Origin of the sequence: Streptomyces sp. NPDC008313, from assembly GCF_042956125.1 — a bacterium.
Taxonomy (GTDB): domain Bacteria; phylum Actinomycetota; class Actinomycetes; order Streptomycetales; family Streptomycetaceae; genus Streptomyces.
In genome coordinates this window covers 228,168-284,347 of the sequence record NZ_JBIBFR010000007.1, presented here as the reverse complement: position 1 = coordinate 284,347, position 56,180 = coordinate 228,168, and the positions used below count along the sequence as shown (strand labels likewise).

Sequence of the window (56,180 nt, the reverse complement as noted above, 5' to 3'; positions counted from 1 at the left end):
ACGAAGGCAGGGATGTGTGGGCAGAGGTGTTGGGATCTGCCCGTGGTGGGCGGATTCCGGGTCTCTGGGTCCAGGCATCCACAAGGCGTGCCACCTAGGTGGCGCACCGGCCACAGTCTAGCGGTTGCCGCCGTGTGCCGAGGGGGCGGTTGCGCTGTGGGGCGTGGTTCCGGTGATCAGCCTCGGCCTCGTGGTTTGCGGTGATGAGGCGCGTGGGCGGCCTCAGTGCTACACAGTCGCCTTTGAGTATGAGTGCTCATGACCAGGTGCTGGGCCGGTTTCTAGCGTGACCTGCATGGATACGGATTCGGACCGCACTGACGCCGCACCCGTGAAGTCAGGGTGCTTCACCGGCTGCGCGATCGGCATGCTCGTTCTCACCGTCCTGGTCGCTCTCGGGGCCTGGCAGCTCGGCGAGCTGGAGAAGGGGCTGGACGGGTACGGGCAGCTCGAGCAGAGTGGCGCCTCCGGCAGCGTGGCGGATCCTCTCGGCCCCGGGGCGACCGCTCGGTACGAGGACGGACTCAAGGTCACGGTCAGCCCTCCGCGTCGGGGGGCCGACGGCAGCTACAACTGGACGGTCACCTACGACAACGGTACCGACGAGGAGCTGTTGCCGGGCGGCGATTCGGCCGATGACAGCGTCAGTGAGCTGGGCTCCGCTCCCCTCACCGTCCGCGCCGGCGAGTCCCTCGACGACTACTCCGAGTACGACCTGACCTGGGTCAACCGGCAGGAGTCCGCCCGCCTCCTCATGGAGCCCCTCGGCGAGGGGGAGACGCGCAGCATCCCGGTCGCCGTCACGCCGATCGAGCGAGGCATCCCGGTCACGATCGAGGTCGCCCCACCGGGCGCCGGCGATCACGAGACGGCGTACTTCCAGGTCACGCTGGATTGAGGGAGCGGAACTGTAGGGCCCCGGGCACTCAGTCGGCGGGCGTGTTCTTACTGTCCGGTGCGCTGGTCGGAGGCCGCTCCACGACGAATGAGCCCTTTCCGTGGACGGTCACGATGAGTCCTCGTTCGCGGAGTTCCTGGGCGGTGCGGCGCGCGGTGAGCCTCGCGACGCCGTACTCGTCGGCGAGATGGTGCTCCGACGGGATGGGCCTGTCCGGAGCCAGCTCTCCCGATTCGATCTTCTTGGCGATGACGTCGGCCAGTTGCACGTAGAGCGGCCTCGCGCTCATCGGGTCCAGGGCTGTTGGCTGCTCTTTATCGCTCATGTGTCCAACGTAGGCAGGCGCCGATACGCACGTTCAGATAGATCCCTCTGTACTTGTATGTAGAGGGCTATATCTAGGTGTACTTTCGATGACGTGAAACCCCGGCGAGGTGGCGAGACCTCCCGGGGCGTGGTCAACGCTGCTAAGGAGCGTCAACATGCCCAACCCTATCCGCCGTCTCATCCGCCGGGTGGGCCTTCTTCTCGGGCCCGGGACCGGGGTTCATCGTGCGCCTCATAGCCATGAGGGGCGGCCCCTCTCTCCTCCTTGCCGACGAGGCGGAGGTCCGCCAGCTCGCCGAGGGGCTGGATGTGCTCCGGTCCGCCCGGCAGGTGCTGGGCGATCCCGTGTCCCCGAACGCCGAGGTGCGCTACACCGCGATCCGGCTGACCGAGTGCCTCGCCGACGCGCTCAGGGTCGCGGAGTCCCGTGGCCGGCGCCTGCCCCTGGCCGACGGCGGCACCTGACGCGGGCAGCGGTGGGGTCGCCTCCCGGCGACGAGCGGTGGGGCCGCCTCACCGTGACGGGCGCCGCCTCCCGGTGACGGGCGACGGCGCACGGTCGGGCGGCTCACGTTGGGTCGGTGGTCAGTTCGGGGGACAGCGGGCGCTCGAAGAAGGTTTCGAGCACCACCGTCGCCTGGGTGCCGCTGACTCCGTCGATGGCGTAGATCCGGCGCAGTACGTCCTGCAGTTGCTCGGTGGTCGAGGTTCTGACCTTGACCAGCACCGAGGCGCTGCCCGCGATGACGTGTGCCTCCAGGATCTCGGGGAGCGCTGCGAAGGCCTCCGCGGACTCGCCCATCCAGGAGGTCGAGTCGACCATCACGTAGGCGAGGACGGTGCTGCCCACCGCTGCCGGGTCCACGTCGACGGTGGTGCGCCGGATGACGCCGCGCTCCCGCAGCTTCCGTACGCGCTCGTGGGCGGCGCCGGCGGACAGGCCGGCCGCCTCTCCCAGTGCGGCGTAGGACTGGGTGGCGTCCAGCTGGAGTTGGGTCAGCAGGGCGCGATCGATGTGATCCACGACTCTCCATTCGAAGTTCTCTGGCATTGACCATATTTCATACGGCAATCTCTGTGCCAAGCCGTATCAGGTTCGGTTCGGTTCCTGAGGGTGTGACGGAGGGAAGAGTTCATGAGCAGCATGCGTTCGGACTTGTACGAGATGCTCGACGACCGGTTCCGGACCGGGCGGTGCATGAACGGGGACGACGCACTGGAGGTGCTGTACACCGGCTGCCGCTGGGCCGAGGGGCCGGTCTATCTGCCCGCCTGGCGGCAGGTCGTCTGGAGCGACATCCCCAACGACCGGATGCTGCGGTGGGACGAGGAGACGGGCGCCGTCAGCGTCTTCCGCCGTTCCGCCGGGCACACCAACGGCAACACCCTCGACCGCCAGGGCCGGTTGATCACCTGTGAGCAGGGCAACCGCCGCGTGACCCGCACCGAACACGACGGCACGGTCACGGTGCTGGCCGACCGGTGGCAGGACAAGCGCCTGAACAGTCCGAACGACGCGGCGGTGAAGTCCGACGGTTCGATCTGGTTCTCCGACCCCGACTTCGGCATCACGAGCGACTACGAGGGCTACCGCGCGGAGAGCGAGATCGGCTCCAACAACGTCTACCGCATCGACCCGGCGACGGGTGAAGTACGGCTGGTCGCCGACTGTTTCGCCGCGCCGAACGGGCTGGTCTTCTCGCACGACGAGCGGCGGCTGTTCGTCTCCGACACCCGGGCGGGCTTCATCCGGGTCTTCGACGTGCGCGACGACGGCACCCTGTCCGAGGGTGAGGTCTTCGCCGACGCGTCGGCCCGCGAGAAGGCGCGCTTCGACAACCTCCGCTTCGACGACGACGGGAGGCTCTGGGCCGCCGCGATGGGCGACGGTGTGCACTGCTACGACCCGGACGGCACCCTGATCGGACGGCTCGACGTCCCCGAGGCGGTCTCCAACATCTCCTGGGGCGGCGCCAAGCGCAACCGGCTCTTCATCACCGCGGAGACCAGCCTCTACTCGGTGGTCATGGGCGTAACGGGGACCCATCCCACAGGACCGGGACACCGGCCCTGGGCGACGTCGTGGAGAACGCGCCATCGACGGCTGGCATCGGTAAGCGGCACAGGGAGCTCAGGCGACCCTCTTCGCCTCCGATAGGGACGTTCACCCGTACCTCACTCCGACCGGTCGCCTGGTCCCCCGGCGATCGTGCCGCCGCTCGCTATCGGGATGCGGGACAGTAGTTCCGGTGGGACGTCGAAGGCGTCGGTGAGGGTCGGCAGGTGGGGGGCCAGGCCGGCGGTGAGGGTGGCGAGTTCGCGGGGGAGGGACCGTACCTGGTCGGGGGTGAGCAGGCCCTCCGCGAGCAGGTCGCCGGTGTGCTCGCGCAGCCGGTGCAGGAGGAAGAGGCGGCAGAGGGAGCGCAGGAGTGCGCGGGCCGTGGCGGTCGTGGCGCGCTCGGACGCCGTCAGGAACGCGTCGGCCGCCTGGCGGCAGGCGTGGGCCGAGACCATCTCCAGGGCCGGCGCCGACGCCGCGTTCCAGCGGCCCAGCGGGTCGCCCGACGGGCCCTCGCGCAGGGCCGCGCGGGCGCGCGTCTGCCAGATCGTCTCCGCCTCGGCCAGCAGGTCGCGCAGGAACCCCGGGTCCGTCAGATCGCCGGGGGCGGCGCGGTCGTCCGGGCCGAGCGTGGGGGACTGGCCGAGCGCGGGGGACCGGGTGTGCGTGAGGGGCTGGCCGGGCGTGGGGGACCGGGTGTGCGGGCGGGGGGCGGGCTCGTCCGGGCGGGGGGTGCCGTCGCCGGTGCGGGCCGGGCGTGGGGCGAAGACCATCTCCGAGGCCGCCTTCACCCAGATGACCAGGTTGTCGCCCTCCGCCGTGATACCGCCCTCGATGTTCTGGGGGAGGTCGGAGAGGCCGTTGGCGGGGAAGAGTCCCTGGGCTCCGCAGCGCTCGCGGCACTCGGTCGTGATGGTCCGGGCCTGCCAGGTGATCCAGCCCTTGGCGATCGCGGCGAGCCGCTCCACCTCCTCCCGGTCGTCCTCGGTGCGCCGGGCGAACCGCTCCACGACCGTACGGTGCAGGAACGTCATCGCGTACGCCGTCGCCAGCGCGCCGAGCAGCCGGCTGTGGTGACTGGCGTGGGCGGCCAGCGGGACCCGCTCGCCCGCCCTCGGCCCGGCGATGAGGCGGGTGTGCGCGTGGCGCACCGCGATGGTCAGCGCGGCGCGTGACATGCCGAGCGTCCCGGCGCTCATGCAGAGCTTGCCCATGGTGACGCGGTGGATGGAGCGCAGCAGCCGTTTGCGCTTGTTGCCGAGGGTGCTGGTCAGGGTGCCGTCCGGGCCGAGGCGGCCGTGCTCGGCCTCCAGCATGGCCTCGCGGGGCAGCCACATGTGGTCGAAGGAGGTGAGGGAGTGGTCGACCGGGGTGCCGGTGCGCTCGGGAAGAGCGTGGACCCGTACGCCGGGAAGGTCCCCGCCGCTGTCGCTGAGCGGGCTCAGGAAGAGGTAGACGCCCTGGTCCTCGCCGTCGACGACGAGGCGCGCGGCCACCAGGGCGGTCTTGGGGCCGCCGGCCAGGCCGGTGTTGGGCATGAACTTCCGCGCGCCGGCATCGGGCGTGTGCAGGTGGAAGCCGCCGGTCCGTCGGTCGAGGACGGCGACGGTACGCATGGACGCCACGTCGTTGCCGTGGTCCAGCTCGGTGCACAGGAACGTCCCCGTGCGTTCCAGGGAGGTGTACGGGCTGAGGTCGCGGCGGTCGCCGTCGTGGTCGAGGAGGCTGCCGAGGAACAGGTTGTAGTGGATGCTGGCGAGGGTGGTCAGCCCGCCGTCCACCGGTCCGGTCCACTCGTGCAGAGCGGCCAGCCGGTGGGGGTCGGCCGCGAGGTCCACCGGGCTGTCCACGGCCGCGTTCAGCAGACGCAGACGGTCGTACGACAGGGCGGTCCGCTCGGCAGGCGACAGCCCCGGGCGGTAGGCGAACGCGTCGCCGGCGACCAGTTCGCGCCACGTCCCGTGGACCCGGTCGCGGTCGGCGCCCTCGAAGAGCAGGTGGGTCAGCTCGGCGGCGACCGGGTGCCCCGTGCCGCTGCCCGGGGGCGGGTCGTTCCGGTCGCGTGCTTCCGTCCGCAGGGCCTCGGACGTCACGACAGTCATCGCGTTCCCCCTGGGTGCGGGTCCGGTCAGGTCTGTTCAGGTCTGAGCAGCCACGGCACCGAAGATACGTACCAACCGGTTTTGTTTTCAAGGCGGTTGGCGGCTGGGCGGAGCTTGAGGCGGTGAGCCGGAACCGGCCGTATCTCGTTCGAGGTGGCTCGAGGTGGCTCAAGGGTGGCTCGCGGCCGGCCCGGTGGCGGGCCCGCGGCGGTTCATGGGCCGGTCACCGGGCCGGTCACCGGGCCGGTCACGGGGCGGTGCCGGGGTGGCCGGGAATGGCCTCCGGGGGCTGGTCCCGCGGCTGTCACGGGGCGGCTCGGGTGACCTGCGGCGGTCTCCGGCGGCGATTGAAAAACCGTACGGCTGGTTTTATTCTCGGCCCCTTCGGCACGGTGCGACCGTCCCTCGGCGGGCGGGTACGGAGGATGTTTGTGGCGCGGCAGGAACGGGCCATCCGGACGCGGCAGGCGATCCTCGTCGCCGCGGCCGAGGTGTTCGACGAGGTCGGATACGAGGCGGCGACCATCTCCGACGTCCTGAAGAGGTCCGGGGTCACCAAGGGCGCCCTCTACTTCCACTTCACGTCCAAGGAGGAGCTGGCCCAGGCGGTGCTGGACGCGCAGGTCGCGTCCCTGCCGGCGGTCCCGGCCCAGGAGTTGAAGCTCCAGGAGTCGCTGGACGAGGCGCTGCTGCTGGCCCACCTGCTCCAGCGGGACACGGGCGACCCGATCGTCCAGGGCAGCGTCCGCCTCACCGTCGACCAGGGTTCGCCGAAGGACCACCTGAACCGGCGCGTGCCGATGCGGGGCTGGACCGAGCACACCCAGGCCGTCTTCGAGGAGGCCAGGCGGCGGGGCGAGATCCTGCCGCACGCCGACGTGACCGCCCTGGCCAAGCTGTTCGTCGGAGGATTCACCGGAGTCCAGGTCCTGTCCCGCATCATGACGGACCGTCAGGATCTGGTGGAGCGGGTGGCGGACCTCTACAGGTACCTGATGCCCTCCGTCGCCGTGCCGGGTGTGCTGGTCCGGCTCGACTTCTCCCCCGGCCGGGGCGCGGGCGTGTACGAAGCGGCCGTTCGGCTGCGGGAGTTGGAGGCCGCCGGGGCGGAATGACGTCCCGGTTCCCGTGAGTTCGCCGGGTTTGCGCACCGGGTGCCATGGAAACCGTCATGGGAGCCGTCGTGAAAACCGCGTAGACGGTTTGTTACTGTCGGTCGTGCCTCCAGCAGTGACTGTCGGCTGTACCCCAGAAGCGACTCCCGGTCGTACCCAGCAGGGACGGAGCGCCCGATGGCCAAACAGGAACGTGCCCTACGTACGCGCAACGCCTTGATCGAGTCCGCCGCCGAACTCTTCACCCGGGACGGTTACGAGACGGTCCCGCTGTCCGCGATCAGCGCCCGGGCCGGGGTCAGCAACGGGGCTCTCCACTTCCACTTCGCCAGCAAGGCGGCGCTCGCCGGGGCCGTCGGCGGTGCCGCGGTGCTGCGGTTCGGCCGGATCACCGCCGCGCAGCGGCCACCGGGGGCCGGGGGTTCCCTGCAGACGCTCATCGACGTCAGCCACGTCCTGCTGCACGCCCTCGGGCACGACGTCGTCCTGCGGGCCGGCTTCGACCTGTGCGACGGCCAGGAGAGGTGCGGCGCGGACGAGAATCTCCGCCGCAGGTGGCAGCAGTGGGTGGAGGAGTCGCTCGTCCGGGCCGAGCGGGAGGGGCTGCTGGCCCGGGGCGTCGCGGCACGGGACGTGGTGACCGTCGTCGTCGCCGCGACCGTCGGCCTCGCGACCCTCGGCGCCCGCGACATCCGCTGGATGTCGCCCAGCAGGCTCACCCGCTTCTGGGTGCTGCTCCTGCCGGGACTCGCGCGGCCCGCTGCCCTCGGCGTGCTGGAGGCGTCCGGCCGCCGGGTGGCGGCCGGTGGAGGCGGGCCCGTACCCATGGCCCGGGCGGCCGCCGGGCGCTGCTGAGGTCACCGGCCGGGCGGGGCCGGGGAGGCGCGTCCGGGGCAAGGACCCGGTGGTGCGGGCTGCGGGCCGCGGGCTCTCAGCCGGTCGGGATCCGTACGAAGCGGCCCGCGAGGTGCAGGTCGGCCTCGACGCGGTCGGCGGCGGCGCGGAGCTGCGGAAGCACCTCGTCCCGGCACTCCCGGGGCGTGCGGCGGCTGCTGTGCATCGCGACGTTGACGGCGGCCACGACCCGTCCCTCGCGGTCACGCACCGGAACGGCCATCGCCCGCAGCCCCACCTCCAGCTCCTCGTCGACGAAGGCGTACCCCTCCACCCGTACGCGCTCCAGCACGGCGGCCAGCTCCGCCGGCTCGGTGATCGTGCGCGGGGTGAGCGCGGGCAGCCGGTCCGGGGGCGGAACGGGCCGCCGCTCCGGCGGGAGGCCCGCCAGCAGCACCCGTCCGAGCGAGGTGGCGTGCGCGGGCAGACGGGTCCCGATCGTCACGTTGACGCTCATGATGCGGTGGGTGGGGACGCGCGCCGTGTACTGGATGAGGTCACCCGTGAGGATCGCCAGCGACGTCGACTCGTGCAGGCGGTGGGAGAGCGCGGTGAGGTGCGGGGTGGCGATCTCGGGCAGCGACGTACGGGACAGCGGGGGGAAGCCGAGGCCCAGCACCCGGGGGGTCAGCCGGAAGACACGGTCGTGCGCGGTGACGTAGCCGAGGTGTTCCAGGGTGATGAGAGCGCGCCGGGCCGTCGCGCGGGCGAGCCCCGTGGTCCGGGCGACCTCCGTGAGCGACAGCTCGGCGTGCCCCTCGTCGAAGCAGGCCACCACGGTCAGCCCGCGGGCCAGCGACTCCACGAAGTCGCGGCCCAGCTCCTGCTTGGACGCGCCCGTCCAGGAGGCGAGCCCGCAGGTGGCCGTGGAGGGATCGGGGGGCGGTGCCTGACGCAGCTCCCGTTCCATCGCGTCCACGGCCGCACGCAAGCGGCTCAGCAGGGTCCGCCGCAGGGACTGGGCGGTGTGCCGGCTGGTGTGGCTCACCACGCTCACCACGCAGGCGATACGGCCGGTGCCGGGGTCGCGCACGGGCACGGACAGGGCGACGAGGCCGGGCTCGATCAGCTGGTCGTCCAGCGCCCACCCGGTCTCCCGCGCGCGGGCGGTGCGGTGCTCGAAGTCGTCACCCAGCCCGCCGGACCCCGACGCGCCGGACCCGGACCCGGACCCCGCTGTGCCGGACCCGGGCCCGTCGGCCAGGAGCCCGCCGGACCCGGACTCGGACCCCGCTGTGCCGGCTCCGGGCCCGTCGGCCAGGAGCCCGCCGGTCACGGACTCGCCGCTCCGGCCCTGCCCGCTCCAGCCCTCGCTGCTCCAGCCGTGGTCGCGCGGGCCTTCGCCGTCGTCGTGGATGCGGTCCCCGCCGCCGGCACCCCCGGCACCCCCGGCACCCCCGTCACCGCCGATGCCGTCGCCTTCGTCGCTCTCGTCGGCGTCGATGGGGCGGCTGCGCGCGGGGACCGCCGGGAAGCCGCGGTCCTCCGGGTCGGCGGAGCGGCGTGCGCGCCAGCGCGTCCACTCCCCTTCGCCCCATTCGGTGGCGAACAGCGGACCGGGGGCGGTGCGTTCCGCCGGCAGGAGGTCGCCGATCCGGAAGCTGAGGGACATCGCGCGGCGCCGTGTGGCCTGGTGGATGAACCGGATGCCGTCCTGGTCGCCGACGGCCAGGGAGACCGACTCGTCCAGCTCGTCGGCGAGTGCGTCGGCGTGCGCCCCGAGCAGCCGCGGCAGCCGGAGAGCGGCCAGATAGGCGTTGCCCAGCTCCATCAGCCGCGGGGCGAGCATGGCGTCCCGGCCGTCCAGACGCACGTACCCCATACGGGCCAGCGTCCCCGTGATCCGGTCGACGGTGGAGCGGGCGAGCCCGGTGGCCCGTTCGAGGCCGCTGAGGCTGACCGCGCCGTCGGCCTCGGTGAGCCGCCGCAGTACGGCGATGCCCCGCATCAAGGGGGCGACGGCCTCGGCCGGCACGGCCGGTTCGGGGGTCCGCCCGGCGTCCTGTCCGGGGCCCGAGCCAGGGGGCGGTGCGGGGTTCGATGGCATGGGCTCTCCGATGCGGATCTCAGATGACACACCGTAATGCCTGCTCCGTCGCCACAGCCGGTCAGCGGCGTGTCACGTACACCCGATAGACGCCCTTGCGGTCGGCCCCGGCGACGGTCACGCGGATGCCCGCCCTGCGGTCCTTGAAGGTCTCGCCGGGAGTGAACGCCGCGTCGGAGAGTTCGGCGTGGACGTTCGGGCTGCGGGTGCAGCCGCCGCTGTCGCGCCGGGAGTCGTAGACGGTGATGGGCCCGTTGCCGGTGTCGACACCCGCGTCGACCTTGTAGACGAGGACGCCGGGCCGGCAGACCGCCTCGTCGTTGCCCTCCTGGGTGCGCAGTTCGAGGGCGTACCCGGTCCTCGGGCCCAGGGGTACGAACACCAGTTTAGGGCCGCCGGGGCGGGCCAGCGGCGTGAGGGTGTACTCCCTGGTCCCGGACGCCGACGCGCAGCTGACCTGCCGCGGGTCGAGCCAGCCGAGCTTCCACTTGTGCCAGCCGAGCAGGTCGTTGCCGGCCCCCCAGTCCTCGCTCATGATGTCCCAGTGGCCGACCGCGCCGCCTCCGTCCTGCGTGTAGAGGTCGGGCAGGCCGAAGGTGTGGCCGTTCTCGTGGGGGAGGACCCGGTAGCCGGTCTGCGCGTACGCACCCGAGCCGTCGTCCTGGCGGCTGTAGACGAAGGACGCGTTGGCGACCGGGACGCCGTCGGCGACGGGTGCCTCCGTGTTCCCGGCGAAGGTCACCGACAGGACGGTGTCGAGGGCGGAGGGGCCCGCGTTGGGGGTGACCAGCACGTTCAGGATGTCGTACTTGCTGAAGTCCACCAGCGGGTCGGCCGTCGTGACGAGGTCCTGGACCAGATCGCGGTAGCCCGGGTCGAAGGGGGCGCCGCGCTCTATCCCGTACTCCTCGAACGTCCTCGGCATCCGCAGCCAGCGCGGCACCGGAACCTCGGGCCGGTAGTCGAGGCGTCCGTACGAGCTGGTGCTGAACCACTTCCTGGTCTTCGGGGAAAACTCCGCTGCCCGGTCGAGCGCGCTGCCCTGACCCGGCGCGTCGGCGAAGTCGATCATGAGGTTCAGGGCGTGGACGGTGCCGGTGGAGCGGGCGTAGCCGGACGAGGTCGGGATGCCCTCGGACATCTGAACGCCGAGCGGGCCGCTGATCATGCAGGGGCCGAGCGCGGTGGGGCGCCCCCGTGCCACGGGGCCAGCCGTCGAGGAGCCCGCCGAGAGGTGACCGGTGCCCGCGGAGGTGCTGACGGCGACGGTCAGGATGCTCACCGCGGCGAACGCGGCCACGCGGCGCGGGCGTATCCGACGTCTCGTGGGCCGCATCCGGTGCCCTTCGCTCCGCGGCAGCCGCCGGTCGCCGACTGCACCCTTCCGATCACCCTGTGTCGAGGGGTGGACGGGCGCGCGCTGAGGCGGACCGATCGTGGGTATCCGCGCCCCGCAAACCTGTGAGGGGCGTCACATCGGGAACGGGAAATAACCGGGGATCGTTTCCCCGTTTAGCCAAGTGCCCGCGTGAAGCGGGGAGCTTTTCCCCGGTTCGCCGGAGCGCCTCACCGGTAAGGCACATCGCCGGCGGCGCACATCGCCGGCAACGGCACACAGAAGAGTCTGACCCCAGGTCGCGCCGGACGAGCCGGACGACCGGACCAGAGAAGGAGTACGTCGTGGAGACCGCCACCCCCGTGCAGCGCCGAGTGCCCCGGCCGCGCGCCGATGCCCTGCGCAACCGGGAGCGGATCGTCGCGGCCGCCCGTGAGATGTTCGTCGAGTTCGGCGCCGAGGTGCCCTTCGACGAGATCGCCCGCCGGGCCGGCGTCGGCAACGCCACGGTGTACCGCAACTTCCCGGACCGCGACGCGCTCGCCCGCGAGGTCGTCTGCTCGGTCATGGACCGCACGTCGGAGCAGATCGAGACGGCACTCGCCGAGGGCGGCGACGCGTTCGAGGCGCTGAGCCGCTTCGCCCACGGCGCCGCCGACGAGCGGATCGGTGCCCTGTGCCCGATGCTGTCCGAGACCTTCGACCAGCACCACCCCGATCTGGTCGCCGCCCGCCACCGGATCACCGGACTGGTCGACGAGCTGATGGAGCGCGCCCGCGCGTCCGGACAGCTGCGCCCCGACGTCGGGACCGGCGACCTGATGATCGCCCTCAGCCAGCTCACCCGGCCGCTGCCCGGCACCGCGTGCCAGGGCATCGACCGCTTCGCGCACCGTCATCTGCAGCTCTTCCTGGACGGCATGCGGGCCCCGGCCCGCTCCGTGCTGCCGGGAGTGGCCGCGACCATGGAGGACCTCCGAGGAGCCTGACCACTTCCGAACGACCGGCGAGCCCGCCCACCGGCGGCCCCCTACGCACTCCGCACAGCATGCCGACCGGCAGCGCGACACATACACCGATTCACACACCGACCGGCAGACCGACTCACACACCGATTCACACACCGACCGGCAGACCGACCCGCCCGACACGTACACCGGGCGACCGGTCCGCGCTCCTGACCGACCCGACCGAACCCGACCGATGACTTTCGCACCCCGCGCCTGTCAGTAGTCGTACGACGCCCCGCAGCAGTCGTACGTCCACCAGACCCGGCATCCGTACGCCGTAGCGCGAGTTTCTATGTCTTTCCGGCCGTCACCGTCGACGAGCCGTGCCTCGAGCCGTCCTTTTCCGTCACGAAGTACCGAAGTGGGTACCCCCATGTCCGAAACAGTCCCGGCCACCGCCTCCAAGGCGGTCCCGGCCACCGAGAACGGCTCCGGCCACAATCCGTGGCGGGCGCTCGTCTTCATCGCGCTCGCCCAGCTCATGGTCGTCCTCGACGCGACCATCGTGAACATCGCGCTGCCCTCCGCCCAGAAGGACCTGGGGATATCCGACGGCAACCGGCAGTGGGTCATCACGGCCTACGCCCTCGCCTTCGGCGGCCTGCTGCTCTTCGGCGGACGCATCGCCGACCTGTGGGGCCGCAAGCGCACCTTCGTCACCGGCCTGATCGGCTTCGCCGGGGCCTCCGCCCTCGGTGGCGCCGCGACGACCGAGGCCATGATGCTCGGCGCCCGCGCGCTGCAGGGCGCGTTCGGCGCGCTCCTCGCGCCCGCCGCGCTGTCGCTGCTCGCGGTGATGTTCACCGACGCCAAGGAACGCGCCAAGGCGTTCGGCATCTACGGTGCGATCGCCGGTGGCGGCGGCGCCGTCGGCCTGATCCTCGGCGGCTTCCTCACCGAGTACCTGAACTGGCGCTGGACCTTCTTCGTCAACATCCCGTTCGCGATCGTCGCCGCCGCGGGCGCCTACTTCGTCATCCGCGAGCCGGCCGGCGGCCGCAACCGCTCGCCACTCGACATCCCGGGCGTCATCCTCTCCACCCTCGGTCTCGTCTCGCTGGTGTACGGCTTCACCCGCGCCGAGTCGGTCGGCTGGAGCGACCCGACGACCGTCGGCCTGTTCGTCGCGGCCGCGGTGCTGCTCGCGGTGTTCGTCCTGGTCGAGTCCAAGGTCAAGGCCCCGCTGCTGCCGCTGCGCGTCATCACCGAGCGCAACCGCGGCGGTGTGTACCTCTCGCTGGGTCTCGCGGTCATCGCGATGTTCGGCCTGTTCCTCTTCCTGACGTACTACCTGCAGATCGTGAAGGGCTACTCGCCGGTCAAGACCGGCTTCGCCTTCCTGCCGATGATCGCGGGCATGATCACGGGCTCCACCCAGATCGGCGCCCGCCTGATGACCCGCGTCCCGCCGCGGCTGCTGATGGGCCCCGGCTTCCTGGTCGCCGCCCTCGGCATGCTGCTGCTGACCCAGCTGGAGATCGGCTCCTCGTACGCGGGCCTGCTGCTCCCGGGCCAGCTGCTGCTCGGCCTCGGCATGGGTACCGCGTTCATGCCGGCCATGTCCCTGGCCACGTACGGTGTGCAGGCGCGTGACGCCGGTGTCGCCTCCGCGATGGTGAACACCTCGCAGCAGGTGGGCGGCGCGATCGGCACGGCCCTGCTGAACACGATCGCCGCCTCGGCGACGACCTCGTACATCAAGGACCACATCGGCACGGCCGCCTCCAAGCCGCAGCAGAAGCTCGTCCAGCTGCAGGGCATGGTGGACGGCTACACCAGCGCCATCTGGTTCGCCGTCGGCATCCTCGTGGTCTCGGCGACGATCGCCCTGACCCTGATCAACACCGGCCGGCCCGGTGCCTCCCAGGCCGCCGGCGCGGACGACGCGACCGAGGGCGTCGAGGACGAGTTCCGGGTGCCGGTGGTCGCCCACTGACCGGAGGCGCCCGGTGGCCGCTCGCCGGCGCCGGGCGCCCTTGGGCCGCCCACCCGGGCCGGCCGGCCCCTCCGGGTGCCGGCCGCGTGAACCCGTGCGTACGGGGGGTGGGGACGCCTCGTACGCACGACCCCAGGACCTGCCCCGGTTCCGAGCCGAGTCCGGCGATCAGCGGAGCCAGGGCAGGTCCGCGCCCGCCTCCTTCGGCTGAAGACCCTCGGCGACGATCTGCATGATTTCGCCGAGGGTCTTCTGCTGTTCGGGGCTCAGCCGGTCGAAGAGCGCCTGCCGTACGGCGGCCACGTGGCCCGGAGCGGTCCGCCTCAGCTCCGCGCGGCCCTCGTCCGTCAGTACCGCGAACTGCCCGCGCTTGTCCGAGGGACAGTCCTCGCGCCGCACCCATCCGCTCTTCTCCAGGCGGGCGATCGCGTGCGAGAGGCGCGAACGGGTGATCTTGGCGTTCATGGCCAGCTCGGTCATCCGCAGCCGCCCGCGAGGGGCCTCGTCGAGCTGGACGAGCAGACCGTAGTAGATGTGCGGCATCCCCGCGTCGCGCTGGAGCTGCCGGTCGAGATGGTCCTCGAGGAGAGTGGCGGCGTGCATGTAGGCGCGCCAGGTGCGCTGCTCCTCGGCGGTGAGCCAGCGGGGCTCCTCGGCGGAGGTGGATGCCGTGTTCATGTATCCCACTGTACGAGCCTTGTTCTTGAATGTTAAACAACCACGCGTTATGCTGGGTCATAACTTGAGAATTCAAGTACATGTCCGGAGGCTTCGAGCAGCGGCCGGGCCGCCGTCCGCCGAGCGAGCGGCCGTCACCCGGCTTCTCGCACATGCCTCGCTGTTCCTCATCGCCCGCCGCAGTGCCGAGCCCGAAGGGAGTCGCCGTCATGTCCGCAGCCACCTCCACACCCCTCTCCGCCGAGGAGCGCCCCGCCCCCGAGCGGATGCCCGCCCTCTATCTCAGCCACGGCGCCCCGCCGCTGGCCGACGACCCCGTCTGGCCCGGCGAGCTGGCCGCCTGGTCCGCCGGGCTCCCGCGCCCCAGGGCCGTCCTCATGGTGTCGGCGCACTGGGAGGAGGCCCCGCTCGCCCTCGGTGCCACGGAGACCGTCCCCCTCGTCCACGACTTCTGGGGCTTCCCCGAGCACTACTACCGGGTCCGGTACGCGGCTCCCGGCGCCCCCGCGCTCGCCGACTCCGTCCGCAAGCTGCTGCGCGCGCCCGGGATGCCGGTCCAGGACATCCCGGACCGCGGGCTCGACCACGGGGCGTACGTACCGCTGGTCGAGATGTACCCCGGCGCCGACATCCCGGTCCTGCAGATCTCCATGCCGACCCTCGACCCCGTCGGGCTGATGGCAATCGGCCGGAAACTCGCGCCCCTGCGCGACGAGGGCGTCCTGATCATCGGCTCCGGGTTCTTCACCCACAACCTGGCCGCACTGCGGCAGGGCGGCATTCCCGCCTGGTCGGCGGAGTTCGACGACTGGGGGCGGAGCGCGCTGGAGGCCCGCGACGTCGACGCGCTGCTCGACTTCACCCGCAAGTCCCCGGCGGGGCAGCTGGCCCACCCCCGCACCGAGCACTTCGCCCCGCTCTTCGTCACGATGGGCGCGGCGGACGCGACCGGGGAGCTGGACGACCAGCGGTCGGTGATCGACGGGTTCTGGATGGGGCTGGCCAAGCGGTCGGTGCAGTTCGGCTAGGGGACGGGGCCGGAGGCGCCGGGCGGGGGCTCACGCCGGGGCCTCCGGGGCCTCAGGCCGGGGCCTCAGGCCGGGGTCTCACGCCGGGGGCTCACAGCTCCTTCTCGTACCAGGCCACGTCCCAGTAGCAGCCGAACTTGCGGCCGACCTCCCGGTAGGTGCCCATGTGCCGGAAACCGAAGCGTCCGTGCAGCCGCACGGACGCTTCGTTCGGCTGGGCGATGCCCGCGTACGCGCGGTGCAGGTCCTCGTCGGCGAGGGCCTTGAACAGGGCGTCGTAGAGCAGCGTCCCGGTGCCCCGGCCGCCCGCGCCGGGGGCGAGGTAGACGCTGACCTCGACGGAGGTGGCGTAGGCCGGCTTGGGACGGAAGGGGCTGGAGGTGGCGTACCCCAGGACCGCCGGAATCCCCTGCGAGCCCTCTGACGTGGCAACCATCAGCCGGTGCGGGCCGTCTTCAGGGTGGGAGAGCAGCCAGGGGCGGCGCTCCTGCGGAGTGAACACCCGGGTGTCGAATGTGAGGGGCGTCTCACGCACGTAGTGGTTGTAGATGTCCGTGAGGGCCGCGAGGTCCCTCTCGGCTCCCGGCCTGACCTGCACCTCTGCGGCCTCGTCCGGCATGCGTCCTCCCCCTGTGGGGGCACAGGGTACTGCAAGATCAGAGAAATCGTGTGACGGGTTGGGAATTCTGTCCCGATTCCAGTCGTTGTTTCCTTCGGAAGCCGGGCACTCGGGAGAGTGACCGAGCCCCCCACTGGACCTGTAAGCCCACCATCGCAAGGGAGCACGCATGGCAACCCGTGCCGTCGCCCGTCGTAAGTCCGCCGCTGGGGGCACCACCCAGGCCTCCGGTTCCGGGGCCGGCAGCCAGGCGGCCCGCAGCGCTCGCGCCGCAGGTGGCGAGATCGCGGACCGCGACCTGGTCGGCATGTACCTCGACGAGATCGCCCGCACGCCGCTTCTCGACGCCGCGAAGGAGGTCGAACTCTCCCAGATGATCGAGGCCGGCGTCTTCGCGCAGCAGATCCTCGACGGGGCCGAGACCTCCGCCGTCACCGCGGGGGACGCCGCCGGGGCGGGAGCGACCCGTGAGGAGCTGGAAGCGCTGGTCGCGGACAGCGAGCGGGCCAAGGACGTCTTCATCCGCTCCAACCTCCGGCTGGTCGTCGCCGTCGCCCGCCGCTACCCGCGCAGCGGCCTGCCCCTGCTCGACCTGATCCAGGAGGGGAACGCGGGCTTGGTGCGCGCGGTCGAGAAGTTCGACTACCGCAAGGGCTTCAAGTTCTCGACGTACGCCACCTGGTGGATCCGTCAGGCCATCACCCGCTCCATAGCCGACCAGTCGCGCACGATCCGCCTCCCCGTCCACCTGGTCGAGGAGCTGGGCCGGATCCGCCGCGTCCAGCGCGAGTTCAACCGCGAGCACGGGCGCGACCCGGAGCCCGCGGAGATCTCCGCCGAGCTCGGCTCGACCCCGGAGCGCGTCACGGACGTGCTGGACTGGGCGCGCGACCCGGTCTCGCTGAACATGTCGGTGGACGATGAGGGCGACACCCAGTTCGGTGACCTGCTGGAGGACACGTCCGCGGTCTCGCCCGAGCAGTCCGTGCTGACGCTGCTGCGCAGTGAGGAGCTGGACGACCTGATCGGCCGTCTCGACCAGCGCACGGCCTCCATCATCAAGATGCGGTACGGCATCGAGGACGGCCGGGAGCGCACGCTCACCGAGGTCGGCAAGGAGCACGGTCTCACCCGCGAGCGGATCCGCCAGATCGAGAAGCACGCCCTGCTGGAGCTGAAAAAGCTGGCCCGCGACACGGGGTTCGACGCGGCGGCGTGACGCCGCCGGACGCGGCCCGGGCGCGGTGCGGACACGCCGCACCGGCCGGGGGTCGCGCGGCAGGGCCCACGGCGTGGTTTGCTTGCGCGGACCGTGCACCTCAGGGGAGTCCGCCTCCCGTGGGACGCGTGGCGACGACCTGGTTCCCACCGCCGCGGCCGGCGGTGGCGCGATCGGTGCTGTGGCCGGGCGGTGACGGTCGCGACATGGCCATGTAAAGCCGCTTCAAGTCCGCGGGCGCGGGGCACAACACCTCAGAGCCCGCACGACACAGGGCCCGGATCCCCCTCCGGGCCCCCACAGACCGAGTCCCGACGCCCACCCCCCCCCGGCGTCGGGGCTCTTCCGAGCCGAGCCTCGGCGCCTCCCCCCCCCCGGCGCCGGGGCTCGGCTCCTGCGTTGGGGGGAGAGCGGGCACGCCTGACGGGCCACCCCGGACCTGAACCCCGGGGTGACCCGAATGGCAGATTGTGTCACAGAGGAAGGGAACGCTTACGCGGCGTACGGGTGAGGGGTGTCCAGGTGGACGGGTGGGGCCCGGACAGATCGTGATTCGGACAGCGTGTGATTCGGACATCGTGTGGTTCGGACAGGGTGTGGTCCGGACAGGGTGTGGTCCGGGGCGGGACTGCGGGACGTGGCCCGGTCGGGCGCGGCTCGGACGGGCGCCGTGCGGACGGGTTCGGTGGGGGTGGCCCGGTCGGATCAGCCCGCGGTGAGCTTCTCCGGGCGGTCAGGGCCGCCCGCCGCCCGGGTGAGGCGGGCTCCCAGATCCCGCAGATAGCCGACCAGCTCCGGCGGCTCATGGGCCGTGAACTCGCAGTCGATCATCGCGAGGCGCACCGCGAGCCATTCGAGGGAGTCACCGGAGGAGGCGCGCAGCCGGCAGCTGTTCTCGTCGATCGGCTCCGGCGGGGCCAGCCACTTGGGCAGCCTGGCCGCCACGAACTCGGCGGGCGCGGCGAAGGTCACCTCGAACTCGTACGACTCCTGCCGACGGAACACCGACTGCCGCAGGAACTCGGCCGCACTGCCCGTCGGCAGCTCACGCGGTGCGAAGCGCGCGCCCGTCGCGAACGGCTCGGAGACCCGGTCGACGCGGAACGTGCGCCAGTCGGCGCGATCGAGGTCGTACGCCACCAGGTACCAGCGGCGGCCGGTGGAGACGAGCCGGTACGGCTCGGTCAGCCGCCGGGAGCGGGTCCCGTCACCCGAGCGGTACGCGAACCGCAGCCGCTCCCCGCCCGCCACCGCCGAGGCCATCACCGTCAGCGTCTCCGTCGCGATGCTCGCACCGTCCCCGCTGGTCAGCGGCATGGTGGCGGACTGAAGCACGGAGACCCGCCGGCGCAGCCGCGCGGGCAGCACCTGCTCCAGTTTGGCCAGGGCGCGTACGGACGCCTCGTCGATGCCCTCGACGGCGTGCCCGGCGCCCGCCCGCAGCCCCACCGCGATCGCCACGGCCTCCTCGTCGTCGAGCACCAGCGGCGGCAGCGCCTTGCCCGCGACGAGCCGGTAGCCGCCGTCGGAGCCCTTGGTCGCCTGCACCGGATAGCCCAGCTCCCGCAGCCGGTCGATGTCCCGGCGGACGGTACGGCGGGAGACGCGCAGCCGGTCCGCCAGCTCGCCGCCCGGCCATTCCCGCGGCGTCTGGAGGAGGGAGAGGAGCTGAAGCAGCCGTGCCGGGGTGTCGGTCGTCATGAGTCCCAGGATGGCCGACCACTAGGACACGATCTGACCTAATGGAGATCTAGGTTCTTCCCATGACCTCCACCGACACCCCTCGCGGCACGGAAACGGCAGCGATGACAGCGACGGCGGCGACGCCACTGACGAAGGAAGCGGCACCGGGCACGGACGCGGGACCGGGCAGCCCGGCGGACGTCGCGGCCGCCGGGGCCGACCGGCGCCGCTGGATCGCCCTCGCCATCGTCATGACCGCGGCCTTCATGGACCTGGTCGACGTCACGATCGTCAACATCGCGATCCCGTCGATCCAGCGGGACGCGGGCGCCTCCTTCAGCCAGATCCAGTGGATCACCGCCGGTTACGCGCTCGCCTTCGCCGCCGGACTCATCACGGGTGGCCGGCTCGGCGACATCCACGGCCGCAAGCGGCTGTTCCTCGTCGGCATAGGCGGATTCACGCTCGCCTCGGCGCTGTGCGGCTTCGCCGCGAACCCGGAGATGCTCGTCGCCTCCCGCATCCTCCAGGGCGGGATGGCCGCGATGATGGTGCCGCAGGTGCTGTCCATCGTCCACGCGACCTTCCCCGCGCACGAACGCGGCAAGGTGTTCGGGCTGTTCGGCGCGATCGTGGGTCTGGGCGCCGTCTCCGGGCCGCTGCTCGGCGCCCTGCTCACCGAGGGGAACCTGTTCGGGCTCGAATGGCGGCCGATCTTCCTCATCAACCTGCCCGTCGGTATCGCGGGCCTGCTCCTCGGCCGCCGGTTCATCACCGAGTCCAGGGCCCCGCGGGCGCTGAAGCTCGACCTCGTCGGCGTCGCCCTGGTCACGGCCGGCCTGCTGATGCTGCTGTACCCGCTCACCCGTGGCCGCGAGCTGGGCTGGCCGCTCTGGGGCCACCTGCTGATGGCCGGCTCCCTCGTCGTCTTCGCGGCGCTGGTGGCCTACGAGCGCCGGAAGGCGCAGCGGGACGGTTCGCCGCTGGTGGAGCTGTCGCTGTTCCGCGTGAAGAGCTTCGCGGCGGGCATCGCGGTGCAGACCGTCTTCGGTGTCGGCCTCGGCATCTTCTTCCTGGTCTGGACGCTGTACATGCAGTTCGGCCTGGGATGGACCCCGCTGCGGGCGGGCCTGACCGGTGTTCCGTTCTCCCTCGCGGTGTCCTCGGCGGCCGGGATGTCCGTCCAGCTGCTGGTGCCGCGCTTCGGGCGCAAGGTGCTGCAGGGAGGCGCGCTGCTCATGGCCGTCGGCGTCCTGCTCTACATCTGGGAGTCCGACCGGTACGGGATGTCCATCGCCTCCTGGCAGATGGCGCTGCCGCTGGTCGTCATGGGCGCGGGCATGGGCTTCATCGTGGCCCCGCTGACCGACGCGGTGCTGTCGGAGGTGCCCCGTGAGCACTCCGGTTCGGCCTCCGGTCTGATCAACACCGTGCAGCAGATGGGCAACGCGCTCGGACTCGGGCTGGTGTCCGTGGTCTTCTTCGGCCGGATCCCCGACCGGCTCGTGCCCGCCGAGGTGGGCCCCGCCTTCGCCGACGCCTTCCAGCACGCGCTGGGCTGGGTCGCCGCGGTGATGGGCGCCATCTTCCTGCTGATGTTCGCGCTGCCGAAGCGGCCCGCCCAGCATGTGGAGGGCGCGGAGTCCGCGGAGACGTCCGGGACCTCGGACGCCGTGGAGGCGGCGGGCACGGAGCCGGCGGCCGGCGAGGAGGCGGCCGAGGGGCAGGAGAAGGTGCTCGTGTAGGGCGATGGGCCCTTTGTCGGGGCTGGGTGTTGATCACCGCATCTGCGAGATGCGTCACGGTCCGGGGCCAAAGCCCCGGACCGTGGTGTGTACTGGGGAGTATGCCCGAGCATGTGTCGATACTTCAGCTCACAGGCGCCGCCCTCGCCCTGGCGGCCGTCGTCTCGACGTTCAGCCTGTTCCGGTCGCTCCAGGCGCGCCGGATCCGTCTTGAGACCGTGGCGCGCACGCCGCGGGCCGACGCCCTCGGGGGCCTGCCCCGTCAGCGGCGGTCCGCATCCGGTGACTCGCTCGGCAGGCCGGTCGAGCTGACCCCGGCCGAGCGCGACGCCTTCGCCGTGCTGGTGCGCCAGTTCGGCGACAGCCGCCCGTGACGCATCCGGGCCGTCGGCGCGCGTGACGCATCGGCCCCTCCGCACCGGTGGACGCTCCCGGGCCGTGGGCACGCGTGACGCGTCCCGGCCCTCGGCACCGGTGGATACTCCCGGGCCGTCTGGCCGGGGGCCGTTCAGTCGGCGCGGCGGCTGAGGTTCGCCGCGCGGCGTTCCATCGCGTCGCGGGCCGCGTCCTCCGTCGGATAGACCTCGCACATGTGCCGCCCGTTCGGCGTCGCCGTGTGCTCGACCTCCCAGAGGGAGACCTCCTGCCCGTCGCGGAGCAGGAAGGCGTGCTCGTACAGCGAGAAGGCCAGCCCCGCGTGCCCGGCCCGGCAGGGGCGCCCGAACGCCTGGGTGATCCGGTGCGCGAGCGCCCCGCGCAGCAGCAGCGCGGCGAGACCCTCGTCCGGCCGGTCCCCGTTCTCCGCGCGCCGCAGCAGTCTGCGGGCGTGGTCCGCCGAGCCCTCGGGGACGTAGGAATGGCGCGGCTCGGGAACCGGCGACAGCTGCACCGCCGACGGCAGTTCGAAGTCCGGCGCGTCCACCGGCAGCGGCAGCCGGGCCGTCGCGGCCCGCAGCTCCTCCTGGTCGGCGTACACCTCGTGCTGAGGCAGGCCGTCGCGGCCCGTGTTGTGCACCAGCTCCCACAGGGTGACCGCCGAGCCGTCGGCGGTCAGCCAGGTGTGCCGGTACGTCTCACGGTGCCGCCCCGCGCTGTGGTGCGCGGAGTGCAGTGAACTGTCGTGTGCCAGCGCGCAGTCGAGTCGCCCTATCGTGTCGTCGGGCAGTTCGAAGGAGTTCAGGGCACGGCCGAGAAGCCGCTCCAGGTGCTCCTCCGGAGACTCGGGCGACTCGGGTGGCTCGTACGCTGCTGTCTCGTACGGAACGCTCAAGGTTTCTCCCGGCGTTGCTGCATGTCACCTTGTGGGTGCATACCGTAGCCCCTCGGTCGGACATCGTGACCCCGAACGGGGAAAACCTTCGGACGGAAAACGCGCGGGCCGCCCGGAGGGTTCCCTGGCGGCCCGTCGTATCGTGAGTTCTCGCTGGTCAGGAGGCGCTTGAGGCGGTCCACTCGCTCCAGGGCATGTTCCAGCCGTTCAGGCCGTTGTCCGGTGCGACCGTCTTGTCGGGGGAGTGCTTGACGACCACCACGTCACCGATGAGCGAATGGTCGTAGAACCACTTGGCGGTGGTGTCGCCCTGCGCGCCCCGGACGTCCGCCAGGCCGACGCAGCCGTGGCTGGTGCCCTCCCGGCCGAAGGGCGGATTGCCCTGGCTGTACCAGTAGTTGCCGTGGATGAACGTCCCCGACGCCGTCAGCCGCATCGCGTGCGGCACGTCCGCGATGTCGTACTCCCCGCCGAAGCCGACCGTCGAGCCGTTCATCCGCGTCTGCGTGAACTTCTCCGAGATCACCATCTGCCCGTTGTACGTGGTGTGCTGCGCGCTGCCCGCCGAGATCGGAACCGTTCTGACCGTCTTGCCGTCGCGCACCACCGTCATGGTCTGGGTGCCCGCGTCCACCGTCGACACCTGGGAGCGGCCGACGGTGAAGGTGACCGTCTTGTCCTGCACCCCGTAGACACCCTTCGCGCCCTCCACGCCGTCGAGGGAGATCTTCATCGTGACCTTGGAGCCGGCCTTCCAGTACGTCTCGGGCCGGAAGTCGAGGCGCTGAGCGCCGAACCAGTGACCCACGATCTCCTGGCCGCCGCTGGAGGTGACCCGGATGTGCGACTGCACGGCCTTCTTGTCGCCGATCGCCTTGTCGAAGGTGAACGACACCGGCATCCCCACGCCGACCGTGGTGCCTCCGTCGGGCGTGTAGGTGCCGATGAAGCTGTTGTCGGACGAGACCGTGGTGAAGATGGAGTTGGCGGCCGACGTCCGGCCCGAACCGTCCTTGGCGGTGGCCGAGATGCGGTACTTGGTGCCGCGCTCCAGCCGCTCCTTCGGCTTCCAGCTCTTCCCGTCCCCGGATATCGCGCCCGGCACGGCCGAACCGCTCTCCGACACCGTCATCCGCACGTCGGTCAGCCTGCCGTCGCTGACCTTCACGCCGGTCGCGTTGATGGACGCGCTCGTCGAGCCGTCCTTCGCGGAGATGGTGATCCTCGCCGTGGACGTCTTGCCCGAGGCGCCGCCCTTGCCGTCCTTGTCGTCGGCGCCGGCGGCACCGCCGCACGCGGTGAGGGCGAGGCTGCCGACCAGCAGGGCGGCGCAGGCCGCCAGCGCGCGCCGTGGGGCGATGTCCGGCGTTGTCACGATCTGCTCCAGGTTTTCGGGTCGTGGGTGTTCCGCTCCAGTGCGTGGAGAAAGAGCCCACTGCCCCGGACCGGGTTCCGCCCGTTCCCTTCCGGAGCCCGCCCGGTGACAGAACCGGGACAATCGCACGGCCCCGCCGGCCGGCCGATGGCACCGGCAGGAGCAGGCGAGCGGCGGCGCCACCGGTCGCGCCGGTCCTGGCCGGGCCGCGCGAGCGGGCATGGCGTCCGGCCGCCGGGGGTCGTGCCGGTCAGCCCGTCCCGTCCACTCGGCTGCCCCCGTACAGCTCCTCGTACGAGGGCCAGCTCCCGGCGGGGCCCTCGACGGAGTGAGCCGTACGCACCGCGCGGGTGATGGCGCGGGTGACCAGGTCGGCGCCCGCGGTCAGGATGTCGTTCAGCGCGAGCGGGTTCTCCTGGTCGAGGGGACGCGTGCCGGTGGAGAGGGTGAAGACCGTGTCGCCGTCGTTGAGCAGGTGCACCGGGCGGACCGCTCGCGCGATGCCGTCGTGCGCCGTGCCCGCGAGCTTCTGCGCCTGGGCGCGTGTCAGCGCGGCGTCGGTGGCCACGACCGCGAGCGTGGTGTTCAGCGGGGGAGGGGCGTTCGTCGCGGCGATCTCCGCCAGCCGCCGCTCCGCCGCCTCGTGGACCGGCGGCGGGGGGTAGGCGGCAGGGCCTTCCAGCAGCTCCCCGTACAGCACCCCCGTCAGCGGATCCACCGCGGAGCCTGCCGCGTTGGCGACCACCAGGGCGGCCACCGTGATCCCCGAGCCGAGCACGGCGCTCGCGGTACCGATCCCGCCCTTGAGGCGGCCGACCACCGCCCCCGTGCCGGCGCCCACGCAGCCCCCCGGCACCGGGGCTCCGGGTTCGCTCGCGTCGGCCGCCTCGACCGCGGCCCGGCCCGTGGCCGCGCCGGGCCGGGCCCGGAAGTCACCGCCGCGGCCCAGGTCGAAGACGCAGGCGGCCGGCACGACCGGCACGACGTGGGCCGGGTCCCGGCCCACCCGCACCCCCCGGCCGCGCTCCTCCAGCCAGGCCATCACGCCCGACGCCGCGTCGAGCCCGTACGCGCTGCCGCCGGTGAGGACGACCGCCTCGACCTTCTGCACCAGGTTGCGGGGATCGAGCGCGTCGGTCTCCTTGGTGCCGGGACCGCCGCCGCGCACGTCCACCGCCGCGACGGCGCCGCCCTCGGGGGCGAGCACGACCGTGGTGCCGGTGAGCCATCCGTCCCCGGTGCGCGTCGCGTGCCCCACCCGCAGGCCCGCGACGTCGGCCAGGGTGTCCGTTGCCGCTGCGTCGACTGTCATGCGCCCAGTGTGGTCCCCGGGGAAAAGGGTGCGGCGGCCGGACGGGGAGCGGCGCCGCCCGCGCCGTACTCTGGACGCATGAGTGACACCCCCGCCCCCGCACCCCGCGATCCCAGGGCCGCGCTCGTCTTCGACGACCCGCTGAGCCGGCCGTCCGCGGACGACACGGACCGCGGCTGGGGCGAGCGGCCCACCACCGAGAGCGACAGCGCGGCCGCCGATCTGAGGCGCTTCCTCGACGAGAAGCCGCCCCACCACATCTGAGCCCGCCCTCTTCCCGGGACCGGACGGCGACGGTCGCGGCGGATGTGGCGGACGCGGCGGGCGCCCGCTATTCCTTGCGGTAGCCCGAGGCCGCCCGCTGCGCGACCAGTTCGTCGCGGATCTCCTTGAGCACCTCCAGCTCGGTCACCTCGATGACCTCCCGGGTGTTCTCCTTCGCCTGCTTGCGGGCCGCCTGCTTGGCGAGGTACTTCGACATCGGCAGCACCATCAGGAAGTACACGACCGCCGCGGTGATCACGAAGGTGAGCGTGGCGCCCAGCACCGAGCCCCACAGGATGCGGACTCCCGTGGCGTCGTCGCCGGTCCCCGCGCACGGGGACTTGATGCAGGTGCTGTAGCCGTCCAGGTTCTTCGTGCCGATCGCGCCCACCAGCGGGTTGATCATGCCCTTCACCACCGCGTTCACGATGTTGGTGAACGCGGCACCGATGACCACCGCGACAGCCAGATCGATCACGTTGCCGCGCATCAGGAAGGCCTTGAAGCCCTCCCAGACGCTCGGATTGTTCTTGTCGCTCACCCGAAGGGCCTTTCCTGTACGACGGAGCCTGCGCAGCTCCGTAACCTACGTGAGCGCGGGTCCGGCGCGGCAGCCCAGGGTCCCCGGACGACGGACTCGGCCCCGTGCCGCCGCGAGATCTCCCGACAGCGTTCAGCACAGCGTCACCGCCAGCCGCGAAGCCGCGCCGGCCCCGGCCAGCCGCGCCGCCGTCGGCCGCGGCACGGACAGCACCACCAGCGCCCCGCCCTGAGCCGCCTCGTCCTGAGCCGCCGCGCTGCCCGCCGCCTCGCTCCCCGGCGTCCCGGCAGAATCGGGTACACGGGTCACCCGCGCCCCCGCCGCCACCACCCGGGCGTCGCCGCCGCTGTCCGCGGCCACGACGTCCACCCGGTCACCGGGCCGCAGCAGCCGCACCGTGGCGACGTCCGCGATCCGCACGGGCGCCCGCACCATCTCGACGGCGCGCCGCTCCCGGACCGGCCCGGCGGCCGGGTGCCCCCGTGCCCGCACGCCCTCACCGGGGTCCGCCGCGACGAGCGCGACCGCGGCGACGGCGAGTCCGGCCGCCACGGCCCGCCGCCTGTGCCGCACCAGCCGCCGCGACCGGCACCGGCCGCCGCGCACCCGCAGGGGCGGGAAGAGCGGCACCTCGCATCCGGGCGGAGCGTCGGGGCCAGGCGGTCGCGACCATGCCGGGGGCCTGCGGAAGCCCGCCGGGGACGCGGACCCGTGGAGAGGGGGAGGGAGAGGGGCAGGGGAGGACGGAAACGCGAACTGGGGCGGGGAGGGGGCCGGGGGCGGGGCTGAGGCCGGGTACGGGGCTGGGGACACGGGATCACCACCTGCGACGAGGGACCGGATTGCGGCGTGCGATCCCACGATGCGGCCTCGCGGCGATCCGTGTGGCGACCGGTGCACTACCGACGGGTTGTGGACAACGCCCTCACCCGCGCCGCCGAACGCCCCCGGCAGCCGCGCCCGAGCCGCGCCCCGGCCGCCATGCCCCGTCAGACGGGTCAGGGCAGACGGCTCAGGGCAGCTCGAAGCCCGGGTCCATTCCGCCCAGCGCCGTCGTGCACAGGCAGTCCCGGTCCCCGTCGGCCGGGAGGGCCGCGACCGCGTCGAAGAGCACGCCGCGCAGCCGGTCCACGTTCGCCGCGAACACCTTCAGGACCTCCTCGTGGGAGACGCCCTCGCCGGTCTCGGCGCCCGCGTCCAGGTCGGTGACCAGGGTCAGCGAGGTGTAGCAGAGCTCCATCTCACGGGCGAGCGCCGCCTCCGGATGCCCGGTCATGCCCACCACGGACCAGCCCTGAGCCTGGTGCCAGAGGGACTCGGCACGCGTCGAGAACCGCGGGCCCTCGACGACCACGAGCGTGCCGCCGTCCACCGCTTCCCAGCCCCGTCCGCGGGCCGCCGAGAGAGCTGCCTCGCGCCCGACGGGGCAGTACGGGTCGGCCAGGGACACGTGCACCACGTTCGGCACCGTGCCGTCCGGCAGCGGCAGTCCGTCGAAGTACGTCTGCGTCCTGGTCTTCGTACGGTCCACCATCTGGTCCGGCACGAGCAGCGTCCCCAGCCCGTACTCCGGCCGCAGTCCGCCCACCGCGCACGGTCCCAGGATCTGGCGCGCGCCGACGGAGCGCAGGGCCCACAGGTTGGCCCGGTAGTTGATGCGGTGCGGCGGCAGGTGGTGGCCCCGGCCGTGCCGGGGGAGGAAGGCGACCCGCCGCCCCGCGACCTCGCCGAGGAACAGGGAGTCGCTGGGCGGCCCGTAGGGGGTGTCCACTCGTATCTCGGTCACGTCGTCGAGGAACGAGTACAGCCCCGATCCGCCGATGACCCCGATCTCGGCCCCGGCCGGCCCTTCCGGGCTCTGAGCAATGTCCGTGTTCGCCATGGACCGCACCCTAGCCGGGCGCTGAGGGACGCACGGACGCCGAAGACCCTGTCGTCGTGCGACGACAGGGTTTCGTAAGGAAGTAGCAGCCGCTCGGGAGCCGGTACTAGGCGGCGGAGCTGCCCGCGCTCGACGACTTCGACTCCGAGGACGACGAACCGGACGAGCCGGATGCCGTGGACGACGAAGAGGAGGACGCGGGCGCCGTGGACGACTTCGAGGACGCGGACGCCGGCGAGCTGCTCGAGGAGGAGCCGCGGCTGTCGTTGCGGTAGAAGCCGGAGCCCTTGAAGACGATTCCGACGGCGGAGAACACCTTCTTCAGGCGGCCATCGCAGCTGGGGCACACGGTCAGGGCGTCGTCGGTGAACTTCTGCACCGCCTCGAGGCCCTCGCCGCACTCGGTGCACTGGTACTGGTACGTCGGCACTTGTCTTCCTCCTGGCACTCTCACTCGATGAGTGCTAACGACGGTCCATAGTGACCTATTCCCGGGAATCAGTCCACTGTCACCGGCACGCGGTGACCGACGCCACGCGCGATCGTACGGTTGTGGTGCGGCGGCGTGAGGCGTGCGCGCAGTGCGACCAGGGTCGCCAGCGCCAGGGCCGTACCGGCCATCGGCACCAGGAAGCCGGCCCCGTCCCACAGGCGGTCCTCCAGCTGTCCGGCGACGGTGACGGCGGCGGCCTGGCCCAGCGCGACCGCGCCGGTCAGCCAGGTGAAGGCCTCGGTCCGGGCGCCGGCGGGCACCAGGTCCTCGACCAGGGTGTAGCCGGTGATCAGCGCGGGCGCGATGCACATGCCGACCAGGAGGCCCACCGCGGCGAGCAGGACGACGGACTGGGCGGCCCACAGCCCTGAGGCGGTCAGCGCGAGCGCCGCGTACCCGAGGACGAGGCGCCGCTGCGGGGCCGCCTTCCAGGCGACGGCGCCGCAGACGACTCCCGAGAGCATGTTGCCCGCGGCGAAGACGCCGTAGAGGACGCCGTTGAGTCCGGGCTCGCCGATCGACTCGCAGAACGCGGTGAGCGAGACCTGCATGCCGCCGAAGACGGAACCGATGCCGAGGAAGGCGGCGATCAGGACGCGTACGCCGGGCACCCGCAGCGCCGAGACGTGCTCCACGCGCGCGTGGCTCTCGCCCCGGGCCGCGAGGACGGCGGGCTGGGTGCCGCGCCGCGCCGCGAACAGCAGCCCGCCGACCAGGGTCAGGGCGGCCTCGGTCAGCAGGCCGGCGGCCGGGTCGACGGCGGTGCACAGGGCGGTCGCCAGCAGCGGGCCGAGGACGAAGGTCAGTTCGTCGGTGACGGACTCGAAGGCCGCCGCCGTGCTCATCAGGGGCGAGTCCTGGAGCTTGACGCCCCAGCGGGCCCGCACCATGGGGCCGATCTGCGGCACCGAGGCCCCGGTCGGCACGGCCGCCGCGAACAGCGCCCACAGGGGCGCGTCCGCGAGGGCCAGCGCGGTCAGCGCGAGGCCCGAGACGGTGTGCGCGAGGACGCCGGGGAGCAGGACGGCGCGCTGGCCGAAGCGGTCGGTGAGACGGCCCGCGAGGGGGGCGAACAGCGCCATGGAGACGCCGGTGACGGCGGCGACGGCGCCGGCGGCCCCGTAGGAGCCGGTGGTGTGCTGCACCAGGAGCACGATGGAGAGGGTGAGCATCGCGAACGGCTGTCGCGCGGCGAACCCCGGAAGCAGGAACGTCCAGGCGCCGCGGGTGCGCAGCAGCTGTCCGTATCCGGGGCGGGAGGTGACCGTGGTTGCCACGGCCCGTGCCTTTCTGCCGCCTGGTGGCGCGCCCGTGCGGGGGCGCCGAGAGCTGTCCTCTTGCGCGGAACTGCGGTAGATACCGGGTCGCCCGTTACCGGAGCACCGCGGCCGCCATACGGTCGCGCCAGCTCTGCGTCAGGCAGAGTTGGTTCGATCAAGTGCCTTCATCGTACAGGGGGACGAGCGCCCGGCCCTGTGAAAACGAGCACCATGGACCGGCTCGCCTGCCCATCCACAGTGGGGCGCCGCCGTGCTCCGGGGGCGAGCCCGGAGCCCGATCCGCCCGAGAGGCCCCGGCGCTGGGCCGCACGAGAGGCCCTGACGCGGGGCGAGGTCCCTGACGTGGGGCGAAGCCCTACCGCAGGCCGCTTCTGCCCGCCGTGCCCAGCCAGCCGGCGAGCTTGCCGCCCTGGCCCACCGCGCGCAGCCGCCTCTCGGCCGCGTCCCGGACCGGGTCGGTGGCGACCACGAGGAGTTCGTCGCCGTGCCGCAGCACGGTGGTGGGCGCGGGTACGAAGGACCGCCCCTCGCGGACGACGAGGGTGACGGCGGATCCCGCGGGCAGCCGCAGCTCGGCCACCTCGACGCCGTGCATCCGCGAGCCCTCCGGGATGTCGACGGACAGCAGGTGCCCGCGCAGCCGTTCCAGGGGCGCCGACTCGATGCCGAGGTCGGCCGCCTCCGCGGACTTGTCCAGGCGCAGTGTGCGGGCCAGCCACGGCAGCGTGGGTCCCTGGATGAGGGTGTAGACGACGACCAGGACGAAGACGATGTTGAAGATCCGGAGGCTGTTCTCGATGCCGCTCACCATGGGAATGGTCGCCAGGATGATGGGGACGGCGCCGCGCAGTCCCGCCCAGGACATCAGGGCCTGTTCCCGCCAGCGCACCCGGAAGGGCAGCAGGCTGACGAGGACGCTCAGCGGGCGGGCCACCATGGTCAGGACGAGACCGATGACGAGCGCGGGCCAGATGTCGTCCCACAGGTCGTGCGGGGTGACGAGCAGGCCGAGCAGGACGAACATGCCGATCTGGGCCATCCAGCCGAGCCCCTCGGCGAAGCCGCGGGTGGCGGGCCAGTGGGGCAGCTTGGCGTTGCCGAGGACCATCGAGGCGAGGTAGACGGCGAGGAACCCGCTGCCGTGCGCGAGCGCTCCGACCGCGTACGCCATGACCGCGATGGCCATGACGGCGATCGGGTAGAGGCCGGAGGCGGGCAGGGCGACGTGCCGCAGTGCGAAGGATCCGGCCCATCCCACCGCGAGTCCGACGACGGCGCCGATGGTCAGTTCGAGGGCGATCTCGCCGACCAGGGCGTACCAGTGTTCGACGGGGCCCGCCGCGGAGAAGGCCACGACGAGGATGACCACCGGGGCGTCGTTGAAACCGGACTCGGCTTCGAGGACGGCTTTCACGCGGGTGGGGAGGGGCACCTTCCGCAGTACCGAGAAGACGGCGGCCGCGTCCGTCGAGGACACCACCGCGCCGATGATGAGCGCCTGCCGCCATTCCAGCCCGACCAGATAGTGCGCGCCCGTCGCCGTGACGCCGACACTCACCGTGACCCCGACGACGGCCAGCGCGGCCGCCGCGGGAAGCGCGGGTCTCACCTCGCGCAGCTTCGTGCCGAGGCCGCCCTCGGCCAGGATCACGACCAGGGCCGCGTACCCGATGACCTGGGTCAGTTCGGCGTTGTCGAAGCGGATGTCGGCGATCCCGTCCTGGCCCATGGCGACCCCTATGCCGAGGTAGACCAGGAGGGTCGGGAGCCCGCTGCGCGAAGAGACCCGGACCGCCGCCACCGCGATGAGCAGGACGAGCGAGCAGACGAGCAGGAGCTGGTTGAGGTGGTGGACAGTCAGGGGCTGTTCCCTTCTCGCATGGTCCCGCTTCGGCCAACTACTTCGTTACCTTACCTAACTCTTGACGCTTTCTTGACGCTTTCCACGGCATGATCGAACGCCCGTCCGTTCCGGTTCCCGACTCCGCGTCAAGGCGCCACGGGCCCTGCGCCTATGGTTGCTCCAGCGCTCAGTCAAATGCACAGCCCCGTCTGCCGCTCGCGTTAGGACAGCAAGGACAGCGATGCCCCCGAACACCACCGCCTCTTCCGGCCGAAAGCCAGGCAAGTCCGGCAGGAAGAAGGGGCGCAGAGCCCGTCTGCTCCTGATCGTGCTGGTCCTGGCCGTCGTGGGAGGCGTCGCGTACGGCTCTTACTGGGGCATCAGCACCGTGCGTGCCTCCTTCCCGCAGACCAAGGGCTCCCTCACGCTCGACGGCCTCTCCGGCCCGGTCGACGTCAAGCGCGACGGGAACGGGATCCCGCAGATATACGCGTCCTCCGACGAGGACCTGTTCATGGCGCAGGGCTTCGTCCAGGCGCAGGACCGGTTCTACGAGATGGACGTGCGCCGGCACATGACCTCCGGGCGCCTGTCCGAGATGTTCGGCAAGGGCCAGGTCGACAACGACGCCTTCCTGCGCACGCTGGGCTGGGACCGGGTCGCGAAGAAGGAGTACGAGACCGAGCTGTCGGACTCGACGAAGAAGTACCTCGACGCGTACGCCAAGGGAGTCAACGCCTACCTGAAGGGCAAGGACGGCGCGGACATCTCCCTGGAGTACGCGGCCCTCGGCTTCACCAACGACTACAAGCCGCAGAAGTGGACTCCGGTCGACTCGGTGGCCTGGCTCAAGGCGATGGCCTGGGACCTGCGCGGCAACATGCAGGACGAGATCGACCGTTCCCTGATGACCAGCCGCCTCGGCCCGAAGCAGATCGCCGACCTGTACCCGGACTATCCGTACAGCCGGAACAAGGCGATCGTCCAGGAGGGCTCGTACGACGAGCTCACCGGCACCTACGACCAGGGTGCGAGCGGCAGCGGCAGCGGCGGCGGTACGGGCACGGGCACGGGCGGTACGACGGGCGGCGGCACCGCCGGGACGTCCGGCGCCGGCACCACCGGAACGCAGTCCTCGGCCGGTTCGGGGCTCGCGGGTGACACCGCGGCGCCCGACGGCCTGGAGAGCCAGCTCACCGGGCTCTACGAGATCCTGGACGACGTGCCCACGGCCGTCGGCGTGAACGGCAACGGCATCGGCTCCAACTCCTGGGTCGTCGGCGGCGAGCACACCATCACCGGCAAGCCGCTGCTGGCCAACGACCCGCACCTGTCCGCCTCGCTGCCCTCCGTCTGGTACCAGATGGGCCTGCACTGCCGCGCCGTCTCGGCCAAGTGCTCGTACGACGTCTCCGGCTACACCTTCTCGGGAATGCCCGGCGTGGTCATCGGCCACAACCGGGACATCGCCTGGGGCATGACCAACTCCGGCGTCGACGTCACCGACCTGTACCTGGAGAAGCTCACCGGCGACGGCTACCAGTACGGCGGCAAGGTCAAGCCGTTCAGGAGCCGCACGGAGACGATCAAGGTCGCCGGCGGCTCCGCCAAGACCATCGTGGTCCGGGAGACCAACAACGGCCCGCTGCTGTCCGACCGTGACGACGAGCTGGTCAAGGTCGGCAAGAAGGCGGGCGTCAGCGCCGCGGCGCCCGACCGGGGCGACGGCTACGGCATCTCGCTGCGCTGGACCGCGCTGGACCCCGGCACCTCCATGGACGCCGTGTTCGAGATCGACAAGGCGTCCGACTGGACCTCGTTCCGCAAGGCCGCCCAGTCCTTCGAGGTCCCCTCGCAGAACCTGGTCTACGCCGACACCGAGGGCCACATCGGCTACCAGCTGCCCGGCAGGATCCCGACCCGCTCGAAGGGCCACGACGGCTCGCTCCCGGCCCCCGGCTGGGACCCGGACTACCGCTGGACCGGCTGGATCCCGCAGTCCGCGCTGCCCCACGAGTACGACCCCGAGCGCGGCTACATCGTGACCGCCAACCAGGCCGTCGTCGACAAGGACAAGTACCCCTACACGCTCACCACGGACTGGGGCTACGGCACGCGCAGCCAGCGGATCACCGACCTGATCGAGTCGAAGATCAAGGGCGGCGGCAAGATCTCCCCCGACGACATGCGGCAGATGCAGATCGACAACAGCAGCGAGATCGCCAAGCTCCTGGTGCCCAAGCTGCTCAAGATCGACATCGCCGACAAGGACGTCCGCGAGGCGCAGAAGCTCCTGGAGGGCTGGGACTACACCCAGGACGCCGACTCGGCGGCGGCCGCCTACTTCAACGCGACCTGGCGCAACATCCTCAAGCTCACCTTCGGCAACAAGCTGCCCAAGGAGCTGCGGGTCAAGGGCCAGTGCCTCTACGTCGACCGGGTCGACACCACCGGTCCGGCGGACGAGGACCAGAAGGTGCGCGAGTGCGGACAGCGCGACGCCGACCAGGCGCAGCCGGACGGCGGCGACCGCTGGTTCGAGGTCGTCCGCAGAATCGTCGACGACGAGGACAACGACTGGTGGCAGTCGCCCGGCACCCGCACCGACAAGCCGATCGACACCCGTGACGAGCTGTTCGCCCGTGCCATGGACGACGCACGCTGGGAGCTGACCGCCAAGCTCGGCAAGGACATCGACACCTGGAGCTGGGGCCGGCTGCACCGCCTGTTCCTGAAGAACCAGACCCTGGGCACCGAGGGCCCCGGCTTCGTGCAGTACCTGCTCAACCGCGGCCCCTGGAAGCTCGGCGGCGGCGAGGCCACGGTCAACGCCACCGGCTGGAACGCGGCGGGCGGCTACTCGGTGGTCTGGGTGCCGTCGATGCGGATGGTGGTGAACCTCGGGGACCTCGACAAGTCCAAGTGGATCAACCTCACCGGCGCCTCCGGGCACGCCTACAACGCCCACTACACCGACCAGACGGAGAAGTGGGCCAAGGGCGAACTGCTGCCCTGGGCGTCCTCGAAGAAGGCGGTCGACGCGAGCACGAGCGACACGCTGGTGCTCAAGCCCTGAGCCCCTGAGGCGGCCCCTCGGGGACACGGGCACGAGAACACGGGAAGGGCCCTCCACGCGCGCGTGGAGGGCCCTTCCCGTGCCCGTCCTGTGCCGTGGCGGTGCCCCGGGCGGCTCAGTGGAAGCGCCGGATCCCCGACGGGGTCACCACGGCGTGCACCGGGAGGTCGTGCGGCTCCTCGGGGACCCGCTCGACGACCTCGGTGCCGTACAGCAGCACCACCAGGGCCGGACGGGCCCCGGCGCGCTCCAGGCGGGCCAGCACCCGGTCGTAGGAGCCGCCGCCGCGCCCCAGCCGCATCCCGCGCGTGTCCACGGCGAGGCCGGGCAGCAGGACGGCGTCCGCCCCCAGGACGGCCTCGGGCCCCAGCCGCTCGCCCGCGGGCTCGAACAGGGCCATCCTCCCGCCGTGTTGGACGCGCACGAGGGAGTCCGGGCCCGTGTAGGCCCCCCAGTCCAGGTCGTTGTCCGGCATCAGCGCCGGCAGCAGGACGCGTACGCCGCGCGCGTGCAGCGCGTCGAGGAGCGCGAGGGTGCCCGGTTCGCTCCCCACGGAGACGTACGCCGCCACCGTGCGCGCGTGCGCCAGTTCGGGCAGGCCGAGAGCGCGGGCCGCGAGAGCCGCGGCCGCCTCCCGCACGTCATCCGCCGTCAACTCTCCCCTCACCGCGGCGAGGCTCCGCCGCAAGGTCTTCTTGGCAGACTCCGGGCCGGGTCCGATGTCGTTCACAGACTGCTCCCGTACTGTTCGAATGTGCGCATATGAGAACGAATAAATCGGACCCACAGATTCCGCACATAGCGACCGGATATGGTTCTGGCATGACTGAGTCGCAACCCAGGATCAGCAAGGCTGTCATCCCAGCAGCGGGCCTCGGTACCCGGTTCCTGCCGGCCACCAAGGCCACTCCCAAGGAGATGCTGCCGGTCGTCGACAAGCCGGCGATCCAGTACGTGGTCGAGGAGGCCGTCTCCGCCGGTCTCGACGACGTCCTCATGGTCACGGGCCGCAACAAGCGCCCCCTCGAGGACCACTTCGACCGCAACTACGAGCTGGAATCGGCCCTCCAGCGCAAGGGCGACGGCGACCGGCTCGCCAAGGTCCAGCAGTCCAGCGACCTCGCGACCATGCACTACGTCCGCCAGGGCGACCCCAGGGGACTCGGCCACGCCGTCCTGTGCGCGGCGCCCCACGTCGGCGACGAACCCTTCGCCGTCCTGCTCGGCGACGACCTGATCGACCCCCGCGACCCCCTGCTCGCCCGCATGGTCGAGGCCCAGGAGGAGCACGGCGGCAGCGTCATCGCGCTCATGGAGGTCGCCCCCGAGCAGATCCACCTCTACGGCTGCGCGGCCGTCGAGGGCACCGGCGAGAGCGACCTCGTCAAGGTCACGGGCCTGGTCGAGAAGCCCGACCGGGCGGACGCCCCCAGCACCTACGCGATCATCGGACGCTACGTCCTGGACCCGAGCATCTTCGCCATACTGCGCAAGACCGAGCCGGGCCGCGGCGGGGAGATCCAGCTCACCGACGCCCTCCAGCAGCTCGCCGCGGACGAGAAGGTCGGCGGCCCCGTCCACGGCGTCGTCTTCAAGGGCCGCCGCTATGACACCGGGGACCGCGGTGACTATCTGCGTGCCATTGTCAGACTCGCATGCGAACGTGAAGACCTGGGCCCGGACTTCCGGGCCTGGCTTCGCCGTTACGTAGCCGAGGAGATGTAGCGATTTGAGCAGCGCCGCGACCCGTGCCACCGGCCAGGACCACGTCTGGTCGGTGGCCGAGCACCTGGCGGACGTCCTGGAGACCGTCCGTCCGCTCGAACCCATCGAGCTGCAGCTCCTCGACGCGCAGGACTGCGTCCTGGTCGAGGACGTCACGGTGCCGCTCTCCCTGCCGCCGTTCGACAACAGCTCGATGGACGGATACGCGGTCAGGGTCGCCGACGTCGCCGGCGCCAGCGAGAAGTACCCGGCCGCCCTGTCGGTCGTGGGCGACGTCGCGGCCGGCCAGGCCGAGCAGCCCCACGTCGGCCCCGGCGAGGCCGCCCGCATCATGACCGGGGCGCCGCTGCCGCCCGGAGCCGAGGCGGTCGTCCCCGTCGAGTGGACCGACGGCGGCCTCGGCGAGGGCCCCGTCACGGGGATGCGCGCCCACAGCGCGGCCCCCGAACAGGCGTCCGGAGTCGTCCACGTGCACCGCCCGGCCGAGGCCCGCGCGCACGTGCGGGCCGAGGGCAGCGACGTCCGGGCCGGCGACCGCGCCCTGGAGGCGGGCACCGTCCTCGGCCCGCCGCAGATCGCGCTGCTCGCCGCCATCGGGCGCGGGACCGTGCGGGTGCGCCCGCGCCCGCGCGTGGTCGTCCTCTCCACCGGCAGCGAACTGATCCAGCCCGGCGAGAAGTTGGCGCCCGGCCAGATCTACGACTCCAACAGCTTCGCGCTCACCGCCGCCGCCCGTGACGCCGGTGCGATCGCCTACCGGGTCGGCGCCGTCGCCGACGACGCCGAGACGCTCCGCGCCACCATCGAGGACCAGTTGGTCCGCGCCGACCTCGTGGTCACCACGGGCGGCGTCAGCGTCGGCGCCTACGACGTCGTCAAGGAGGCGCTGGAGTCCGTCGGCGACCAGGACGAGGAGGGCGGCGGCGTCGAGTTCCGCAAGCTCGCCATGCAGCCCGGCAAGCCCCAGGGCTTCGGCTCCATCGGTCCCGACCACACCCCGCTGCTCGCCCTCCCCGGCAACCCCGTCTCCTCGTACGTGTCCTTCGAGCTGTTCGTGCGCCCCGCGATCCGCACCCTGATGGGCCTGGACGACGTCCACCGCCCCACCACCCGGGCGAAGCTCACCACCGACCGGACGCTGACCTCGCCCGCGGGCCGCAGACAGTTCCTGCGGGGGACGTACGGGGACGGGAAGGTGACGCCCGTCGGCGGCTCCGGGTCCCATCTGGTCGCCGCCCTCGCGCACGCCGACGCCCTGATCGTGGTCCCCGAGGACGAGACCTCCGTCGAGCCCGGCGCCGAGGTCGAGGTGGTCCTGCTCCGCTGATCACCCCGCGATGGCGGTACCGTGTCGCGCACAACAGGCCCACGCGCCGCGCCGCACCACGGGCCCCGACCGGGAGCGCCACAGCAGATGAGTACGCAAGGCAGGCTGACGCACATCGACGAGTCGGGTGCCGCCCGCATGGTCGACGTATCCGGGAAGGACGTGACCGCCCGCACCGCCCGTGCCAGCGGCCGCGTCCTCGTCTCCCCCCAGGTGATCGACCTGCTGCGCGGTGCGGGGGTCCCCAAGGGCGACGCCCTCGCCACCGCGCGGATCGCGGGCATCATGGGCGCCAAGCGCACGCCCGACCTGATCCCCCTGTGCCACCCGTTGGCGCTCTCCGGTGTGAAACTGGACCTGTCGGTCGCGGACGACGCCGTGGAGATCACCGCCACGGTGAGGACGACGGACCGCACGGGCGTCGAGATGGAGGCGCTCACCGCGGTCTCCGTCGCCGCGCTCACCGTGATCGACATGGTCAAGGCGGTCGACAAGGGAGCGGTCATCACGGACGTGCGGGTGGAGCAGAAGACGGGCGGCAAGTCCGGCGACTGGAACCGGTCATGACGCCGGACGACTCCGCGGGAGGCGCCCTCCCCGGGCCGTACGCCGCGCTGGTGGTCACGGCGTCCAACCGGGCGGCCGCCGGTGTCTACGAGGACACGGGCGGCCCGCTGATCGCCGAGGGCCTGCGCCGCTTCGGTTTCACCGTCGACGGCCCCCGGGTCGTCCCCGACGGCGACCCCGTCGAAGCCGCCCTGCGCGCGGGTGCCGAAGCGGGCTACGACGTGATCGTCACCACGGGCGGCACCGGCATCTCGCCCACCGACCGCACCCCCGAGGCGACCCGGGCCGTGATCGACCACGAGGTGCCGGGCATCGCGGAGGCGATCCGGGCGTACGGCCGCGACAAGGTGCCGACCGCGGTGCTCTCCAGGGGACTGGCCGGAGTGGCGAACAGGACGCTGATCGTCAACCTGCCGGGCTCCTCCGGCGGGGTGAGGGACGGCCTCGCCGTGTTGGAGCCGCTGCTGAGGCACGCCGTGGACCAGCTCCGCGGCGGCGACCACGCGAGACCCGTCAGTGGTGGGGGTGCGCACTGAACAGCCCGTCCTGGCCCGCCGAGCTGACGGACGGCGACATCGTCCTGAGGCCGATAAAGCTGCGCGACCAGCGGGCGTGGCGCGAGGTCAACCGGCGCAACCGCGACTGGCTGCGTCCCTGGGAGGCGACCATTCCGCCGCCCACCCCCAGCGGCCCCGTCGCGCACCGGCCGACCTACCGTCAGATGGTCCGGCACCTGCGCGCGGAGGCCCACGCGGGCCGGATGCTGCCGTTCGTCATCGAGTACCAGGGAAGGCTCGTCGGCCAGCTGACGGTCGCCGGGATCACCTGGGGCTCGATGTGCTCGGGCCACGTCGGCTACTGGGTCGACGAGTCCGTCGCGGGCCGCGGAGTCATGCCCACGGCCGTCGCCCTCGCCGCCGACCACTGCTTCCGGACCGTCGGACTGCACCGCCTCGAGGTCTGCATCCGCCCCGAGAACCGGCCGAGCCGCAGGGTCGTGGAGAAACTCGGCTTCCGTGAGGAGGGTCTGCGCCCCCGCTATCTCCACATCGACGGAGCCTGGCGCGACCACCTCGTCTACGCGCTCACCGCCGAGGAGGTCCCCGAGGGGCTGCTCACCCGCTGGCGGCGCAGGCGCGCGGAGGCGGAGAGAGGGAACTCGCCCGGCACCGCGCCGGGAGGCGGGCCGAACGCACCGGGAGATGTCCGGAACTCTTCGAGCGACAGCCCCTGGAACACCGCGTAACCCAGAGTAAATTGAATATGTGTTCGAAAAGAACCGGCAACTGATCGCCTCAGGCCAATAAATTCGCGGTCTCGACGGTCCTGTGATCGCATCGGTCACAAAAAAAGCTCGAAATATCAGCCAGATCGTGCGACACACCGGCCCAATTGGCAGATGGCCTCACGCAAACCCCTCTACCGTGTGAGGCGTGAGCAGCAGCGGCCTCATCTACGCAGTCATCGTCGGGGCCTGGGCCGCCTACTTGGTGCCGATGTGGCTCCGTAGGCAGGACGAGCTGAACGAAGCCCGTCCGACGGAACGCTTCAGCACCGCCATCCGGCTGCTGTCCGGACGGGCGGGGATGGAGCGCCGGTACGCCAAGGACCTGCGGGCGCGCTCCACCGACGAGGCGGAGCCCAGCGCCGACCCGGACGCCGTCACCGACTCGGTGGACGTCCGGGCCTTCGCCGTGCCCCCGACCGTCCGGCAGCCGCAGGAGCGGCGCCGCCCCGAGACGCACGCCCAGGAGCAGCACCGGCCACAGCTCCAGGCCCGCGTCCGGGACCGGGCGCAGGCCCAGCCCTACGACCAGCGGGAGCGCACCACCGCGCCGGAGCACACGGCCGGCGGCGAGCGGGCACCCATGTCCCGGTCCCAGGGCACTGTCCAGCAAGGCGCCCAGCCCGCCGGACAGGTGCCGCACCAGTCCGCCGGACCCGCCGCACGCCCGTCCGCCCGCCCCGCGGGCAGGCGGATCCCGGCGGCGCGGCGCCCCTCCTCGGCGGAGGCCGCAGCACGCGCCCGGCGCACGAGGGTGCTCGCGCGCCGGCGGCGTACGACCGTCGTCCTCTTCCTGGCCTTCACCGTGGGCGCGATCGTGGCGGCCGTCGGCGGGCTCGCCTTCCTGTGGGCGCCCGGCGTCCCCGCGGTGCTGCTCAGCTTGTACATCGTGTACCTGCGCGTCCAGGAGCGGCGGCGCTTCACCTACGTGATGGACCGGCGCCGGGCGGAGGCCGCCGCGCAGCGTCTGCGGGAGCGCCAGCCGCGCCGCCGCCCCCCGCTCGATCCCGGAGCCGACGAGCCCGAGGACGGTCCCGAACCGGAGACCGATCCCGGTCTGTCCGCGCTGGCCGCCGACCGGCGTGCGCTGGTCGAGCAGACCGACCACGCCGAGTGGGTCGACCAGCAGCGCGAGCGGCGCCGCGGACCCGGCCAGGGCGACAGCTGGGACCCGGTCCCGGTGCCGCTGCCGACGTACGTGACGGCGCCCGTCGCCCCCCGGGCCACCCCGAGCGTCGACCTCCAGGCGCCCGACGCGTGGAGCTCCGCGCGCTCCAGCGCCGCCGAGCCGAGCGGACGGCAGGAGGCGGCCGAGGAGGCCCCCGGCCCCGCGTCCGCCTCGGCGGAGCCGGGCGAGGAGCGGCCGGACTCCGCCGACGACGGGCGCTGCGACGCACGGCGTGCCGCCTCCGCCCGCCGGGCCCGCGAGCGGGGCCGCACTCCGCTCTTCGACCAGTACGAGGACGGCGGACGGCCCCGCGCCGCCAACGAGTGAAGCCCCGGTGGACGCCCCGGCTGACCAGCCGGGAACGGATTTCCAAGCATCCGGACCGGGATGCTAGAGTTTCTCTCGTTGCAAGGGCCTGTGGCGCAGTCCGGTAGCGCACCTCGTTCGCATCGAGGGGGCCAGGGGTTCGAATCCCCTCAGGTCCACTGCAATTGAGAACCCCGTCGGATTCATCCGGCGGGGTTCTCGCGTGTCCGGGCCCGCGTCCATGTCCGGGCCTGGACACGGTCCGGCTCGGTGCCCCTGCCGGCCGCAGCCGGGCCCCGCACACGGGCCCCGCACGGAACCACGCGCGGGGGCCATGCGGGCGGCCTCTCCCCGGCTCTCCGCGGCCTCCCCGGCTCCACAGGGCCGCCCACGGGCCACCCGAGGGACGCTCCAGGCCTGCCCAAGCGCCCGCCCGGTGCCCGACCGAGCCCCCGGATGCGGCCACCTCCCGGTCGGGCGCCCCGCGTTGGCATCATGCTGCACGTCGTTCCCGGCCGTCGGCGGCCCGGAACGACGTGCGACGGTCGCCGAAGCGCGGCCGTCTTCCTCGGCTGTTGATTTTCCCGGGCGCCTCGTCAGGGAGAACCCGCTGATCAGCGAGGTGCGGGCGCCGTCCGGGGCGGCGGGCGGAGAAAAACGGCGGCCCGCATTCCGCTGTCAGTACGTTGCCAGCGCAGCACCCTGCATTCTTATTGCCTGGTGAATGGCGGACCCCCTCGGCGAGGATCAGGGCATCGGGACGGCGGGGAGCCGCCCGGAGATTCACAGGGGAATTTGTAATTCCGAGGGGGAATTCTTTTCATGAGCACGACTCTGCTGCGCGCCGCCGTCGTCACTCTTGGCCTTGTCGCCACCGCCGCCGTCGGTGTGGTGAACACGCCGGCCGCCTCCGCGGCCACGACCGCGACGACCGTTCAGGCGCAGGACCCGATCTGGGGCGACACTCCCGACGGCGTCACCGGTGACCCGATCTGGGGATGACTTCTGGCCACTTCTGAGGCCTCCTGACTGAAAAGGGCCCGTTCCTTCGGAACGGGCCCTTCCTTACTGTGCGGTTCAATCACATGTTCGTTGCGGAATCGTTTCTTACTGAACATAATGACCGCAGTTCAGGTGCGCCACGGGGGGTGCGTCACGGGGGCGAGGGAGCGTTCATGCTGGAACCGCTGGGGTTGGGTGCCCATGCGGCCGAGGTCTACCGCGCGATGCTCAAACGGCCCGATTACGGGGTCGAGGACCTCGTGAGCACCCTGGGGTGGCAGCCCGAGGTGGTCCGCTCCGCGCTCGACGAATGCGTACGGCTCGCCCTCGTCAAACCGTCCTGGGACGAACCGGGGCAGCTTCGGGTGGTGAGTCCCGAGATCGGCCTCCAGGCACTTCTCTCCCGGCAGGAGAACGAATTCCTGGAACGGCAGAAGCGCATTGCCGAAGCCCGGATCGAAGTGGCCCGTTTCGTCGACGAGTACACCGCCGCACAGCAGCGGCTGCGCAGTACCGTGATCGAACGGATCATGGGCCTCGACGATATCCGTTCACGCATTGAGGAATTCACTCAGGAATGCGAGACGGAGTTGCTCACCTTCGCCACCGGAGGACCGCAGACCGAGGCCAGCCGGCGGGCCAGCCGCCCGCTCTGCGAGGAACTCGCCCAGCGCGGGGTGGTCATGCGGAGCGTCTATCTCGACAGCGTCCACAACGATCCCGGGACCGTCGACCATCTGCGCTGGCTGCACCGGCACGGCGACCAGGTGCGCACCACCGCGTCGCTGCCCTCCCGGATGCTGCTGTTCGACCGCACCCACGCCGTCCTGCCCATCGACCCCGACGCCTCCGCCGCCGGGGCCCTCGTGCTGCGCGGCCAGGGAGTCATCGCCGTCCTGTGCGAACTCTTCGACCGGGTCTGGGAGTGCGCCATCCCGTTCAGCGGAGGCAGGCCGCAGCCCCGGGACCGCGGGGAGGAGGAGCTGTCCGGGCAGGAGCAGGCCGTCCTGCGGCTGCTCGGCGAGGGGCTCACCGACGAGGTCGTCGCCCGCAAGCTGGGCGTCTCCGTGCGCACCGGGCGCCGGATCACCGCCGAGCTGATGGGCCGGCTCGGCGCCCGCAGCCGGTTCCAGGCGGGCCTGCGGGCCGCTCAGCTCGGCTGGCTGTCCGGATCAGAAACCGTATAGGCCGGGTATAGCAGCCGAATCCACTCTCGATCCAACGCATGGATGGCGGAGTCGCCCGACTCCGATACCGATCCCTCATTGGAGTCGAGATGCCCAACGCGAACGTGACGACCGTACTTGACGCTGCCCGCAAGCAGGAGATCAAGGAGATCGTCTGCGACATTCTCGAGATCGACGAGGACGAGGTCACCGAGACCAGCCTCTTCAAGGAGCAGCACGACGCCGACTCGCTGCGCGCCATCGAGATCCTCGCCGCGCTCGAGCGCACCCAGAAGGTGACCATCGACCAGGCCGAACTCAGCCGCATGGTCAACCTGGAGGGCGTCTACGTCGTGGTGTCCGAAGCCGCACAGAACTGATCTGCCGTCCCGACCGTCAGATGGGTGAGCTTCGATGAACGCTTCGATCAACACAGCCGCGCGAGGTCACGGCGGGGCAGCGGGCCCGCGCCCCGGGGCCGCCGGACGCCGCGTGGTCATCACCGGGCTCGGCGTGATCACCAGCATCGGCATCGGCGTGGAGGCCTTCGCAGCCGGCCTGCGCGCCGGACGCGGCGGCGTCAAGCCGATCACCGCGTTCGACACGACCGGGTTCGCCCACGCCAACGGCTGTGAGGTCACCGACTTCGAGCCGGAGCGCTGGATCACCCGGCAGCGACCGGAGGAACTGGGCCGCGCCAGCCAGTTCTCGGTGGCCGCCGCCAGGATGGCGGTCGAGGACGCGGGCCTGACCGCGGACGACGTGCGGGCCCGCCGCTCCCTGGTGTCCGTCGGCACCACGGACGGCGAGTCCCGCGACCTCGACCAGCTCGTCGCCGCGGGCCTGGACAGCGGGCCCGAGGAGTACGACCCGGCCGTCGCACGCCGCATCCCCGCCGGACGCCTGTCGGCCGGCATCGTCCGCGAGCTGGAGCTCGAGGACGTGGAGGCCGTGACGATCCCGACCGCGTGCGCGGCGGGCAACTACGCGGTCGGCTACGGCTACGACGCGCTGCGCAGCGGGGACGTCGACATCGCCCTGTGCGGTGGCGCCGACGCCGCCTGCCGCAAGACGTTCACCGGGTTCTACCGGCTCGGCACCATCGCACCCGAGGTGTGCCGGCCCTTCGACAAGGACCGCGAGGGCATCCTCACCGGCGAGGGAGCGGGCATCCTCCTCATGGAGAGCCTCGACTCCGCGCTCGCCCGGGGCGCCCGCATCTACGCCGAGGTCCTCGGCTACGGTCTCGCCTGCGACGCCCTGCACCCGGTGGCCCCGGACCGCGACAGCATCGCGCGGACCATTCGCATCGCGCACCGCAACGCCGGGATCACTCCGGACCAGGTCGACTTCGTGTCCGCGCACGGCACCGGCACCAAGGCCAACGACATCACCGAGGCGGGCGCCATCCGCCAGGTGTTCGGCGAGGACGCCATGCCGCGCACCGTGTCCATCAAGTCGATGATCGGCCACAGCATGGGCGCGGCCAGCGCGGTCTCCGCCGCGGCGTGCGCGCTCGCGATCACCGAGGGCTTCATCCCGCCGACGGTCAACCACCGGGAGACCGACCCCGAGTGCGGCGTCGACTGCGTGCCCAACGTGGCCGTGGAGACGGAACTGAACGTCGTGCAGAACAACGCCCTCGCCTTCGGCGGCAACAACGCCGTCCTCATCCTCGGGGCCTACCGGAGCGCGGCATGACCTGGATCGTGACCGGAATGGGCGCCGTCGCCAGCGTGGGCGACAGCGTCGACGAGATCTTCTCCTCCCTCACCGCCGGCCGCAGCGGCCTCGCACCGCTGCGCGGCTACGACCGCGACAGCTTCCGCGCGCAGGTGGCGTACGAGATCGACGACCGCCCGGCGCCGGGCGTCGACGTCCCGCTGCGGGCCACCCGCTGGCTGGAGCGTGCCGTCGCGGCGGCCGCCGCGGACGCCGGGCTCGGCGACGACCTGTCCGGGGTGCCGGTGCTGGTCGGCACCACTCTGCGCGAACTGCGCTCGGTGGAACTGTCCTGGCGGGACGGCGTCCCGTTCGAGGCGGCCGACCTGCACTTCGGCACCATGCTGCGGCGCCGCTTCAACGCCGCCGACACGCACACCGTCGCCAACGCCTGCTCGGCCTCGCTCTACACCCTGGCCCTCGCCACCGACCTGCTCGACCTGGGCGCGGCGGACACCGTCGTCGTCGCCGGGGTCGACACGATCACCGAGAGCACCTACGGGCTGCTCGACCGCTGCTATCCCGAAGCCCCCGACCGGGTCCGGCCGTTCGACCGGGCCCGGCGCGGAATGCTGCAGGGCGAGGGCGCGGTCGCCGTCGTCCTGCGCAGGGAGCAGGACGGGCCCGGCACCGGGGAACGCGTCCACGCGCGGGTACGGGGCGTCGCCGTCAACTGCGACGCGTCCCACCCGTCGGCGCCCGACGCGAAGAACATCGCCGCCGCCGTCCGGGAGGCCCACCAGCGGGCCGGCGTACGGGCGGCCGACATCGACCTGGTGATGCTGCACGGCACCGGGACCCCGCTCAACGACGAGGCCGAGTCGACGGCGCTCGGCGCGGTCTTCGGAGGGGTCACGCCCTCCCCGTACATGACCGCGATCAAGTCGATGACCGGGCACACGGCCGGTGCCTCCGGGCTGCACAGCCTGGTCGCCGCCGTCGACGTGCTGCGCACCGGGACCGTGCCGCCGACCGTGTACCTGGACGACCCGGTGGACGCGGTGGCGGACTTCCGGCTGGTGCGGGGGGCCGCCGAGCAGTCGGCGCAGCCGCTGCGGCTCGCACAGATCGACTCCTTCGGCTTCGGCGGGCTCAACGCGGTCGCCGTCGTCGAACACGTCGGGCCGGACGCCGGGTTCACGCCCGGCGGCGGCGCACGACACGGGGAAGGAGCGGACCAGTGAGCACCACGGGGACGGCGGACGCCGTCATCACCGGGCTGGGCACCGCCGTACGGGGCCTCGACGGACCGGCCGGGCTGCTCGGGCCGCTGCCCGACGGCCACCGGTCGGCGGACGACCCCGTCGCACGGCTCACCGGGCGCGGGCTGCGCTACAAGGACCGGGCCACCAAGCTCGCCATGGCCGCCGCCAAGGACGCCCTCGACGCGGCCGGACTCGTCGACGCGGCCGGGGACCCGACCGTGCCCGGCGAGAGCACCGGCGTGGTGGCGAGCACCAACTACGGCAACGCCGACACGGTGTGCGAGACGGTGCGCACCATCGCGGACTCCACCTATCTGGCGACCAGCCCGATGCTGCTGCCCGCCACCTCCAGCAACGTGGTCGCCTCCTGGCTCGCCATCACCCACGGGCTGCGCGGCGCCAACCTGACCCTCTGCAACGGGCCGACGTCCGGTCTCGACGCGGTCCACTGGGCCCGGCTGCTCATCGCCGCCGGCCGGGTGGAACGCGTCCTCGTCACCGGCGTCGAACCGGACAACCCCGCCGTACGCCACGTCACCGGGACCCCGGACGCGCGGACGGACGACGACGGTGTGCCGGCGCTCTTCGACGGCGCGGTCGCGCTCGTCGTGGAGTCCGCCGCCTCCGCCGAGGCCCGGGGCGCGCGGCCGCTGGCCGCCGTCGGGCCGTACGCCCGCAGGGCCGACCACGCCGCCGCCGTCGCCGAGGTGCGGGAGTCGCACCCCGGGCCGGTCGGTCTGTGGTGCGTGCCCGAGCACCCCGACGGGGTGCGCGCCCCGGCGCCCGCCCTGGGCGCGGCGTCCGGCACGGCACCGGTGCACGACCTGTCCGCGCTGTACGGCCCCTCGTCGGGCGCGCTGGGAGTGCTCCAGTGCGCGGCGGCCACGGTCTGGCTGGACGGCGCCGCCGGGAACACCGCAGCGGCCGGCGACATGGTGCTGGTCAGCGCAGGCACCGGCGACGCCGGCGGCGACGACGCGGGCGCCGCTCTGCTCCTGACCGCTCCGGGCGCCGGTACGCCCGGCCGGGCGGGCGGTGCGCGATGACGACGACCGTACCCGGCGCGCGGCCCCGCGCCGGGGCCGCCGACGGGCGGCGGGCCCGCGTCCGGCTGCGGCGCGGCGCACGCGGGGACGGGGAGCCGGTGCGGCTGCTCACGCTGCACGGCCTGGCCGGCAGCGCGTCCGTGTGGCACGCCTACGAGTCCCTGGCACCGGCCGGTGTCGAAGTGTGGGAGGCGGTGCTGCCCTGGAGCGCCGAGGGCGACCCCGCGTGGAGTCTGCGCGACGACCCGGCGGACCACGTCGAGGACGCGCTGGACGGCGTCCCCGGCGGCGCCGACGTGATCGCCGTGCACTCCTTCACCGCCGGACCGGCCCTGGAGGCGCTCGCCCGCCGGGGCCCCGGCCGCCGACCGGGCGCCGCCGTGGTCGTCGCGCCCTTCCACCGGCGCGGCACCGGCGCGTTCACCTGGGACGACGCCACGTACTACCTGGGCGGCTTCCACCGCATCCTGGAGGAGGGCCTGCGGGTCAGCGCGGGCGACCGGCTGGCACCCGAGCTGCGGGCCGCGATGGCCCTGCGGGTGCGGGACCGGATCGGCCCGTACGGCTGGCAGCAGTTCTTCGGCGCCTACCTGCGCAGCCCCTTCCTCGACGTCGCCGCGCTGCGGCTGCCGGTGCTCGTCGTCGCCGGGGCCGAGGACTTCGCGGCGCCCCCGGACGACGCCCGGGCCCTGGCCGACGCGCTGCCCGGCGGCCGGCTGCGGCTCTTCGACGACTGCGGCCACTTCGCCATGGCGGAGCAGCCGCGGCGCTTCGCGGACGCCGTGCACGGACTGCTGCACGAGACCTTCCCCGGCCGCCTCGGCGCGCCCGCCTCCGCGGACCCTCTCCACCCTTCCGTCCATCCCTACGCACCGGAGTTGACGTGACCACGAACACCATCGACACCGAGGCCGCGGTCCTCGCTCTGCGGGAGCCCAGCACCCTGGAGATCCGCCCCCGCTACGAGGGCTCCAACATCTGCACCTGGATCGGCTTCAAGCACGTCAACTACCTCGTGGAGGAGGCCGTCCTCAACCATCTCAGGACGGCCGGCCTCGCACCGGGCACGGTCTACGAGGTCTACGGCCTGTGCACGGACATCGTCGACATCGACACCCGCATCCTGCACGCCTTCCACATCGACGACACGGCCGTCGCCGAGGTCGAGCCGCACCGCAGGGCCAAGGACGGCGAGCTCCTCTTCGCCGTCACCCTGCGGGTGGAGCGCGAGACCGTGCTCAAGGCCGTCACCTCCACCGTCCGGGTCCAGCTGCGCCTCGACCCGCGCGGCGGAGGCGAGCTGCCCGTGCCCGCCGCGCTCGCGCCGTTCGCCGTCGACCGGCTCGCCGCCAAGCCCGGCTGGACGCCCGAGCCGCTGGACGTGAACGCCGACGCCGACGACCTGGTGAAGGAGCTGACGGCCGGACGCAACGCGTACGCCTGGAAGTTCCGCATCCCGTACTGGTACTGCCACTTCACCGAGCGCCAGCAGATGTCCGGCTATCTGCGGCTGATGGAGGAGGCCAAGGACCGGCTCGTCGCCGACCGGGGCGTCTCCATCAAGACCCTCCTCGACGAGCAGAACTGGATCCCGGTCGTCCCGCACTCGCGGATCACGGTCCTCGACGAGGCGCGCATGGAGGAGGACCTGTACGTCGTCCTCACCGTCGAGAGCGTCTTCAAGGGGTTCACCTACGACTCCCGCATGGACACCTACGTCGTCCGCGACGGCGAGCTCGTGCAGACCGCGACCGGCCGGATCACCCACGGCTACGCGGTCATCGAGAACCGCCGCGACTGGAGCCTGGTCTCCTTCGACGACCGGATGAACGCGGCCCTGGAGGGCCGGACGGCATGAGGTCCGAGGTCGAGGTCGTCATCACCGGGATCGGCGCCGTCACCTGCCACGGCGCCGGAACCGGCACGCTGTGGCAGGCCATGACGGCCGCCGGGACCCGGCTGCCCGACCGGCCGGCGGACCCGCTGGCCCGGATGGAGCTGCCGCTGATCAGCCTGGTGCCCGACCCCGACCTCACGGCGGAGCGGGCGATCCGCTTCGCCTCGCTCGCCGCGGCGGAGGCCCTGTCCGACGCCGCACTCGACACCGCGTCGCTCGCCGGCGCCCGCACCGCGGTCGTCATGGGCAGCTGCATGGGCGAACCCGGCGCCAACGAACGGGGGCGGGGCGCCGGCGACGGCTGGGCACCGCCCTTCCGGCTCGCCTCGGCGCTCGCCGGGCGGCTCGGCCTGTTCGCCACCGTCCACGACATCGGCAACGCCTGCGCGGCCGGGGGCTACGCCCTCGGCATCGCGGCCGACCTGGTGCGCGCGGGCGAGGCGGACGTGGTGATCGCGGGCGGCTCGGACGCGTACTCCCGGGTCGCGCTCGGCTGCTTCAACCGGCTCGGCGCGGTCGACCCCGAGCGCTGCCGGCCCTTCGCACGCGACCGAGCCGGCACGGTCTTCGCCGAGGGCGCGGGCGTCCTCGTCGTCGAGTCGGCCGCGCACGCGCGGGCCCGCGGCGCGCTGGGGCCGTCCGGTGCGGCGCTGCGCCTGACCGGCGCCGCGTGGAGCTGCGACGCGGACCACCCGACGGCCCCGCAGGCCGACGGCGAGCAGATCGTCCGCGCCATGCGGGAGGCGCTGGCCGGGGCGGGAAGCAGGGACGGGGACCGGGCGGGCGACGTGACCGGAGACGGGGCCGCGGACACCGTGGGCTGCGTCGTCCCGCACGGCACCGGCACCCGGCTCAACGACGTCCTGGAGAGCCGGGCCCTGCACCAGGTCCTCGGCCCCGGCGCCGACCGCGTCCCCCTCTACAGCCTCAAGGCACTCCTCGGACACGCGGGCGGCGCCTCGGCGGCGCTCGGCGCGGTCGCGGCGGCGCTGATCCTGCGCCACGGCGAAATCCCGCCCAACGTCCCGCTCGGCGAGCAGGACCCCGAGTGCCGGGTCCTGCTGCACCGGGGCGCCCCCGTGCCGCTGCCGGAACGCGGCCGGCGGGTGCTCGTCAACGCGTACGGCTTCGGCGGCAGCAACGCCTCGCTGGTCCTGGAGGGCGGCGCGGCGGCAGGAGGTGAGCGGAGGTGAACGCGGCCTTGACGGTGACGGAACTCGCCGTGACGGGCGTCGGGGTGGTCTCCCCGTGGGGCGACGACCCCGACGCCGCCGCGGCGGGCGGCGGAGCGGCGATGACCGGGGCCGACGGCTGGTTCGACCACCGCGAACGGCTCGGCCGGCGCGGTTACAAGTACCTGCCCGCCGCCGCCCAGTACGCGCTCGCCGCGGCCCGCGCCGCCGTCGCCGACGGCGGACGGCCCGACGCCGTGCCCGCCGACCGGCGCGGACTGGTGCTGGCCACCGGCGCGGGACTCGCCGGACTCTTCGACGCCATGGACGCGACCGTCGCCGAGGACGGCGGGGCGGCGCTGCTGTCGCCCGCCACCGCCCCCTACTTCGCCGTCAACGTCCTCGGCAACCGGCTCGCCGCCGAACTCGGCCTGAAGGGCTTCGCGCTGACCATGGCGGCCGTCCGCACGGCCGCCGCCGACGCCCTGTCCACCGGCGCCCTCGCCCTCGCGGCGGGCCGCTGCGACACGCTCGTCCTGGCGGCGGCCGAGGAACCGCTGCCCCCGTCCCGCGGCGGCGGCGGCGAACAGGGCGCCGTCGCCCTCACCCTGGAACCCCTCGCCGCGGCCCGCTCACTCGGCGCCCGGGTGCGCGCCGCGGTACGGGCCCGCTCCCTGTTCCTGCCGCCGGACTCCCTGCGCGGCGCGGCCGGCCGGGAGCGCGCCGCCGCGCACGTGGCGCAGGCGCTCGACGGCCTCTTCGCGTCGGGGCACGAACCCGCCGCCGTGCACGTGGACCTGGACCTCGACGCGTCCGCCGTGTCCGAGGCGGTGGCCCTCGCCACCGCCGGTGTCCCGGCCCTCACCGGAGCGCGGGTCACCGCCGAGCGGCCGGTCGCGGCCGCGCAGCCGGTCGGCGCGGGCGGCCCGGCCGCCGCCGGACCGGACGAACGGCCGCCGGGGGAGCCCCGCGTCGGCTGCCTCGGACCCGCCCTGGCCGTCGCCCGCGCCGTCACCGCGCCGCCCGGGCCCGACCGGCTCGTCGTCTGCGCCACCGGAGCGGGTCACGCCGCCCTTGTCCGCATCTCGCCCGTACCGGCCGACCACACAGGAGCCACCACATGCTGAAGTCACTCGAGGGGAGCTGGTGCCTGGTCCTCGGGGCGTCCAGCGGCATCGGCCGGGCCATCGCCCTGGGACTCGCCGCCGAGGGCGTGAACATCGCCGGCGTGCACTTCGACACGGCGGCGCGGGCCGAGGAGGTGGCCGAGCTCACCGAACGGATCGGCGCGCTCGGCGTCCAGACCCGCTTCTTCAACGTCAACGCCGCCTCCAAGGCGACCAGGGCCGAACTCGTCCCGCAACTCGCCGAGATGACCGGCGCCACCGGCGGCATCCGCATCCTCGTGCACTCGCTGGCCTTCGGCAGCCTCGTCCCGTACCTGCCGCGCGAGGGCTGGGACAAGCGGCTCACCGCACGGCAGCTCGCGATGACCCTCGACGTGATGGCGCACAGCCTCGTCCACTGGACCCAGGACCTCGTCGACGCGGGCCTGCTGCGCGCCGGTTCCAAGGTGTACGCGATGACCAGCGCCGGTACCTCCCAGCACCTGCCGAGCTACGGCGCCGTGTCGGCCGCGAAGAGCGCGCTGGAGTCCCACGTCCGCCAGCTCGCCTGCGAACTCGCCACCAGCGGCGTGGCGGTGAACGCGCTCAGGGCGGGCACCACCGTCACCCCCGCCCTGGAACGCATCCCCGAGCACGCCGGCTACATCGAGCGCGCCGCCGAGAACAACCCGCACGGCCGGCTCACCCGCCCCGACGACGTCGCCGAGGCCGTCGCCCTGCTCTCCCGCACCGACTCCTCCTGGCTGACCGGCAACACCATCGGCGTCGACGGCGCCGAACTGCACGCCGCCGCCGGTGCCTGGGGCTGACCCGCCCCGGCCGACGGCCCCCGTACGACCCGCTCACGATCTCGATCCGGCCCGGCCGGACCCGTACGGCCGCCACCGGCCCTCACCGACCTTCACCGGCCTTCACCGACAGGAGCAGAAAGCGATGAGTGTCAGTCTTGCCACCGGGGCGGACCCGGACACCCTGGTCATCTCGGGCTGGTCGGCCGCGTCGCCGTACGGGCTCGGCGCCGAGGCCTTCGCCGCCGGAGTGCGCGGCGACGCCGACGGCATCCGCGCCGCGGACGGCTCCGCCGACCTCGGACCCTACGAACGCGCGGGCCGCATACCGGACTTCGACGCCCGGGCCGTGCTGGGACGCAAGGGCACCCGGGCCATGGACCGGGCGACCGCCCTGGCCGTCGCCACCGCCGGAATGCTCCTGGAGGCCGCCGGGCCGAGCCCGGCCCGGGACAACCCGGAGGCCGTCGGCATGGTCCTCGGCACCGGGCACGGCAGCGTCCAGAGCATCATGGACTTCACCCGCGACTCCCTGACCGGCGAAAAGCCCTACCACGTCGACCCGGCGCTGTTCCCCAACACGGTGATGAACCGCGCGGCCGGCCAGAGCGCCATCTGGCACACCCTGCGCGGCCCCAACACCACGGTGGCGGGCGGCGCCGCGACCGGCCTGCTGGCCCTGAGCTACGCGGCCCGGCTGCTGCGCCAGGGGCACTGCGAGGCCGTACTGTGCGGCGCGGTCGAGGAGTTCTCGGCCGAGCGCGCCTGGCTGGAGTACCGGGCCCGCACCGGCGGCCCGCACCACCAGCCCGCAGGACCGCTCGGCGAGGGCTGCGCGCTGTTCCTCCTCGAGACCGCCTCCGCCGCCCTCACCCACGGCCGCGCCCCGCTCGCCTCGCTGCTCGCCTCCCGCTTCATCGCCTTCACCGACCAGGAACGCGCGGGCGACGCGCTCGCCCGCGCCGCCTCCGAGGCGCTCAAGGACGCCGACGTACGGCCCGAGGACGTCGGCCTGCTCGTCCCCTCCGACAGCGGCGGCCCCCTGGGCGCCCGGGAGGACGCGGCCCTGGCCGGTCTCTTCGGCGAACACCGGCCGCCCCGGCTGCGGCTGCGCCGGCTGATCGGCGACGCGGGCGCGGCCTCCGCCTCCTTCCAGCTCGCCGCCGCCGTCGCGGCGGGCGAGGACGGCACCCCGGTGCTCGTCACCTCCGTCGACCCGGACGGCCAGACCGGCGCGGTCGTGCTGCGCGCCGCGACCCCGTGATCACCGCCGCCGCGCGCCGCCGGGCGTACCGGCTGCGCCGCATCCTCGTCCCCTACTCGTACGCCCATCACCTTCCGGAAGGACGTGTGTCACCCATGCCCGACACCACCACCGCCCCCACCGCCGCCCTCGACAAGGAGGAGCTGCGCGAGCTGATCGCCGACGTGCTCGACCTGGACGTCGCCGACGTCACCGACGACGCGGACTTCATGGAGGACCTGGACGTCGACTCGCTGATGGCCCTGGAGATCACCGTGCGGCTCGAGAAGGCGTACGGAGTGCGTCTCGCCGAGGCCGAGCTGACCTCCATCACCTCGCTGCGGGGCACCTACGAGCTGCTCGCCGGCAGGCTGGGGGACGCGCGATGAGCGCCGCCACGCCGCTCGGCGACCTGGAACTGATCCGCACCGGACCCGCCGGCGCCGTCACCGCCTTCGACGCGCCGGCCGACGACCCGGTCGTCGCCGGGCACTACCCCGGTTTCCCGGTGCTGCCCGGCGTCTTCCTCATCGAGGCGGCGGACCGCACGGTCCGCCAGTGGGCGAAGAACACCGCCCGCCCCGCGGACACCGGCGCCCCCGAGGGCGGCCGGGAGCTGGAGCTGGCCGCCATGGACCGCTGCCGGTTCCACAGCCCCGTCTACCCGGGCGACCGGGTGCACGCGGACGTCCAGGTCGTCGACAGCGCGGCCGGACTGCTGTTCAAGGCGGCCGTCGCCACCAACCGCGGCAAGGTCGCGGACATCAGGCTGCGCTACCGCGAGACGGAGCGGACGCCGCGAGAGGAGACGTCCGCGTGAGCGTGTACGGCATCGACCGGATCAAGAACACCATCCCGCACCGCGGGCAGATCCTGCTGGTCGACCGGGCCGCCGACGTGGTGCCCGGCGAGAGCCTGACCACGTACAAGGCGGTCTCCGGCAACGAGCCCTGCTACGCGGCGCTCGGCCAGGACGCCGCCGGGACCGACTACGCCTACCCGCACTCGCTCGTCATCGAGTCGTGGGCGCAGTCCGCGGTGCTGCTGTCCGTGTGGGAGGACCCGAACCCGGACGTCCTCGCCGGAAAGGTCGAACTCGCCGGTTCCATCGGCGAGGTGGCCTTCGGCGGGCGTGCCTACCCGGGCGACGTCCTGGAGCACCGGGTGCGGCTGCTGAAGACGGCGGGCGAGACGGCGGTCCTGGCCGGCGAGACGTACGCGGGCGGCCGCGAGGTGCTGCGGGTCGGCTCGTTCGTGGTGGCGCTGCGGGACGTCACCGAGCTGATCCCGGTGCCCGACCGGGCCCCGCTGAGTGTGTGAGGAGAGGACGAATGTCCGCAGTGAGTGACAGGATCGCGCTGGTCACCGGCGGGTCGCGGGGCATCGGCCGCGCGGTCGTGACCCGGCTGGCCCGCGACGGCTACGACATCGGCTTCTGCTACCGCTCCGACGAGCAGTCGGCGGCCCTGGTGGAGAAGGAGGTACGCGAGCTGGGCCGCAGGGTGCTGGCCCGGCGTGTGGACGTGACGGACCGTACGCAGGTACGGGACTTCGTCGCCGCGGCCGAGGACGAACTCGGCCCGGCCACGGCGGCCGTCACCTCGGCCGGCATCACCCGCGACAGCCCGCTGGTGCTGATGCCGGACGAGAACTGGGACGCCGTGCTGCGCACCAACCTGGACGGCACCTACAACCTGTGCCGGGCGGTGGCCTTCCCGATGATCAAGCGGGGCGGCGGAGCCGTCGTCACCCTCTCCTCGGTGGCCGGGGTGGCGGGCAACGCCGGGCAGACCAACTACTCGGCGTCGAAGGCCGGGATCATCGGCTTCACCCGCTCCCTCGCCAAGGAGGGCGGACGGCACGGCATCCGCGCCAACACGGTGGCCCCCGGCTTCATCGAGACCGACATGACGTCGGTGCTGCCGCCGAAGGTCTCCAAGGAGATGCTGGGCCGGATCCCGCTGAAGCGGTTCGGGCTGCCCGAGGACGTGGCGTCCCTGGTCGCGTTCCTGCTCTCGCCCGAGGCCGCCTACGTCACCGGGCAGGTCTTCCAGGTCGACGGCGGCATCGCGCTGTGAGCGCCGCCGCCCGCGCGGGGGGCAGGCGCAGACGTCCCCCGCGCTTCTACTTCTCGCTGCGCAGCCCGTACTCCTGGCTCGCCTACCGCGATCTGCTCGACCGGTACCCGGCCACGGCCGAGGCCGTCGAGTGGGTGCCGTTCTTCGAGCCGGACGAGACCAGCCGCACGCTGCTCGACGAGGCAGGCGGCTCCTTCCCGTACACGCCGATGTCCCCGGAGAAGCACCGCTACATCCTCCAGGACGTACGGCGCCTGGCGGCCGAGCGGGGCCTGGCCTTCAGCTGGCCGGTGGACCGGGAACCGGTCTGGGAGGTGCCGCACCTCGGCTACCTCGTCGCGGCCCGGCACGGCAGGGGTGCGCGGTACATCGAGCTGGCCGCGCGCGCCCGCTGGGAGCTCGGCCTGGACGTCTGCGACCGGAAGGTCGTCGCCGGCTTCGCGGACGAACTCGGCCTGGACCCGGTGCAGCTGGCCGACGCGTCCGACGATCCGGAGGTGCGCGCCGAGGGGGTGCGGGTGCTGCTGGAGATCCAGCGCGACGGGGTGTTCGGCGTGCCGTTCTTCGTCGACCACTACGACAAGTACTGGGGAGTCGACCGGCTCCCCGCGTTCGCGGCGGCCCTCGGGGCCGGGGCGGACGACGGCCTCGCGGGGAGCCCGGACACCTCCGGCCTCCCCCTTCCCCCGTCCGCGCCGTCCGTCGACGACGGGCACGCGGGCGGATGCGGCTGAATCACCCCCCCGGGGTCGGCCGCCGGGTCCCGTCTTCACCCTCCCCTCGTCGCCCGAAGGGCGTCGCGGAGCAGAAGGGGAGGGTGAAGACAGGATCCAGGGCCGTCGCACGGTGCCTCCCCCCGGCGCCGCGCGGCGGCCCTCTCGCGCGTCCCGGGCCGCTCCGGGAACGCGGGGAAGCCAGGACGCACGCATATAGGTGCCGCATAGCGGGCGCCGGTTGGCTGTGGAATCCGTACCGCCGCCGTGCGAGTGCGGCCCGAGCGGCCGCAGAGAGTGGGTAGTTGGGGTGTCCGGCTTCGAGAGCTTCGTCAGCGTGCTGCGTCGCAATGCCGCCGAGGCGCCCGCGCGCCGCGCCGTCGTCTTCAGCACGGGCGCGGGCGAGGAGGAGGTGGCCTACGCCGATCTGGACCGCCGGGCCCGCGCCGCCGCGCACCTGCTCGGCGCACGGGTCGCGCCGGGCGAGAGGGTGCTGGTCTGCGCCGGGCCCGGCACCGGATTCCTCCGCGCCTTCCTGGCCTGCCTGTACGCGGGAGCCGTCCCGGTGCCGGTCCCGGCGCCCGGCGGATTCGGCCGGCAGGAGGCCCGGA

Annotated in this window: 55 protein-coding genes and 2 tRNA genes (2 of these 57 cut by a window edge); 38 read left to right on the top strand and 19 right to left on the bottom strand. The window is 72.7% G+C overall.

Going from position 1 to position 56,180, the window contains the following annotated elements:
* Nucleotides 1-8 (bottom strand) — tRNA-Arg (locus tag ACFY93_RS12400); it reaches 65 nt to the left of the window's first position.
* Nucleotides 9-295: 287 nt separating this feature from the next.
* On the opposite strand from ACFY93_RS12400, the gene ACFY93_RS12395 reads away from it, so the two are divergent.
* Entirely contained in the window at nt 296-898 is a 603-nt protein-coding gene (locus tag ACFY93_RS12395) for a hypothetical protein (RefSeq protein WP_391356764.1), read from the top strand.
* A gap of 28 nt (nt 899-926) precedes the next feature.
* On the opposite strand, the gene ACFY93_RS12390 is transcribed toward ACFY93_RS12395, so the two are convergent.
* Entirely contained in the window at nt 927-1,223 is a 297-nt protein-coding gene (locus tag ACFY93_RS12390) for a GntR family transcriptional regulator (protein WP_391356761.1), read from the bottom strand.
* Nucleotides 1,224-1,465: 242 nt separating this feature from the next.
* On the opposite strand from ACFY93_RS12390, the gene ACFY93_RS12385 reads away from it, so the two are divergent.
* A complete protein-coding gene (locus ACFY93_RS12385) occupies nt 1,466-1,690 on the top strand; it encodes a hypothetical protein (RefSeq protein WP_391356758.1) in 225 nt (74 codons plus the stop codon).
* Nucleotides 1,691-1,793: 103 nt separating this feature from the next.
* Here ACFY93_RS12385 and ACFY93_RS12380 read toward each other — a convergent pair whose 3' ends face one another.
* Complete coding sequence (locus ACFY93_RS12380) at nt 1,794-2,249, bottom strand: Lrp/AsnC ligand binding domain-containing protein (RefSeq protein ID WP_391356755.1); 456 nt, start codon at nt 2,247-2,249, stop codon at nt 1,794-1,796.
* A 111-nt stretch (nt 2,250-2,360) separates the two neighbouring features.
* Here ACFY93_RS12380 and ACFY93_RS12375 point away from each other — a divergent pair, with 111 nt between their 5' ends.
* On the top strand, nt 2,361-3,383 hold the full coding sequence (locus ACFY93_RS12375) for an SMP-30/gluconolactonase/LRE family protein (RefSeq protein ID WP_391356752.1): 1,023 nt from the start codon (nt 2,361-2,363) through the stop codon (nt 3,381-3,383).
* A gap of 17 nt (nt 3,384-3,400) precedes the next feature.
* On the opposite strand, the gene ACFY93_RS12370 is transcribed toward ACFY93_RS12375, so the two are convergent.
* Nucleotides 3,401-5,386, bottom strand: a complete 1,986-nt coding sequence (locus tag ACFY93_RS12370; RefSeq protein ID WP_391356749.1) for an acyl-CoA dehydrogenase — start codon at nt 5,384-5,386, stop codon at nt 3,401-3,403.
* 431 nt (nt 5,387-5,817) lie between these two features.
* On the opposite strand from ACFY93_RS12370, the gene ACFY93_RS12365 reads away from it, so the two are divergent.
* A complete protein-coding gene (locus tag ACFY93_RS12365; protein ID WP_391356746.1) occupies nt 5,818-6,501 on the top strand; it encodes a ScbR family autoregulator-binding transcription factor in 684 nt (227 codons plus the stop codon).
* Between the two features lie 177 nt (nt 6,502-6,678).
* Complete coding sequence (locus ACFY93_RS12360; RefSeq protein WP_391356743.1) at nt 6,679-7,356, top strand: ScbR family autoregulator-binding transcription factor; 678 nt, start codon at nt 6,679-6,681, stop codon at nt 7,354-7,356.
* A 76-nt stretch (nt 7,357-7,432) separates the two neighbouring features.
* Here the strand turns inward: ACFY93_RS12360 and ACFY93_RS12355 are convergent, their stop codons facing one another.
* Entirely contained in the window at nt 7,433-9,343 is a 1,911-nt protein-coding gene (locus tag ACFY93_RS12355) for an IclR family transcriptional regulator C-terminal domain-containing protein (RefSeq protein WP_391356856.1), read from the bottom strand.
* Between the two features lie 160 nt (nt 9,344-9,503).
* Nucleotides 9,504-10,778: a M6 family metalloprotease domain-containing protein gene (locus tag ACFY93_RS12350; RefSeq protein ID WP_391356740.1), complete on the bottom strand. Its 1,275-nt coding sequence runs from the start codon at nt 10,776-10,778 to the stop codon at nt 9,504-9,506.
* A 344-nt stretch (nt 10,779-11,122) separates the two neighbouring features.
* Here ACFY93_RS12350 and ACFY93_RS12345 point away from each other — a divergent pair, with 344 nt between their 5' ends.
* Nucleotides 11,123-11,767 carry a TetR family transcriptional regulator gene (locus tag ACFY93_RS12345; RefSeq protein ID WP_391356739.1) on the top strand — a complete coding sequence of 215 codons (645 nt, stop codon included), beginning with the start codon at nt 11,123-11,125 and terminating at the stop codon, nt 11,765-11,767.
* 394 nt (nt 11,768-12,161) lie between these two features.
* A complete protein-coding gene (locus ACFY93_RS12340; RefSeq protein ID WP_391356737.1) occupies nt 12,162-13,724 on the top strand; it encodes a DHA2 family efflux MFS transporter permease subunit in 1,563 nt (520 codons plus the stop codon).
* Between the two features lie 168 nt (nt 13,725-13,892).
* On the opposite strand, the gene ACFY93_RS12335 is transcribed toward ACFY93_RS12340, so the two are convergent.
* A complete protein-coding gene (locus ACFY93_RS12335; protein ID WP_391356734.1) occupies nt 13,893-14,402 on the bottom strand; it encodes a MarR family transcriptional regulator in 510 nt (169 codons plus the stop codon).
* 266 nt (nt 14,403-14,668) lie between these two features.
* Here ACFY93_RS12335 and ACFY93_RS12330 point away from each other — a divergent pair, with 266 nt between their 5' ends.
* Nucleotides 14,669-15,430: a dioxygenase gene (locus ACFY93_RS12330; RefSeq protein WP_391356853.1), complete on the top strand. Its 762-nt coding sequence runs from the start codon at nt 14,669-14,671 to the stop codon at nt 15,428-15,430.
* 91 nt (nt 15,431-15,521) lie between these two features.
* Here the strand turns inward: ACFY93_RS12330 and ACFY93_RS12325 are convergent, their stop codons facing one another.
* Nucleotides 15,522-16,049, bottom strand: a complete 528-nt coding sequence (locus ACFY93_RS12325; protein WP_391356732.1) for a GNAT family N-acetyltransferase — start codon at nt 16,047-16,049, stop codon at nt 15,522-15,524.
* A 169-nt stretch (nt 16,050-16,218) separates the two neighbouring features.
* Here ACFY93_RS12325 and ACFY93_RS12320 point away from each other — a divergent pair, with 169 nt between their 5' ends.
* Nucleotides 16,219-17,268 (top strand): sigma-70 family RNA polymerase sigma factor, encoded by a 1,050-nt coding sequence (locus tag ACFY93_RS12320; RefSeq protein ID WP_391356729.1) that lies wholly within the window; start codon nt 16,219-16,221, stop codon nt 17,266-17,268.
* A gap of 705 nt (nt 17,269-17,973) precedes the next feature.
* Here ACFY93_RS12320 and ACFY93_RS12315 read toward each other — a convergent pair.
* Complete coding sequence (locus tag ACFY93_RS12315) at nt 17,974-18,969, bottom strand: WYL domain-containing protein (protein WP_391356727.1); 996 nt, start codon at nt 18,967-18,969, stop codon at nt 17,974-17,976.
* Between the two features lie 104 nt (nt 18,970-19,073).
* On the opposite strand from ACFY93_RS12315, the gene ACFY93_RS12310 reads away from it, so the two are divergent.
* Both ACFY93_RS12310 and ACFY93_RS12305 read left to right on the top strand, forming a co-directional pair.
* Nucleotides 19,074-20,696, top strand: coding sequence for a DHA2 family efflux MFS transporter permease subunit (locus ACFY93_RS12310; protein WP_391356849.1), 1,623 nt, complete (start codon nt 19,074-19,076; stop codon nt 20,694-20,696).
* A gap of 101 nt (nt 20,697-20,797) precedes the next feature.
* Nucleotides 20,798-21,070 carry a hypothetical protein gene (locus ACFY93_RS12305; protein WP_391356725.1) on the top strand — a complete coding sequence of 91 codons (273 nt, stop codon included), beginning with the start codon at nt 20,798-20,800 and terminating at the stop codon, nt 21,068-21,070.
* A gap of 134 nt (nt 21,071-21,204) precedes the next feature.
* On the opposite strand, the gene ACFY93_RS12300 is transcribed toward ACFY93_RS12305, so the two are convergent.
* The 3 genes from ACFY93_RS12300 to ACFY93_RS12290 form a co-directional block, all read right to left on the bottom strand.
* Nucleotides 21,205-21,966 (bottom strand): DUF6227 family protein, encoded by a 762-nt coding sequence (locus ACFY93_RS12300; protein ID WP_391356722.1) that lies wholly within the window; start codon nt 21,964-21,966, stop codon nt 21,205-21,207.
* Between the two features lie 157 nt (nt 21,967-22,123).
* A complete protein-coding gene (locus ACFY93_RS12295; protein ID WP_391356719.1) occupies nt 22,124-23,341 on the bottom strand; it encodes an Ig-like domain-containing protein in 1,218 nt (405 codons plus the stop codon).
* Between the two features lie 250 nt (nt 23,342-23,591).
* Entirely contained in the window at nt 23,592-24,653 is a 1,062-nt protein-coding gene (locus ACFY93_RS12290) for a P1 family peptidase (protein WP_391356716.1), read from the bottom strand.
* A 78-nt stretch (nt 24,654-24,731) separates the two neighbouring features.
* Between ACFY93_RS12290 and ACFY93_RS12285 the strand changes: the two genes are divergently transcribed.
* The gene (locus ACFY93_RS12285) at nt 24,732-24,917 is read left to right on the top strand and encodes a hypothetical protein (RefSeq protein WP_391356714.1); all 186 of its coding nucleotides are present in this window, start codon (nt 24,732-24,734) and stop codon (nt 24,915-24,917) included.
* Nucleotides 24,918-24,984: 67 nt separating this feature from the next.
* Here the strand turns inward: ACFY93_RS12285 and mscL are convergent, their stop codons facing one another.
* From mscL to ACFY93_RS12255, 6 genes are all read right to left on the bottom strand, one after another.
* Nucleotides 24,985-25,458, bottom strand: coding sequence for a large conductance mechanosensitive channel protein MscL (mscL, locus tag ACFY93_RS12280; RefSeq protein WP_391356711.1), 474 nt, complete (start codon nt 25,456-25,458; stop codon nt 24,985-24,987).
* Between the two features lie 132 nt (nt 25,459-25,590).
* The gene (locus ACFY93_RS12275) at nt 25,591-26,271 is read right to left on the bottom strand and encodes a hypothetical protein (protein WP_391356708.1); all 681 of its coding nucleotides are present in this window, start codon (nt 26,269-26,271) and stop codon (nt 25,591-25,593) included.
* Nucleotides 26,272-26,470: 199 nt separating this feature from the next.
* On the bottom strand, nt 26,471-27,340 hold the full coding sequence (locus tag ACFY93_RS12270) for an S-methyl-5'-thioadenosine phosphorylase (protein ID WP_391356705.1): 870 nt from the start codon (nt 27,338-27,340) through the stop codon (nt 26,471-26,473).
* Nucleotides 27,341-27,446: 106 nt separating this feature from the next.
* The gene (locus ACFY93_RS12265; protein ID WP_391356702.1) at nt 27,447-27,770 is read right to left on the bottom strand and encodes an FmdB family zinc ribbon protein; all 324 of its coding nucleotides are present in this window, start codon (nt 27,768-27,770) and stop codon (nt 27,447-27,449) included.
* A 68-nt stretch (nt 27,771-27,838) separates the two neighbouring features.
* Nucleotides 27,839-29,110 carry an MFS transporter gene (locus ACFY93_RS12260; RefSeq protein ID WP_391356699.1) on the bottom strand — a complete coding sequence of 424 codons (1,272 nt, stop codon included), beginning with the start codon at nt 29,108-29,110 and terminating at the stop codon, nt 27,839-27,841.
* Between the two features lie 358 nt (nt 29,111-29,468).
* The gene (locus ACFY93_RS12255) at nt 29,469-30,974 is read right to left on the bottom strand and encodes a potassium/proton antiporter (RefSeq protein ID WP_391356846.1); all 1,506 of its coding nucleotides are present in this window, start codon (nt 30,972-30,974) and stop codon (nt 29,469-29,471) included.
* A gap of 223 nt (nt 30,975-31,197) precedes the next feature.
* On the opposite strand from ACFY93_RS12255, the gene ACFY93_RS12250 reads away from it, so the two are divergent.
* Nucleotides 31,198-34,032, top strand: a complete 2,835-nt coding sequence (locus ACFY93_RS12250) for a penicillin acylase family protein (RefSeq protein ID WP_391356697.1) — start codon at nt 31,198-31,200, stop codon at nt 34,030-34,032.
* A gap of 115 nt (nt 34,033-34,147) precedes the next feature.
* On the opposite strand, the gene ACFY93_RS12245 is transcribed toward ACFY93_RS12250, so the two are convergent.
* Nucleotides 34,148-34,762, bottom strand: a complete 615-nt coding sequence (locus ACFY93_RS12245; protein WP_391356695.1) for a 5-formyltetrahydrofolate cyclo-ligase — start codon at nt 34,760-34,762, stop codon at nt 34,148-34,150.
* Between the two features lie 92 nt (nt 34,763-34,854).
* Between ACFY93_RS12245 and galU the strand changes: the two genes are divergently transcribed.
* The 25 genes from galU to ACFY93_RS12120 form a co-directional block, all read left to right on the top strand.
* The gene (galU, locus tag ACFY93_RS12240) at nt 34,855-35,757 is read left to right on the top strand and encodes a UTP--glucose-1-phosphate uridylyltransferase GalU (protein WP_391356692.1); all 903 of its coding nucleotides are present in this window, start codon (nt 34,855-34,857) and stop codon (nt 35,755-35,757) included.
* A gap of 4 nt (nt 35,758-35,761) precedes the next feature.
* Nucleotides 35,762-37,084: a gephyrin-like molybdotransferase Glp gene (gene glp / locus ACFY93_RS12235; RefSeq protein WP_391356690.1), complete on the top strand. Its 1,323-nt coding sequence runs from the start codon at nt 35,762-35,764 to the stop codon at nt 37,082-37,084.
* 87 nt (nt 37,085-37,171) lie between these two features.
* Complete coding sequence (gene moaC / locus ACFY93_RS12230) at nt 37,172-37,651, top strand: cyclic pyranopterin monophosphate synthase MoaC (protein ID WP_391356687.1); 480 nt, start codon at nt 37,172-37,174, stop codon at nt 37,649-37,651.
* Nucleotides 37,648-38,187 carry a molybdenum cofactor synthesis domain-containing protein gene (locus tag ACFY93_RS12225; protein WP_391356685.1) on the top strand — a complete coding sequence of 180 codons (540 nt, stop codon included), beginning with the start codon at nt 37,648-37,650 and terminating at the stop codon, nt 38,185-38,187. The genes moaC and ACFY93_RS12225 overlap by 4 nt, the downstream gene beginning before the upstream one ends.
* Nucleotides 38,184-38,897, top strand: a complete 714-nt coding sequence (locus ACFY93_RS12220; protein WP_391356843.1) for a GNAT family N-acetyltransferase — start codon at nt 38,184-38,186, stop codon at nt 38,895-38,897. Before ACFY93_RS12225 ends, ACFY93_RS12220 begins: the two co-directional genes overlap by 4 nt.
* A gap of 187 nt (nt 38,898-39,084) precedes the next feature.
* Nucleotides 39,085-40,431 (top strand): gephyrin-like molybdotransferase receptor GlpR, encoded by a 1,347-nt coding sequence (glpR, locus tag ACFY93_RS12215; RefSeq protein ID WP_391356683.1) that lies wholly within the window; start codon nt 39,085-39,087, stop codon nt 40,429-40,431.
* Between the two features lie 84 nt (nt 40,432-40,515).
* A tRNA-Ala gene (locus ACFY93_RS12210) sits at nt 40,516-40,589 on the top strand.
* 643 nt (nt 40,590-41,232) lie between these two features.
* Nucleotides 41,233-41,412, top strand: a complete 180-nt coding sequence (locus ACFY93_RS12205; RefSeq protein WP_391356681.1) for a hypothetical protein — start codon at nt 41,233-41,235, stop codon at nt 41,410-41,412.
* Between the two features lie 173 nt (nt 41,413-41,585).
* Complete coding sequence (locus ACFY93_RS12200; protein ID WP_391356678.1) at nt 41,586-42,599, top strand: DUF6879 family protein; 1,014 nt, start codon at nt 41,586-41,588, stop codon at nt 42,597-42,599.
* A gap of 89 nt (nt 42,600-42,688) precedes the next feature.
* On the top strand, nt 42,689-42,958 hold the full coding sequence (locus ACFY93_RS12195; protein ID WP_391356676.1) for a phosphopantetheine-binding protein: 270 nt from the start codon (nt 42,689-42,691) through the stop codon (nt 42,956-42,958).
* Nucleotides 42,959-42,992: 34 nt separating this feature from the next.
* Nucleotides 42,993-44,279 carry a beta-ketoacyl synthase N-terminal-like domain-containing protein gene (locus tag ACFY93_RS12190; protein ID WP_391356674.1) on the top strand — a complete coding sequence of 429 codons (1,287 nt, stop codon included), beginning with the start codon at nt 42,993-42,995 and terminating at the stop codon, nt 44,277-44,279.
* A complete protein-coding gene (locus ACFY93_RS12185) occupies nt 44,276-45,484 on the top strand; it encodes a beta-ketoacyl synthase N-terminal-like domain-containing protein (protein WP_391356672.1) in 1,209 nt (402 codons plus the stop codon). Before ACFY93_RS12190 ends, ACFY93_RS12185 begins: the two co-directional genes overlap by 4 nt.
* A complete protein-coding gene (locus ACFY93_RS12180) occupies nt 45,481-46,551 on the top strand; it encodes a beta-ketoacyl synthase N-terminal-like domain-containing protein (RefSeq protein ID WP_391356670.1) in 1,071 nt (356 codons plus the stop codon). Before ACFY93_RS12185 ends, ACFY93_RS12180 begins: the two co-directional genes overlap by 4 nt.
* Nucleotides 46,548-47,438: an alpha/beta fold hydrolase gene (locus ACFY93_RS12175; protein WP_391356668.1), complete on the top strand. Its 891-nt coding sequence runs from the start codon at nt 46,548-46,550 to the stop codon at nt 47,436-47,438. Before ACFY93_RS12180 ends, ACFY93_RS12175 begins: the two co-directional genes overlap by 4 nt.
* Nucleotides 47,435-48,409, top strand: a complete 975-nt coding sequence (locus ACFY93_RS12170) for an acyl-CoA thioesterase (RefSeq protein ID WP_391356665.1) — start codon at nt 47,435-47,437, stop codon at nt 48,407-48,409. Before ACFY93_RS12175 ends, ACFY93_RS12170 begins: the two co-directional genes overlap by 4 nt.
* Nucleotides 48,406-49,641 (top strand): beta-ketoacyl synthase N-terminal-like domain-containing protein, encoded by a 1,236-nt coding sequence (locus ACFY93_RS12165; RefSeq protein ID WP_391356662.1) that lies wholly within the window; start codon nt 48,406-48,408, stop codon nt 49,639-49,641. Before ACFY93_RS12170 ends, ACFY93_RS12165 begins: the two co-directional genes overlap by 4 nt.
* Nucleotides 49,638-50,747 carry a beta-ketoacyl synthase N-terminal-like domain-containing protein gene (locus tag ACFY93_RS12160; RefSeq protein ID WP_391356661.1) on the top strand — a complete coding sequence of 370 codons (1,110 nt, stop codon included), beginning with the start codon at nt 49,638-49,640 and terminating at the stop codon, nt 50,745-50,747. The genes ACFY93_RS12165 and ACFY93_RS12160 overlap by 4 nt, the downstream gene beginning before the upstream one ends.
* Nucleotides 50,741-51,556, top strand: coding sequence for an SDR family oxidoreductase (locus ACFY93_RS12155; RefSeq protein WP_391356659.1), 816 nt, complete (start codon nt 50,741-50,743; stop codon nt 51,554-51,556). Before ACFY93_RS12160 ends, ACFY93_RS12155 begins: the two co-directional genes overlap by 7 nt.
* Before the next feature lie 124 nt (nt 51,557-51,680).
* Nucleotides 51,681-52,799 (top strand): beta-ketoacyl synthase N-terminal-like domain-containing protein, encoded by a 1,119-nt coding sequence (locus ACFY93_RS12150; RefSeq protein WP_391356656.1) that lies wholly within the window; start codon nt 51,681-51,683, stop codon nt 52,797-52,799.
* A 95-nt stretch (nt 52,800-52,894) separates the two neighbouring features.
* Nucleotides 52,895-53,167 carry a phosphopantetheine-binding protein gene (locus ACFY93_RS12145; protein ID WP_391356653.1) on the top strand — a complete coding sequence of 91 codons (273 nt, stop codon included), beginning with the start codon at nt 52,895-52,897 and terminating at the stop codon, nt 53,165-53,167.
* A complete protein-coding gene (locus tag ACFY93_RS12140; RefSeq protein ID WP_391356651.1) occupies nt 53,164-53,598 on the top strand; it encodes a 3-hydroxyacyl-ACP dehydratase FabZ family protein in 435 nt (144 codons plus the stop codon). The genes ACFY93_RS12145 and ACFY93_RS12140 overlap by 4 nt, the downstream gene beginning before the upstream one ends.
* On the top strand, nt 53,595-54,098 hold the full coding sequence (locus tag ACFY93_RS12135; RefSeq protein ID WP_391356649.1) for a 3-hydroxyacyl-ACP dehydratase FabZ family protein: 504 nt from the start codon (nt 53,595-53,597) through the stop codon (nt 54,096-54,098). The genes ACFY93_RS12140 and ACFY93_RS12135 overlap by 4 nt, the downstream gene beginning before the upstream one ends.
* Nucleotides 54,099-54,109: 11 nt before the next feature.
* On the top strand, nt 54,110-54,856 hold the full coding sequence (gene fabG / locus ACFY93_RS12130; RefSeq protein ID WP_391356646.1) for a 3-oxoacyl-[acyl-carrier-protein] reductase: 747 nt from the start codon (nt 54,110-54,112) through the stop codon (nt 54,854-54,856).
* Entirely contained in the window at nt 54,853-55,590 is a 738-nt protein-coding gene (locus ACFY93_RS12125; protein ID WP_391356643.1) for a DsbA family protein, read from the top strand. The genes fabG and ACFY93_RS12125 overlap by 4 nt, the downstream gene beginning before the upstream one ends.
* 289 nt (nt 55,591-55,879) lie before the next feature.
* Nucleotides 55,880-56,180: the beginning of an AMP-binding protein gene (locus tag ACFY93_RS12120; protein ID WP_391356642.1), read on the top strand. Its footprint extends 3,263 nt past the window's final position; 301 of the gene's 3,564 nt are visible here — the first part of the coding sequence; the start codon lies at nt 55,880-55,882; its stop codon lies off the right edge, out of view.

Coding starts and splice junctions, on each gene's coding strand:
- ACFY93_RS12310 (WP_391356849.1), top strand. CDS start 19,074: ATGACAGCGACGGCGGCGACGCCACTGACGAAGGAAGCGGCACCGGGC.
- ACFY93_RS12320 (WP_391356729.1), top strand. CDS start 16,219: ATGGCAACCCGTGCCGTCGCCCGTCGTAAGTCCGCCGCTGGGGGCACC.
- ACFY93_RS12155 (WP_391356659.1), top strand. CDS start 50,741: ATGCTGAAGTCACTCGAGGGGAGCTGGTGCCTGGTCCTCGGGGCGTCC.
- galU (WP_391356692.1), top strand. CDS start 34,855: ATGACTGAGTCGCAACCCAGGATCAGCAAGGCTGTCATCCCAGCAGCG.
- ACFY93_RS12140 (WP_391356651.1), top strand. CDS start 53,164: ATGAGCGCCGCCACGCCGCTCGGCGACCTGGAACTGATCCGCACCGGA.
- ACFY93_RS12385 (WP_391356758.1), top strand. CDS start 1,466: ATGAGGGGCGGCCCCTCTCTCCTCCTTGCCGACGAGGCGGAGGTCCGC.
- ACFY93_RS12340 (WP_391356737.1), top strand. CDS start 12,162: ATGTCCGAAACAGTCCCGGCCACCGCCTCCAAGGCGGTCCCGGCCACC.
- ACFY93_RS12225 (WP_391356685.1), top strand. CDS start 37,648: ATGACGCCGGACGACTCCGCGGGAGGCGCCCTCCCCGGGCCGTACGCC.
- ACFY93_RS12305 (WP_391356725.1), top strand. CDS start 20,798: ATGCCCGAGCATGTGTCGATACTTCAGCTCACAGGCGCCGCCCTCGCC.
- ACFY93_RS12145 (WP_391356653.1), top strand. CDS start 52,895: ATGCCCGACACCACCACCGCCCCCACCGCCGCCCTCGACAAGGAGGAG.
- moaC (WP_391356687.1), top strand. CDS start 37,172: ATGAGTACGCAAGGCAGGCTGACGCACATCGACGAGTCGGGTGCCGCC.
- ACFY93_RS12190 (WP_391356674.1), top strand. CDS start 42,993: ATGAACGCTTCGATCAACACAGCCGCGCGAGGTCACGGCGGGGCAGCG.
- ACFY93_RS12355 (WP_391356856.1), bottom strand. CDS start 9,343: ATGCGGGGCATCGCCGTACTGCGGCGGCTCACCGAGGCCGACGGCGCG.
- ACFY93_RS12175 (WP_391356668.1), top strand. CDS start 46,548: ATGACGACGACCGTACCCGGCGCGCGGCCCCGCGCCGGGGCCGCCGAC.
- ACFY93_RS12335 (WP_391356734.1), bottom strand. CDS start 14,402: ATGAACACGGCATCCACCTCCGCCGAGGAGCCCCGCTGGCTCACCGCC.
- ACFY93_RS12350 (WP_391356740.1), bottom strand. CDS start 10,778: ATGCGGCCCACGAGACGTCGGATACGCCCGCGCCGCGTGGCCGCGTTC.
- ACFY93_RS12285 (WP_391356714.1), top strand. CDS start 24,732: ATGAGTGACACCCCCGCCCCCGCACCCCGCGATCCCAGGGCCGCGCTC.
- ACFY93_RS12375 (WP_391356752.1), top strand. CDS start 2,361: ATGAGCAGCATGCGTTCGGACTTGTACGAGATGCTCGACGACCGGTTC.
- ACFY93_RS12390 (WP_391356761.1), bottom strand. CDS start 1,223: ATGAGCGATAAAGAGCAGCCAACAGCCCTGGACCCGATGAGCGCGAGG.
- ACFY93_RS12370 (WP_391356749.1), bottom strand. CDS start 5,386: ATGACTGTCGTGACGTCCGAGGCCCTGCGGACGGAAGCACGCGACCGG.
- fabG (WP_391356646.1), top strand. CDS start 54,110: ATGTCCGCAGTGAGTGACAGGATCGCGCTGGTCACCGGCGGGTCGCGG.
- ACFY93_RS12325 (WP_391356732.1), bottom strand. CDS start 16,049: ATGCCGGACGAGGCCGCAGAGGTGCAGGTCAGGCCGGGAGCCGAGAGG.
- ACFY93_RS12150 (WP_391356656.1), top strand. CDS start 51,681: ATGAGTGTCAGTCTTGCCACCGGGGCGGACCCGGACACCCTGGTCATC.
- ACFY93_RS12360 (WP_391356743.1), top strand. CDS start 6,679: ATGGCCAAACAGGAACGTGCCCTACGTACGCGCAACGCCTTGATCGAG.
- ACFY93_RS12165 (WP_391356662.1), top strand. CDS start 48,406: ATGAGGTCCGAGGTCGAGGTCGTCATCACCGGGATCGGCGCCGTCACC.
- ACFY93_RS12205 (WP_391356681.1), top strand. CDS start 41,233: ATGAGCACGACTCTGCTGCGCGCCGCCGTCGTCACTCTTGGCCTTGTC.
- ACFY93_RS12270 (WP_391356705.1), bottom strand. CDS start 27,340: ATGGCGAACACGGACATTGCTCAGAGCCCGGAAGGGCCGGCCGGGGCC.
- ACFY93_RS12195 (WP_391356676.1), top strand. CDS start 42,689: ATGCCCAACGCGAACGTGACGACCGTACTTGACGCTGCCCGCAAGCAG.
- ACFY93_RS12395 (WP_391356764.1), top strand. CDS start 296: ATGGATACGGATTCGGACCGCACTGACGCCGCACCCGTGAAGTCAGGG.
- ACFY93_RS12185 (WP_391356672.1), top strand. CDS start 44,276: ATGACCTGGATCGTGACCGGAATGGGCGCCGTCGCCAGCGTGGGCGAC.
- ACFY93_RS12330 (WP_391356853.1), top strand. CDS start 14,669: ATGCCCGCCCTCTATCTCAGCCACGGCGCCCCGCCGCTGGCCGACGAC.
- ACFY93_RS12200 (WP_391356678.1), top strand. CDS start 41,586: ATGCTGGAACCGCTGGGGTTGGGTGCCCATGCGGCCGAGGTCTACCGC.
- ACFY93_RS12290 (WP_391356716.1), bottom strand. CDS start 24,653: ATGACAGTCGACGCAGCGGCAACGGACACCCTGGCCGACGTCGCGGGC.
- ACFY93_RS12315 (WP_391356727.1), bottom strand. CDS start 18,969: ATGACGACCGACACCCCGGCACGGCTGCTTCAGCTCCTCTCCCTCCTC.
- ACFY93_RS12250 (WP_391356697.1), top strand. CDS start 31,198: ATGCCCCCGAACACCACCGCCTCTTCCGGCCGAAAGCCAGGCAAGTCC.